Origin of the sequence: Cobetia sp. 1AS1 (assembly GCF_029846435.1) — a bacterium.
GTDB lineage: Bacteria > Pseudomonadota > Gammaproteobacteria > Pseudomonadales > Halomonadaceae > Cobetia > Cobetia amphilecti.
Genome location: NZ_JARWKU010000001.1, coordinates 57,672 through 115,342 on the forward strand (window position 1 = coordinate 57,672; position 57,671 = coordinate 115,342).

Here is a 57,671-nt window from a genome sequence, read left to right on the forward strand (position 1 = left end):
AAGGCCAGAAGGCGCTCTCGCTGACCATTCGTGATCAGAAGACCCTGTTGGCCGCCTACATGTCGACCCTCGTGCGCGGCGGCATCTTCGTGCCGACCACCGAGCGCTACACCATGGGCCAGGAGGTCTATCTGCTGCTGACCCTGCCTGAGGAATCCGAGCGTATTCCGGTCACCGGGCGCGTGGTATGGATTTCTCCGCAGGGCGTCAGTGGCCGGCGCACTGCCGGGATCGGCATCCACTTCAGTGAAGAGGACCGCCAGGTGCGTGACCATATCGAGAACCACCTGGCCGGCATGCTCGGCAAGGGTCACGCGACCTATACGCTGTAGCGCGAGCGCAGCGTCGCTTCATCATCTCGACCGGCAGTGCCATGGGCGCCCGCCGGTCGAGCACGTTTTTCGCCGCGCAGCGCGTGGCCATCAGTAGTGAGAGTTTCCGGATGTTTGTCGATTCGCATTGCCACCTTGATCGTCTGAAACTGGAAGAGCACGGCGGCAGCCTCGAGGCCGTGCTGGACGCCGCGCGCGCCCGTCACGTGCACCAGTTTCTCGCCATTGCCGTCACGCTCGACGATGTGCCCGAGATCTCGGCCATCGCCCAGCAGCATGAGGATGTGGTGATTTCCGCCGGTGTGCATCCGCTGCACCAGGTCGACCCGGAACCCACGGTCGAGGACATCAAGAAGTGCGCCGAGCGCTTCGGCGCGGTGGCCATCGGCGAGACCGGCCTCGATTATCACTACGAGAGCGTCAGCCGCGAGCTGCAGTACGAGCGTTTCACGCGCCATCTGATCGCCGCGCGTGAGCTCGAGCTGCCGGTGATCATCCACACCCGTGAGGCACGGGAAGACACCCTGGCGCTGATCAAGCAGCACACGGACCCCGCTGTCGGTGGCGTGCTGCACTGCTTCACCGAAGATCTCGACATGGCGCGCATCGCGGTGGGCCACGGCTTCATGGTCTCCATCTCCGGTATCGTCACCTTCCGCAACGCCGAACACGTCCGCGAGCTGGCGCGCGCCATCCCGCTGGACCGCCTGCTGATCGAGACCGACAGCCCCTATCTGGCGCCGGTGCCGTACCGTGGAACCTCCAATGTGCCGGGCAATGTGGTCGAGGTCGCCGAATGCATCGCCGCCGAGCGCGGCATCACCGTCGATGAGCTGGCGATGCAGACCACTGCCAACTTCTATCGCCTGTTCCGTGCCGCCGCGCCGGAAGCGCCGGACAACGTTCGCGAAGCGCTGGCCAGCAGCGGTATGCTCATCGATTGAGCGTGGCACCTCGCATGATCTGACCACCAGGGAGGGAACGTCATGAATCCAGCCGCCATCCTCACCCAGCTGGGCGACAAGGCCACCAGCGGCAAGGCATTGCCGCCGGTGGACCAATGGCACCCGGCGCATTGTGGCGAGATGGACCTCGTCATCTGTGCCGACGGGCGCTGGCTGCACGAGGGCACGCCCATCGGCCGTGCGCGGCTGGTGCACATGCTGTCGCGTGTCCTGCGCCGCGAGCCCGATGGCAGCTACTGCCTGGTCACGCCGGCGGAAAAGGTCACCATCCAGGTCGAGGACCGCCCCTTCCTGGCGGTGGACTGCTCCCGCGTCGAGAGTGATTCTGCGCCGACTGAGCTTGGAGAGGCCGAGCCTGGACAGACAGAGCCTCGGCCGGACGTCTGGCAGCTGGTCACCGATCAGGGCGATGTCGTGCGAGTGGAAGGGGAGACCTGCCTGACGCTGAGCGAGACGCCGGACGGCCTGTGGCTACCGGAAGTGGCGGTGCGCTTCGGGCTTGCCGCGCGCCTGCACCGCAATCTCTACTATCGGCTGCTCGAGAGCGCCGAGACGCATGAGCAGGAAGACGGCAGCCTGACACTCGGCTTCATGAGCGGCGGGCGCTTCCAGATTCTGGGACAGCTGGCGGCCGATGAGGTCGAGGTCTGAACCTGTCTGAGCCTTTTTTGAGCCTGCCGCCTTCTGCTCTCTCTTTCGTGCGCCCCTCGCGTTCTGCTTCGCTCCTTTTCTCTCGCCGTCAGCCATTGCAGGTCTTCATGTCGTCACCACTTCCTCCCATCGAGCCCGACAGCACCGCAACCTCCGGGCCAGATGTTGCAGCATCGCCACTGGCGCTGGCCGTCGATCAGCTGACGCAACGGCTGACGGATCAGCAGCGCGCCGTGGTGGCGCATCGTGGGAGGCATGCGCGGGTAGCGGCGGTGGCGGGCTCCGGCAAGACCACCACGCTGGTGGCGCGGGTGCTGAGTCTGCTGGCGGAAGGCATTCCGGCTCAGCGGATTCTGGTGCTGATGTTCAACCGTTCGGCGCGTGAGGACTTCGTCGCCAAGCTGGCGCAGGCGGCCCCGCCGGGCACTCGGCTGCCCGACATCCGCACCTTCCACTCCATCGGCCATCGCCTGACCACCACCCTGGTGCGCTGGGGCAGCCTCGAGCCGCGCGAACTCATCCAGCAGGACTGGGCGCTGGAGCGTCTGCTCAAGCAGGCCGCCCAGCGTGCGCTGGGCGATGCTGATCGCGCCGATCGTGAGGCGGCGCTGGAAGGCGAGCGCCTCGAAGCGCTCGCCCAGTTCTGTGATCTGGTCAAGGCCGAGATGTGCGAGCCGACGCTGCTCTACGAGCGCATGAATCTCGGCGAGCACACCGGCCACTTCGTCGAGTCCTTCGCTCAGCTTGAGCAGCTGCTCGAGCAGTACGGCCAGATGACCTATGCCGATCTGCTCTACCGGCCGCTTCGTCAGCTGGAGAAGGAGCCCGAGACCCGTGCACGCATCCAGGGGCATCTGCAGCACGTCATCATCGATGAGTATCAGGACATCAATGAGGCGCAGCAGCGCATGCTGGCGCTGCTGGCGGGTGCACCGTCCGGCGGCGAGCCGTCGCCCGCAGCCTCCGGCGCCATGGCAGAAGTCATGGCCGTGGGCGATGCCAACCAGTGCATCTACGAGTGGCGTGGCGCGCGGCCTGACTACATGCTGACGCGCTTTGCCGAGAGCTTTGCCGCGCCGCTGGATTTCCCGCTCAGCTACACCTTCCGCCACGGCCATCGTCTGGCGCTGGTGGCCAATCACGCCATCGCCGCCAATGCGCGCCGTCCGGACCAGCTGTGTCTGGCCGCGCCCGGCACGCCGGCGACGCGCTTGTTCGAAGGCCAGGGCGCCGCCAGTCTGGTCGCGGCGCTCACGGCCTGGCGAGAGTCGGGTCGCAGTGGCGCCGAGGCCGCCGTGCTGGTGCGCAGCTGGGCGCTGTCGGTACCGGTGCAGTTGCAGCTGCTCAAGGCCGGCATTCCCTTCCGGCTGGGGCAGGGGGATCGCTTCGTGTTCCGTCTGCCGCTGGTGCAGGCGCTGGCGGGCTATCTGGAGCTGGCGCGTGATGCCACGCGTCTGCGCGACCCGACGCACCTGCTGCTGCTGTTCACCCAGCCCACCGCCTTCGTCGCGCGCGAACGCCTTGAGCGCCTGTGTCAGCAACTGGCCGACAGCCAGCGCTGGCCACGCAAGGAAGACCCTATTCTCGAGGGGCTCAAGCCGCTGCAACGCCGCAACCTGCACAAGCGCTGGAAGCTGTTGTGTGATCTGCCCTCGCTGGGCGATTGGGCGCCCGCGCGGTTGCTGCGCCATGTGGTCGATGAGCTGGAGGCCGACAAGGTGCTGCGCCGCGCCGCGGCCCGGCGTGACAAGGGCGAGGAGGATGTGCGCCTGCTGGATGTGCTGATCGAGCAGGCGGGGGAGCTGGCCAATGACCCTGACGCCTTCATCAATCTGCTGCGCAATCCGGTCGAGGACGCCGCCGACGGCGTGCTGATCACCACGGTGCACGGGGCCAAGGGGCTGGAGTGGCCGCTGGTGGGGCTGTGGGGCATGAACGAGGAAGACTTCCCGGCCTACTCGCGTGACAACCCGCTGTCGCCGGAGCGCCTCGAGGAGGAGCGACGCCTGTGCTACGTCGGCGTGACGCGTGCCCGCGAGCAGCTGCACCTGTGGCGTGACGGCGGCACGCATACGCCAAGCCGCTTCCTCGCGGAGCTGTGCGTGGAGGACTGCACCCGCCTCGGCGACTGGATTCACGGTGCCGGCAAGCGCGCCAAGCTCGCCCGTCTGCAGGCCGACGACGGCGATGAGGCCGCCCGCGAGTCAGCGGACGGAAGCGACGAGCGGCTGCGTGTGGCGGCGCCGGCGCTTGGCGAGGCCTATCTGGCGCGACTGCCTCTGGCACGTCACGGCATCACGCCGCCGACGCTGGAAGCGCTGCCGAAGAAGGTCGCCAAGTCCCCGGGCAAGCCGGCCAGCAAGTCGACTGCGCAAGGCCAGTCCAGCTCGGGCGGCACCTATGCTCGCGGCGCTCGACAGGACAATCGCTCTGCACGCGGCGAGCCGGCCGTGCTGCGACGCGTCGGTGATTGGGAAGTCGGCCAGCGCTTGCGTCACGAGAGCTTCGGTGAGGGGGTGATCGAAGAGGTCTCGGGCAATGAGGCCAATCCGCTGATCGAGGTGCGCTTCGCCGATGGCAACAAGCGCCGCCTGATCGCCACGCGCGCCCCGCTGACAGCCTTGTGACCCTTGTGCCCCTTGTAACAATGGACTTGAGACTCGGGCGACAAGGCCGCGCGATTGCCAAGCCTTGCGCCGAGCACCATCATGCCTCCAGTGCATCTTCGTCTGCCCGAAAAGGAGTTCCCATGGCTCAGTATCCTGATCCTGCCGCATTGGCGGCAGCCTCCGTCTCCGCCTCATCGCTGCTGGTACCGGACCAGCGCCAGGCGCCCCTGATCGATGCCAGCCAGCTGGTGACCCAGCTGGCGATGGCGGGCCTCAAGTCCCCCGTGGTGCTGGATTGCCGTGCGCGTCTCGATGATGGGGAAGCCGGCGAGCGTCTGTGGGGTGAAGGCCATCTGCCAGGGGCCATCCATGTCGATATGGACCGCGATCTGTCGGCCGCCGTGCGCGAGGACGGCGTGGGCGGGCGGCATCCGCTGCCGTCACATCAGGCGACGGCCGAGCTGTTCCGCCGCCTCGGCATCACGCCCGAGCAGCAGGTGGTGGTCTATGACGACATGGGCGGGCAGATGGCGGCGGCGCGGCTGTGGTGGATGCTGACCTGGGCCGGGCATCCGGATGTGCGCGTACTGGATGGCGGCATCCAGGCCTGGAATCAGGCCATGGGCGAGCTCAAGCGTGCGCCTGCCCAACCGGTGAGCCCCACACCCAGCGACTGGCAGCCGAGCTTTGATGACAGCCTGCTGGTCAGCGCCCAGGAGGTGGCCGCCACGGATGACAGCTTGCTGGATGCCCGCGGCGAGGCGCGTTTTCGCGGTGAGCAGGAGCCGGTCGATCCGGTGGCAGGCCATATTCCCGGCGCATTCTGCCGACCGACCCCCAGCAATCTGGAAGCCAATGGCCGCTTCAAGGACCGCATGAGCCTGATGCGTGAGCTGCGCAGCCTGTTGCCGGCGCAGGGTGAGGTGATCGCCTATTGCGGTTCCGGTATCAGCGCCTGCCAGAACATCCTGGCCTTCGCGATCGCGGGGCTGCCGCTGCCGCGCCTGTATGCCGGCTCCTGGAGCGACTGGATCAGTGATCCCGCGCGCCCGGTCGCCACCGGAGAGGCCAGCGAGAAGTAGCTGCACGCGCCAGCGCGATGACGGCCTTTCAGACATGACAACGCCCGCCAGAGGTTTCTCTGGCGGGCGTTGTCGTTTGTGGAGCGCTTTGACTGACTCTTTGCGTGCGTGCTTACGCTTGTGTCCTGGGCTCCGCGTCGGGCTTGCGCGAATCGAAGCGCTCCAGCAGGGCGGCGTTGGCGCAGTTGCCCATCACGTTGAGGGCGGTGCGCAGGCCATCGGTGAAGCGGTCCACCCCGGCGACCACGGCCACGCCTTCCAGCGGCAGCCCTGCCGCGCCCAGCACGGTGGTCATGGCGACCAGCCCCGCACCCGGCACGCCAGCCGTCGAGAAGCTGACCAGCAGGCCGGTGGTGAACACGGTGATCACCAGCGAGGTGGTGACATCGATGCCGAACAGCTGCGCCACGAACAGCGCATTGAAGCCCTGCAGCACGGCGGCACCGTCACGCTTGAGCGCCGTGCCGAAGGGCAGCGCGAAGCTGGCCAGGGATTCATTCATGCCGTAGTCGCGGGCATTGCCCAGCGCCAGCGGCAGGGTCGCGCCGGAGCTTGCGGTACCGAAGGCGAAGCCCAGGCTCTGGCCGAAGTGGCGCACGAAGGCCAGCGGGCGGGCACCGGTGACGGCCAGCAGCACCAGATAGAGCAGTGCCATCAGCGCCAGCGCGATGATCAGGCCGATCACGTACATGCCCAGGCGCATCAGCAGGTCCAGCCCCTGGGTGGCGATCACCGAGGTAATCAGTGCGAAGACCCCCACCGGCGCCAGCTTGAGCACGAAGGACAGCACCTTGAGGCTGACGGTGTAACCACTCTCGATCACGCGATGCAGCGGCGCGCTTTCCTCCGGCAGGGCGCGCATCGCCAGCCCGATCAGGGCGGCCGCGAAGATGACCTGCAGCAGGCCGCCGCCGCCCAGTGCGGTGAAGGGGTTGTTGGGCACCAGGCCCACCAGCCACTGGGCGATGCTGTCGGCGTTGCGACCTTCAGGCGCTGAATCCACCAGGCTCTCGGCGCCGCTGCCTGGCGTCAGCCAATGCGCGACCAGCATGCCCAGTGTCAGCGCCACGGCGCTGGTGACCACGTAACTGCCCAGCAGGCGGCCGGCATGGCGACCGACATCGGCGCCGCCTTCGCGGTTGGTCAGGCTCATGATCAGGGCGCCGAACACCATCGGCACCACCACGAATTGCAGCAGGCGCAGGAAGATCTGGCCCACCGGCGTCAGCAGGTGGCTGTCGAGCCAGGCGACGCTGCCCTCGGGCAGAGCGCCTGCCCCGGCGTTCAGGGCAAGGCCGCTGAGAATGCCCAGCCCCAGGGCGAGCAGTATCTGGCGTGTGACGGACATGGTGGCTCCGAAGCGATGGCGTGAGTCTGAATTCGAGGGAGGCTAATGTGCTACCGGGGAGCTGTTATATCAACAATCGCTTTGAGATTGTTTTGGAATAACACAAGAAGCGCCCACGGGGCGCAAGGCGTCCGCAGGCGCGGCGCTGAGGAATGAGGAGAGCCAGACACGATAACGCCGCCACGGCAGGGCCGCGGCGGCGTTATCAGCTGGCAGGCAGCAGGGGCTTACATATTGGGGTAGTTGGGGCCACCGCCGCCTTCCGGCGCGACCCAGGTGATGTTCTGCGCCGGGTCCTTGATGTCACAGGTCTTGCAGTGCACACAGTTCTGGAAGTTGATCTGGAACTGCGGCTCACCGGCCTCCTCGACGATCTCGTAGACACCGGCTGGGCAGTAGCGCTGGGCGGGCTCGGCGTAGCGCGGCAGGTTGTCACGCACCGGCAGTTCCGGGTCGGACAGGCGCAGGTGGCACGGCTGGTCTTCCTCGTGATTGGTGTTGGAGAGGAACACCGAGGACAGCTTGTCGAAGGACAGCTTGCCGTCCGGCTTGGGGTACTCGATCTTCGTGCATTCAGCCGCCGGGCGCATGCGCGCGTAGTCCGGCGTGGTGTCATGCAGGGTCGGTAGGCGGCCGCCCGTCAGCTGGTCGAGGAAGTTGTAGGCGCCACCGAGGAGGGTGCCGTACTTGTGTATGGCCGGGCCGAAGCTGCGTGAGGCGTCCAGCTCCTCATAGGCCCAGCTGTCCTTGAAGCGCTTGCCGAAGTCGACCAGGTCTTCGCCGCCTTCGTCACCGCCCTTGATGGCGTCGAACACGCTTTCCGCCGCCAGCATGCCGGACTTCATCGCGGTGTGCAGGCCCTTGATCTTGGCGAAGTTGAGGGTGCCGGCATCACAGCCGATCAGCAGACCGCCCGGGAAGCTCATCTTGGGCAGGCAGTTGAGGCCGCCCTTGGCGATGGCGCGCGCACCGTAGGAAACCCGCTTGCCGCCCTCGAGATGGCGGGCCAGGGTCGGGTGCTGCTTCATGCGCTGGAATTCATCGAAGGGCGACAGGTACGGGTTGTCGTAGGCGAGATCGACGATCAGGCCCACCACCACCTGCTGGTCATCGGTGTGATAGAGGAAGAAGCCGCCTTCGGCGTTGCCCTTGAGCGGCCAGCCGCTGCCATGCACCACCAGCCCCGGCTGGTGCTGTTCGGCGGGCACATCCCACAGCTCCTTCAAGCCGATGCCGTAGTGCTGGGCGTCCGCTTCGCTGTCGAGCGAGAAGCGCGAGATCAGCTGCTTGCCCAGGTGGCCACGGCAGCCCTCGGCGAACAGGGTGTACTTGCCGCGCAGTTCCATGCCCGGCATGTGGCCATCCTTCTCGCTGCCATCGGCGGCCACGCCCATGTCACCGACCACGATGCCGCGCACCGTGCCATCCTCGCCATGCAGCACTTCCTGGGCGGCGAAGCCCGGGAAGATCTCGACGCCCAGCTCCTCGGCCTGCTCGCCCAGCCAGCGCGTCAGGTTGCCGGCGCTGATGATGTAGTTGCCATCGTTGTGCATGGTTCTGGGGACCAGTGCATTGGGGATGACCTGTGCTTTCTGGTCATCCTTGAGCAGCACGACCTCGTCACGGGTGACGGCCGTCTTGAGCGGTGCGCCTCGCTCGGCCCAGTCGGGGAACAGCTCGGTCAGTGCACGCGGTTCGAGCACGGCGCCGGACAGGATGTGCGCGCCGACTTCAGAACCTTTCTCGACCACGCAGACCGTCAGCTCCTTCTCGGCCGCATTGGCCTGCTGCATCAGTCGGCAGGCCGCCGCCAGGCCGGAAGGGCCGGCACCGACGATGACCACGTCGAAATCCATGAATTCGCGTTCCATGACCCGTCTCCTCAATCTTTGCGCCGTCAGGGCCCCGCGGATCCGGCGGGGCGGGCGTGTCACGAACGACCATGGCCGTTCGCTGGGCAGTGAACCTCCGGCGTGGCGTGCGTCAGGGCACGACTCGTCGGAGTGAAAATAGGGGTGCGACTCACGCTGGTACGCCATGTCCTGCACGGACGATCGGCCGCTCGACATAGGGCGCTGGCGCGAAGCAGCCGCATAGCATGCCGCAACAGTAGCATTTAAAACGACCGTTTGTTTATTATGCTTGGGTCTGACGTAATAGCCACCGGGGGCGTTGCAGGAAATCGCCCGATGGGTTTCACGCTCGGGCGTGTTGAGAGTGATTGTCAGGTTTGACCCCGGCAACCAATTCTGCGCAAGATGCCCGCATGAGAATGGCGGCGCCCGGAGAGTGAAAACCACGCCGGTCTGGCTGACTTCATCCGTCGGGTGCCAGCGGATATCGTGGCGAGACACTTGTCATCACGGTCATCTGTGGAAGATATTCACCTATCAAACGCTTGCATGAATCGAGCGCTGGCGGCCTCACGGTCACTGGTACTCCATGAGAAATCAGCGAGGACACCATGAAAGTACTCGTCGCGGTGAAACGCGTCATCGATTACAACGTCAAGATTCGCGTCAAGGCTGACCAGTCTGACGTCGATCTGACCAACGTCAAGATGGCCATGAACCCCTTCTGCGAGATCGCCGTGGAAGAAGCGGTGCGCCTGAAGGAAAAGGGCGTGGCGACCGAAGTCGTGGCCGTCACCATCGGTCCGAAGGCCGCCCAGGAACAGCTGCGTACCGCGCTGGCGCTGGGCGCCGATCGCGCCGTGCAGGTAATGACCGATGACGCCGTCGACTCGCTGGCCGTGGCCAAGCTGCTGGCCAAGGTGGTCGAGGAAGAACAGCCCGGCCTGGTGATTCTCGGCAAGCAGTCCATCGATGCCGACAACAACCAGACTGGCCAGATGCTGGCGGCACTCACCGGCATGGGGCAGGGTACCTTCGCTTCCGAAGTGGCGGTCGATGGCGAGAGCGTCAATGTCACCCGCGAGATCGATGGCGGCCTGCAGACCGTCAAGCTGAACCTGCCGGCGGTGGTCACCACTGACCTGCGCCTCAACGAGCCGCGCTACGCCAAGCTGCCGGACATCATGAAGGCCAAGAAGAAGCCGCTGGACGTCAAGACGCCGGAAGAGCTGGGTGTCTCCACGGCCTCCAAGGTGTCGCTGGTCAAGGTCACGCCGCCGGCCGAGCGTCAGGGCGGCATCAAGGTCGGCTCCGTCGATGAGCTGGTGGACAAACTCAAGAATGAAGCAAAGGTGATCTCATGAGCATTCTCGTCATTGCCGATCATCATGATGGCCAGCTGACCAGCAGCACCGCGAGTGTCGTGGCAGCCGCAACCGCCATCGGTGGCGATATTGACGTGCTGGTCGCCGGTGAGGGCGTAGGCGCCGTCGCTGAGCAGGCCGCCAAGCTTGCCGGTATCGCGCGTGTGCGTGTCGCCGACAATGCCGTCTACGCCCATCAGCTGGCCGAGAACCTGTCGGCACTGGTCGTGGCGCTGGCCGATGACTACAGCCACGTGCTGTCCAGTGCCTCCACCACCGCCAAGAACTTCATGCCGCGTGTCGCGGCACTGAAGGACGTGGCGCAGATCTCCGAGATCATCGCCGTCGAGAGCGCCGATACCTTCCAGCGCCCGATCTACGCCGGCAACGCCATCGCCACCGTCAAGAGTGACGATGTGCTCAAGGTCATCACCGTGCGTGCCACCGGCTTCGATCCGGTCGCGCTCGACGGACAGGCGGCCATCGAGGCCGTGGATGTGGTCGAGGATGCAGGCGTCTCGAGCTTCGTCGAGGAAACCCTGGCCGAAAGCGAGCGTCCTGAGCTGGGCTCCGCCAAGGTGGTGATCTCCGGTGGCCGCGGCATGGGCAACGGTGAGAACTTCGCGCTGCTCAACGGTATCGCCGACAAGCTGGGCGCCGCCATCGGTGCCTCACGCGCTGCGGTCGACGCCGGCTTCGTGCCCAACGACATGCAGGTCGGCCAGACCGGCAAGATCGTCGCGCCGGATCTCTACATCGCCGTCGGCATCTCCGGGGCGATCCAGCACCTGGCGGGCATGAAGGACTCCAAGGTCATCGTCGCGATCAACAAGGACGACGAAGCGCCAATTTTCCAGGTCGCGGATTACGGCCTGGTCGGGGATCTGTTCGAGGTGCTGCCGGAGCTCGAAGGCAAGCTCTGAGCAACGCCCCGCAAGGCTGAGGCCGAGACACCGCAAGGTGGCCTGGCCAACCAACGCGACCCGCTTCGGCGGGTCGCGTTTTTTTGTGTCTGCGGGCAAGGGTAGGGGCGAGGGCAGGGGAGAGAGCGTCAGGAGAAAAGTGCAACGCTGCATTGCAGGTTTCAGGGCCTGCTGATGGGGTAGAGCGAGGCAAGATCAATTGATAATTGTTCTTGTTTGTAATACCGTCCATGCCAGTGATTTGCATTTCCACTCGGAAGCCACTAGCGGCCTGGCAGGCGACCGAGGATGCAACCAAGCCTAGTTCTTCAGGAGATGTCCGTGCGGCGTTCGACTTCTTTCCCCTTCCCGTGCGTGCGAGCCCTTGGCGGCCTGCTCCCGGCGCTGGTGCTGCTTGCACCGCTGACAGCCACCGCATTGCCGGCGCATGCCGAGACACTGCGTGACAGTGCCGCCACTCATCAGGAAACCCAGCGTGAGCTGCAGGCGCGCATCGACGCCGCCGATGACGAGACGCGCGCGCTGCTGGTGCGCCTGCGTGAAGCGCGTCAGGAAGCCGCGCGTCTGGAAAGCTATACCGCAGAGCTGACGCCGCTGAATGCTGACCGCGCGGCGCGTATCGAGCGCCAGCGCACGGCGCTGGAGAATCTCGAGGCCACACGTGAGTCGCTGCCGGGCCTGCTGCGTCAGCAGGTCGAGGAGCTGGCGGACTTCATCGAGCAGGACCTGCCGTTTCTCAAGGACGAGCGTCTCGCGCGCGTCCAGCGTCTGCGTGACAACCTCTCCAATGCCAGCTTGAGCAATGACGAGCGTCTCGATCAGCTGCTCAACGCCTGGCAGCAGGAGCTGAGCTACGGTCAGGGCTTCGATACCTGGCGCGCAGGGCTTGTCGGTGGGGAAGACACCGAGGTGCAGTATCTGCGTGTCGGCCGCGTCGGCCTCTATTACCTGACGCTGGATGGTCAGCATGGTGGCGCCTGGCAGGCCAGAAATGGCAGCTGGCAGGTACTGGATGACAGCGGCCTGGAAGCGCTGCGCAAGGGCATCAGCATGGCGCGTGACCAGCAGGCACCGTCACTGGTGACCCTGCCGCTGTCGGTGCCGGTCGAGGATGTCGAGCTGGCCCCGAAGGGGCGCCTGTCGCAGTCCGCGCTCGAGAGCGCCGATCAGGCTGCCGCAGCAGTCACCAGCACACGTACCACCACTACCCGTACCGCGCAGGAGTCCAGCTGATGGCGACGAATTCACAAGCGCCACGTGCGTCTCTGTCACGCCTGTTGCTGACGGCCGGCACTCTGGGGCTGCTGACGTTGTCGTCTCCCGCCGTGCTGGCGGCGACCGGCAGTGCCGAGCAGTCATTGAGCGTCGAGCAGTTCGAACAGGCCGCCAGTCAGGCCGAAGGCCGCGACCAGGCGCGTCTCGACACCCTGTTGTCGGATCGCGAGGCACTGCAAGCGGCGGTCAGCGAGGCCGAGGCGCGGCGTGACAGCCTGCGCGAGACGCGCGCGACCCTCGAGGCCGAGGCGCAGGAACAACAGGCGACCCTCAGCGGTCTGGACGAAGAGCGTCAGGCCCAGCAGGGCGATCTCGGTCAGGTGTTCGAGGTGGCACGCAAGCATGCCCGCGAGACGCGTGAGGCGCTGGCGGGCAACTGGCTGCTGGTCGGCGGCCAGGCGCGTCTGCCGGACCTGGGGCCGCGTGATGAGGTGCCGGGCCGCGAGCGACTCGCCGCCCTGACCGCGGACATCCGCAGCATCGCCACCGAAAGCGGTCGCGCGCTGCGCTTCCAGGCACCGCTGGCCGGGCCGGATGGCAGCATCAAGCCGCGTGAGATCGTGCGGGTCGGCGAGCAGATGGCCTTCAGTGGTCGTCACCTGCTGGCGCCGCTGTCGGAAGACAAGGCCGTGGATGCCCCCTCGGCGCTGGACACCCTCGGCCTTGCGGGTACCACGCCGCTGCGCATTCGCAAGCAGCTGGCGGCCTTCGATGCCGGCGACAGTGATCGTCTGAGCTTCGACCCCACCGGTGGCGATGTCACCCAGGCGCTGGCGCGGGCGCCGCGTCTCGGTGAGCGCCTCAAGCAGGGCGGTGCCGTCGGTTACGTCATCGTCGGTCTTGGCGTGCTGGGACTGATCATCGCGCTGATCCAGCTGGTGCGCCTGTCGCTGACCCGCCGGGCGGTCAAACGTCAGGAAGCCGACCTGAGCCAGCTCAGTGACGACAACCCGCTGGGCCGTGTTCTGCATCGCTTTGAAGGCATGCGCCACGATCACGAGCCGGAAGCGCTCGAAGCCCGTCTCGACGAGGCGTTGCTGGCCGAGCAGCCCAGGCTCGAGCGTGGCCAGGCGCTGGTCAAGCTGCTGGCTGCCATCGCGCCGCTGCTGGGTCTGCTGGGCACCGTGACCGGCATGATCGGCACCTTCCAGTCGATCACCGTCTTCGGTACCGGCGACCCCAAATTGATGGCCGGCGGTATCTCCCAGGCGCTGGTGACCACCGTGCTGGGTCTGGTGACCGCCGTGCCGCTGCTGTTCGCCCAGACCGGACTTTCCAGTCTGTCCAAGGGCCTGATGGGCCGTCTCGAGGGCCGCGCCAGTGCACGTCTGGCCGACCACCTCGAGAAGCGCGCCCCGAGCAAGGTTGCCAGCGCGGCAGCGCGTCAGCGGGATACCGAGCATGCCTGATTCGTTGGCCGCCTCTTCCTTGCTGAGCGGTGGCTTCGCGCCAGTGATGCGGCTGGTGGAAAGCGGTGGCCCGCTGATCGTGGTGATCTGCCTGATCGCCATGGTGCTGTTCGGGCTGGCGCTGGAACGCGGCCTCTACTGGCGGCTCGTGCATCGTCCGGCGCGTCAGCAGTTGATTCGCGACTGGGTAGCGCGCAGCGAGCACCACAGCTGGTCGGCGCTCACCCATCGCGAAGTGCTGACCCGTGAGCTGCTGTCACGTCTGCGCGCACCGCTGCCGTGGCTCAAGCTGCTGGTACTGATCTGTCCGCTGGCCGGACTGTTGGGCACCGTGACCGGCATGATCCATGTCTTCGATTCGCTGGCGATCGCCGGCACCGGCCAGGCGCGTGCCATGGCCGATGGTGTGGCACGCGCCACGCTGCCGACGCTGGCCGGCATGGCGGTCGCGGTGGTGGGCCTGATGTTCGTCACGCGTTTCGAGCGTGTGGTGCGTCGTGAAGACCAGCGCCTGCACGACCGTCTGGCGCGCGCCGTCGACGATGCACGTTCCGGCATGTCCGCTGCGAACGGCTTTGATTCCTCCTCTGATACAAGCGAGACACCACATGCGTAGACGTCGCATGGAGGCCGCGGAAGACAGCGGCGAGATCAATCTGACGCCGATGCTGGATGTCGTCTTCATCATGCTGATCTTCTTCATCGTCACCACCAGCTTCGTCAAGGAGTCCGGGGTCGAGATCCAGCGTCCGGAAGCCTCCAACGCCACGGCGCGCCCTGACGCGGCGGTCATGGTCGCCATCACCGCCGAGGGCGCGGTGTGGGTCGACGGCAAGCCGGTGGATGCCCATCGCGTCGGCGACGCCGTGGCCGATCTTGCCGATGGTCAGCCGGTGGTGATCCAGGCCGACAGCCGCTCACAGACCGGCCTGCTGGTCGAGACGATGGATGCACTGCGCAACGCGGGTGTGCAGGACATCGCGGTCGCCGCCTCGAAGGGCGAATGACATGACGCGACGCCTGTATGCCAATCGACTCGTCGGGCTTGTCGGTGGTGCCTTGCTGGCGCTGGTGCTGTTCTATGCGCTGGCCTTGCTGGTCGCGCCGCCGGTGAACGACACGCCGCCACCGGAGCCGCTGTCGGTCTCCACCGTTCAGGCACCTGAAGAGGCACCGGCGCCCGCGCCGGCGGCGAGTGAAAGTCTGCCCACGCCGCCGGCCGAGCCACCGCCGCCACCCAAGGCAGCCCCGATGCCGGCACCCAAGGCGACAAGCCCGGTGGCGATTCCCGAGGTCAAGACACCATTGCCGCCGACGCCAGAGCTGACCATGGATGACAGCCTGCCGCCGCTGGAAGTCGAGCGCCCGCCCAAACCGACCCCCAAGCCGAAACCGACGCCCAAGCCTGCACCCAAGGCCAAGCCGGAACCCAAGGCGGTCGCCAGGCAGGCCGAGGCCGCTTCATCGGCTCAGTCGGCGTCTGATGCGTCATCACAGGCCGCGGAGAAGCCGTCCAAGCCCAAGGCAGCCCCGGCGGCGCAGGGTGGTTCACCGCGGCCCACCGTGCGCACCGCTCCTGAATATCCGAGTCGCGCGCGTCGCCGCGGCATCGAGGGCTTCGTCGAGGTGGCGTTCGTGATTCGTCCGGACGGCAATGTCGATGGCGGCTCGCTGCGGGTGGTGCGTGCCGAGCCGTCGGGCGTGTTTGATCGGGCGGCGATGAAGGCGATCGCGCGCTGGGAATTCCCGGCCGCGGGCAATGCGCGCCAGGCGCGCCAGCGGCTCGAGTTCCAGTTGCGTTGAGGCAACCCGTGACTCCATGGCGCGGGCTTTCATCGGGTGTCTGATGTGTGTCATATGTCGTCATCTCTGATGCCGTGGACTTATCGGCAATGCGCCGGGTCATGGCAGCGGATGAACGCAAGAGGAAAGACTCATGGTAGCGAAATCCACACCGCCGCAGGACGCCGACAGCGCTGAGCGATCGCGAGGCCTGATGGCGCGGGCGCGCCAGCTGCTGACACGCGGCGGGCGCCGACTCACCCGCGTGACGCTGGTCTCGACCTGCCTGATGCTGATGATGGAGGTTGGTGGCATCAGTGCGGCCCATGCGGCGACGCGCGTCTCCGCCGAAGTGGCGGGGCAGTTGCGCACGCTGCAGTCACGGCTGGATGAAGGCGATTATGACGCGGTCGGTGAGCGCGCCGAGCGTGAGGCCAAGCGCCAGCGCGGCGAGGTGCGCGCGCTGTATCTGTCATTGGCGGCCAGTGCGCGTGCGCGCCAGGGCGATCAGGCCCAGGCGGCACGTCTGTATGCCGAGGCGCGTCGCCTGCCGGGCGTCAATGCCTCCCAGGCTCGCGAGTGGCTGCGTCGTGAAGCGATGCTGCGCCTGCGCGCCGGTGAGCGCGATAGCGGTATCGCTCGTCTGGCGGAATATCTGCACGGCGGCTCGGCGAGTGCCGATGACCTGTGGCTGGCGGTCAGTCTGGAAGCCAATCGAGGTGACTGGGCGCGCGCCGAGGACTGGTTGGAGCGTGCCAGCAAGGCGAGTGCGCCGAGCGGCGATCGCCTGAAGCTGGCCGTCAGCGTCTATCAGCAGACCGGCCGCCATGGCGCGGCGGTGGCGCTGGTCGAGCAGGGACTGGGCGAGTCACGTGACCCACAGGACTGGCAGCGTGCCGTGGCGCTCTATCAGCGCCTCAACCAGAACACCCGCGCCGCCAGTACCTGGGAAGCGGCGTGGGCGGCGGGGATCGTCAGTGGCAGTGACGCCTACCAGCAGCGAGTCGACCTGCAGCTGGCAGCCGGTGCGCCGGCACGGGCGGCGGAGCTGATCGAGGCGGGGCTCTCGAAATCCGCGACACCTGAGGGGCAGCCGCTGCTTGAAGACACCCCGGCGCTGCGTCGCCAGCTGGCCCAGGCCTGGACGGCGGCACGCGATGTCGAGCATGCGCTCAAGGTGTGGGCAGCCGTCTCGCAGCAGAGCCAGTCACTCGAGGATGCCCGGCAGTATGCCGAGCTTGCCTATGATTGGGGCCGCTGGGAAACGGCGCAGCAGGCGCTGGCCGCGGCCGGTGAGCGTGGCGACGACTCGGCGCGTCATTGGCTGCTCTCCGGCGTGGTCGCCAGTCAGCTGGAGCAGTTCGACCCTGCGCGTGAAGCCTTCAAGAAGGCTCAGGCGCGTGGTGCCGAAGGGGCCGATGCCTGGTTGAAATCCATCGCGCAGCGCTGATGACGTGAGACGCTTACGATCCAGCGCTGTCTGAGTGTCACTGCAACGAAAACGCCGCCTTTCCTGATCGTCCTGAGACGGGAAAGGCGGCGTTTGCGTGTCTGGCGATCGTGTCCGCGCTGGCGTTGCTCAGCGTATCAGCCGATATCGGTCCACACCGGGGCGTGATCCGACGGCTTTTCCATGCCGCGCAGCGCGTAGTCGACACCGGAATCCTTGATCAGCGGAGTCAGGCCGGGGCTGGTCATGATCAGGTCGATGCGCAGACCACGCCTGGGCTCACGCTCGAAGCCGCGCGAGCGGTAGTCGAACCAGCTGAACTGATCATCGGCTTCCGGGTGCACGTGGCGGAAGCTGTCGGTCAGGCCCCAGGCGTAGAGGCGTTCCATCCACTCGCGCTCGATGGGCTGGAAGCTGGTCTTGCCTTCGCGCAGCCAGCGCTTGCGGTTGGGCTCGCCGATGCCGATGTCGCGGTCGGTGGCCGAGATGTTGTAGTCGCCCATCACCACCACATGCTGCTCGGGCTGGTGGTCTTCTTCCAGCAGGCGGAACAGCTGCTGATAGAAGCGCGTCTTGTAGGGGAACTTCACCGGGTGCTCGATATTCTCGCCCTGGGGGAAGTAGCCGTTGTAGACGATTAGCGGCTCGCCATTCGGGCCGTCGATCTCGACGCCGATCATGCGCTTCTGGGCATCCTCGTCGTCATCCGGCATGCCGTAGTGCACCTTCTTCGGCACCTGACGGGTCAGCATCGCGACGCCGTAGTGGCCCTTCTGGCCGTGCCACACCACGTGATAGCCCAGCGCCTCGATGTGCGCGTGGGGGAATTCACTGTCCTGCACCTTGGTTTCCTGCAGGCCAATGACTTCCGGCTGATGCGTCTCGATCAGCGCTTTCAGCTGATGCGGACGCGCACGGATGCCGTTGATGTTGAAGGAAATCAGGCGCATCACGCTTCGCCTCCACCATCATCCTTGGAGGAGCTGTCTTCCTTTGCCGGCGCATCAGGGTGCAGCGGCAACAGCGGCGCGGCGTTCATGCGTTCCAGCTTGGCGGCAGCCTGGGACTTGCGCTGGTCCTTCTTCTTGGCCACGTAACGCGGGCCGGAATGCACCTGGTCCGGGTTCTCGGCGCGCCACTTCTTGAAGTCCTTGCGGCGGCCGGTACGAATCTGCACCTTGTCGGCGATGGAGCGGCTCTTCTTTCTACGTGTCATCTTCGGGCTTTCCTGTTCGGTGTCGGCAGTCGCCAGCCTTGAGTCGCACGGCAAGGCCGCGGCACGCGGGCAACCGCATCAGTTGTCGGGCATTCTACCAGCCTGCATGGGGCGGGTGCCATGAGGGGCGTCGTGGTGAGAAGCATCGCGTGTCGTGCACGCGAGGATGTCTCGCGCCGAGTGCGTCATGATGCAGGGGCGCGAAGACGCCGGCGGGCTGGTACAATATGTCGGCGTTATCGTCGCTGCCCGCAGGTGAGGTGCGTGACTGGCCGCTTGAATCGGCGCCTTGTGTCTCATGCACGATGGCGGGTCGCCTGCCCCTCGGGGCGCGCTTCCCCTCACGCATGTCAGAGACAACGGCTTGCCGGACGCGCCAGTCTTGCTGCCATTGCCCGTGCCAGCGACATGCAATATGCAATATATGAGTGTTACCTGAATGACCCTGGCAGGTACGCCGCCCCGGCCCACACAGCAAGACAGATAGACAGACGGGCGGCGGCGAACTGTCCCGTGGCGTGGCCAAGGTTGCCCGGCAGCCTGATGCCCGCCCGATGAAGAAGCCCTTTCGACCGACACGCAGTATCGGCCGTCCTTGTGGCGACCCATGAGCCTGTCCGTTGCGTGAGCCCGGCGATGACATGACCGGTGCCACGTGAGCAGACCCTCATGGCAGACGTCCGCTCCAGTCCCTTGCCGAACATTCGGGCAGGGGAGCGCTGGATGCGTGAATCCGTCAAGAACAGGTGAGAGCATTCGTGTCCTTCTGCACCCGAGGCCTGCGTGGCCTCGGAGACGCGCACCCAGGGGGTGTTGCCGCAGAAGGGCAGGGGATGGCTCCCAATCCGGTAAAGGCGCATGCAGCCCGAGACTACCGCGCATCAGGCGCGAGTCAGGCGAACCAGGTGAGACGACTGGGCATGACGAACCAACCGGGTGTGGCCTGTCACGGCGAGATTCCGAGAACGACCCGCGCCTGTCGCATATGAACCCTTGAAAAGAACGGATTACATGAGCGAGACGGATCAGACCCAGCCAGCCGCTGAGCAGACTCAGCAAGAGCCGCAGGACCCGAACCAGAAGCCGAGAAAGCCCAAGCGTCGTCGTCGCAAGCCGCGTCGCTCCCAGTCCAAGTGGAACCTCGATCAGTTCCCGGTCGCGCCGGTCGCCGGTCAGTGGCGCTTCCATGATTTCGATCTGCCGCTGCCGCTGATGCGTGCCATCCAGAAGGCCGGCTTTGAATACTGCACCCCGATCCAGGCCCAGACCTTCGAGAAGGCACTGCTGGGTGGTGACGTGGTCGGCCGTGCCCAGGCCGGCAGCGGCAAGACCGCCGCCTTCCTGATCGCCACCCTGGCCTACTTCCTGGAAGAGAAGGCGCCGGAAGGCCAGAAGCCGGGCGCGCCGCGTGCCGTCATCATCGCGCCGACCCGTGAGCTTGCGCTGCAGATCGAGAAGGACGCCAAGGCGTTCTCCGAATTTGCGCGCATCTCGGTGGCCTGCGTGGTGGGTGGCATGGACTACCAGAAGCAGCGTGAACGCCTCGAGCGCAAGGTCGACCTGCTGGTCGCAACGCCAGGCCGCCTGCTCGACTTCCACACCAAGCGTGATGTCGATCTCTCCGAGACCGAGGTGCTGGTGGTCGACGAAGCGGACCGCATGCTGTCGATGGGCTTCATTCCCGACGTCAAGCGCATCATCCGCGCCACACCGCGCCCGGAAGAGCGCCAGACGCTGCTGTTCTCCGCCGAGCTGTCTTCCGACGTGCTGGGGCTGGCCGAGCAGTGGACGCATGAGGCGACTCAGGTCACGGTCGAGCACGAAGCGACGGCTGCCATCGCGGCGGACAACGACGCCGTGCAGACCTACACCGTGAGCGATGATGACAAGCTGCGTCTGTTGATCAATCTGGTGAAGCAGGGCGAGATGGAGCGCTCCGTGGTCTTCGGCAATAGCCGTGGGCTGGTGCGCAAGATCAACGCCGCGCTCAAGGAAGCCGGTATCGAATCGGCGGTGATGTCCGGCGCCGAGACCCAGACCGAGCGCCTGGAAGCCCATGAGGCCTTCCGCAACGGCAAGCTCAAGGTGCTGGTGGTCAGCGATGTCGCCGGGCGTGGCTTCGCACTCGAAGACGCGACCCATGCGATCAACTTCACGCTGCCGGAAGTGCCGGAAGACTACGTCCACCGTGCAAGCTTCAGCGATGTGACCTTGATCAGCTTCGTCGGTGAGGAAGATGTCTTCTCGCTGCCGGAAATCGAAGACTACCTGCAGGAAACGCTGCCGCGTCAGCAGCCGCCTCAGGGCCTGCTGTAACGCCTGCTTGCATCCGACCGGTCGCGATAGGGTGACCGGCCGCGCAGGGCAGTCGAGGTAGATGGCAGTAGCACGCAAAGACGGCGGACAGCTCAGGCTGTTCGCCGTCTTGCGCTCCATGACCCGCTGGTTTGATGACGAGTGGCCAGTCGCCAGTTGTCGTCGACCGGATGTCGTGGGTCAGGGGTGGATGGCCAGTTGAGGAGAGAGACACGCAATGCTGGAAGATAGCCTCAAGGGCGAGATTCAGGGCGCCTATCGCAAGTTGCTCGAGGGTCTTGAGCTGACGCCGCGCTACGGGCAGCGGCTGATGATCGCCGAGATCGCGCGCACCCTGGGCAACATCGAGCAGAATCCGGAAGGCTATCGCCTCGGCAACGAGCATGTCTGCGTGCTGGAGGCCGGTACCGGTACCGGCAAGACGCTGGCCTATCTGCTCTCCGCGCTGCCGGTGGCCAAGGCGCGCGGCAAGCGGCTGGTGGTCTCGACCGCGACCATCGCGCTGCAGGAGCAGGTCATGCATCAGGACCTGCCGGCGCTCAAGAAGCATTCGGGCCTGAGCTTCGACTACGCCCTGGCCAAGGGCCGTCGCCGTTACCTGTGCGTGCAGAAGCTGGATCAGGCGCTGGAAGGTGTCGAGGACAACCCGACCATGGCGCTGTTCGAGCGCGACATGATCGCCAGCGACGGCGGCAGCTTCGTGGAGCTGGCCGGCAAGATGGCCGAGGACTATGCCAGCGGCGAGTGGGCAGGGGACCGCGACAGCTGGCCGCTGCAGGTCGAGGATCGCGACTGGGCGCGTCTGACCACGGATCACCGTCAGTGCACCAATCGCCGCTGCAGCCACTTCTCGGCGTGTGCCTTCTTCCGTGCCCGTCGTCAGCTGGAGCAGGCCGACATCATCGTCGCCAACCATGATCTGGTGCTGGCGGATCTCTCGCTGGGCGGCGGGCTGGTGTTGCCGTCGCCCAGTGACTGCATCTACGTCTTCGACGAGGCGCACCATCTGCCCGACAAGGCGCTGGATCACTTCCATCACCGCACGCCGATCAATCAGACGCTGCGCTGGCTGGGCAATCTCAAGAAGTCGCTCACCGAGCTGAATGCGGCGCTGGGCAGTCAGCCGACCATCGGCCGCCTGCTGGCGCGCATGCCCGAGTTGCTGGCGGATATCGAACCGCGTCTGGGCGAGGTGTTCGGGCTGGGGCATCAGCTGGCGGATCTGCCCAATGGGGCCGGCGAGGACGTCACCAATCATCGCTTTGAGCGCGGACAGGCGCCGGAGGCGCTCAAGGAGTTGGGCCACAACCTGCTCAAGGGCTTCGCGGAGCTGTCGCGGGCGCTGGAGCAGATCGCCGACATCCTGCGTGAGAGCCTGGACCCGGAGAAGGCCACCGGCCTGCCCAAGGAGAATGCCGAGGATTGGCTGCCGCTGGTGGCCCTGCTGCACGGGCGCGCGCTGGAAGCCCATGCGCTGTGGGAGGCCATCGGCCTGAGCGACCCTGCCGATGGGCCGCCGCATGCGCGCTGGCTGACCTTCGAGCGCTTCAATGGCGAGCCGGAGATGACCGTCTCGGCAAGTCCGGTGTCGGCCGCGGAAACGCTGGCACGCCATCTGTGGGGCACCTGTTTCGGTGCGGTGCTGACGTCGGCGACCCTGACGGCGCTCAATCGCTTCGAGCGCCTGCAGGAGCGCGCGGGCCTTGCCAATCGCTATCGCTATCAGCGTCTGCCCAGCCCGTTCGATTATGGCAAGGCGGTGCTGGCCATCCCGCGCGAGGCGGTGGAGCCGTCGCCGCCCGGCCCGCATGAGCAGGCGATCGTCGACTTCGTCAATGCGCTGGATGTGCGCGAGGCGGTGCTGGTGCTGTTCAGTTCGCGCAAACAGCTGGCGGCGGTCAACAAGGCGCTGGACAGCGAGACCCGCAAGCGGGTGCTGGCGCAGAGTCGTCTGCCCAAGCATGAGCTGCTCAGTCAGCATCGCAAGGCGGTGGATGGCGGGCGCGGCAGCATCATCTTCGGGCTGGCGAGCTTCGCCGAGGGCATCGACTTGCCCGGCAAGTATCTGACCCACGTGGTGATCACGCGGCTGCCGTTCGCGGTGCCGGATGACCCGGTCGGTGCGACGCTGGCGGAGTGGATCGAGTCGCGGGGCGGCAATCCGTTCATGCGTATTGCGGTGCCGGATGTCTCCATCAAGCTGGTGCAGGCCTGTGGGCGCCTGATCCGCAAGGAAGCCGATGAAGGGCGTATCACGATTCTGGATCGGCGCATCCTGACCAAGCGTTACGGTCAGCAGTTGATCGAGGCCTTGCCGCCCTTCGTGCGCGAGATCGATGGTGTGCGTCAGAACTGATGGGTCAGGGCTGAACGGTCAGAGCTGGCCCGTCAGCTGCCGACCCAGCGGCCACAAAAAAGCCCCGCCAATCGGCGGGGCTTTTTCATTCATCCAATGCGGCCGGTCTGAAGCCAGTGGTCTCAGGCTTCTGGATCAGGCTTCTGGCTCAGGCTTCGGCAGGCTGCTCGAGGCGAGCGCGCAGTGCATCCTTGAGCTTGGCGTCCATGGTCTTGAAGGTGTCTTCGGTGGTGGCCCAGTCGATGCAGGCATCGGTGATGGAGACGCCGTATTCCATCTTGCTGCGGTCGGCATTGATCTTCTGCGCGCCCCAGTTGATGTGCGACTCGACCATCAGACCCATGATGGAGCGATTGCCCTCGAGGATCTGCTGGGTGACGTTCTCCAGCACCAGCGGCTGCAGGCCCGGGTCCTTGTTGGAGTTGGCGTGGGAGCAGTCGACCATCAGGTTGGCGGTGACGCCGGCCTTGGCCAGTTCCTGCTCGGCCAGCGCGACGCTGACGCTGTCGTAGTTCGGCTTGCCGTTGCCGCCACGCAGCACGACATGGCCATAGGCGTTGCCACGCGTGCGGATGATCGCGACCTGACCGGCCTGGTTGATGCCCAGGAAGTTGTGGCCGTGGGACACGGACTGCAGGGCGTTGACGGCGACATCCAGCGAGCCGTCGGTGCCGTTCTTGAAGCCGACCGGGCACGACAGGCCAGAGGCCATCTCGCGGTGGGTCTGGGATTCGGTGGTGCGGGCGCCGATGGCGGACCAGCTGATGCAGTCCTGCAGGTACTGCGGGGAGATCGGGTCGAGGGCTTCGGTGGCCAGCGGCAGGCCCATCTCGGCCAGTTCGACCAACAGGCCGCGCGCGATGTGCAGGCCTTCCTCGATCTCGAAGGTGTCATTGAGGTGCGGGTCGTTGATCAGGCCTTTCCAGCCGACGGTGGTACGCGGCTTCTCGAAGTAGACGCGCATCACGATGTAGAGGCTGTCCTTCACTTCCTCGGCCAGCACCTTCAGGCGGCGCGCGTAGTCACGGGCGGCGTCCAGGTCATGGATGGAGCAGGGGCCGACCACGACCAGCAGGCGCGGGTCTTCACCGTCCAGAATACGCTGGATGGTGCGACGGCCTTCGATGACGGTCTCTTCGGCCTTGGCGGTCAGCGGGATGTCCTGCTTGAGCGCTTCGGGGGTGATCAGCACGTCCTGTGACAGGACGTTGAGGTTGTTGACGTGTTGTTCTGACATGACAGTGTCCTGAGCGGTGTGCGGTCTGCATGGCTGCTAGCAGAGTCAGACGGGCGTCTTCGCGCCCGCCATCCGTGTTGTGCGTACTGAATGACGTCCATGGTATCTGCTGCATGCCGGCTTGTCAGCGTCCTTGGGTCAAATTTAATCAACTGTCAAGCTGGCTGGCGCTGACTTGGGGCTCGTGCGCATCAAGATAAGCGTAAATCGTAAAGAAATCGTTACGCTTTGACGTGTCAGCGTCGCCAAACGCTGTCATGACGGGAGTGAACACGCAAAACCTGAGGCTTTGACGGCATGGCGTCTTGCCGTACAAATGATAAACAGGAACACTGTGCGTTGATTTTGGTCGCGTCAGCGGGCCGTCGGGCGCTTTTTCGCCCCGCGCCAGGCATCGCATCCATCACAACGAATATCAAAGGGGCCGGATAACGCATGCGCGAGTCGCAATTCCTGTCAGGTGCTGATGCCCCGGGGATTCCTGATGTGGAGTCCGCAAGCGGTGCCTCCACTCCCGCGGAGGGAGCGAGTGAATGAGTGTCAATGAAACGGACCAGCAGTTGGTCGAGCGCGCCCAGAAAGGGGATAACCGCGCCTTCGATCTGCTGGTCAGGAAATATCAGCACAAGATTCTCGGCCTGATCAGCCGTTACGTACACGATCATTCAGAAGTGCAGGATGTCGCCCAGGAAGCCTTCATCAAGGCCTATCGTGCGTTGCCCAACTTCCGGGCCGAGAGCGCCTTCTATACCTGGATGTACCGGATCGCCATCAATACGGCCAAGAATCATCTGGTCTCGCGGGGCCGTCGTCCGCCGGGCACCGACATGGATATCGGCGATGCCGAGGTGGTCGATCAGTCCGGTCGCCTGTCGGACATCGAGACGCCGGAAGCCGCCATGGCGCGCGATGAGCTGGAGAAGGTCGTCTTCGAGGCCATCGAGAAGCTGCCTGAAGACCTGCGCACCGCCATCACGCTGCGCGAGTTCGATGGCCTGTCCTATGAGGATATCGCCGAGGTGATGCAGTGCCCGGTGGGCACGGTGCGTTCGCGTATCTTCCGCGCACGTGAAGCGGTCGACAAGGCGATCCAGGGGCTGGTCAGTCCCGCCGCGGCGGTGTCTGCCGTCGAGTGACGTCGCTGTTCTGCGTCGCCCCTGTGAGAGAAGAGCCACAAAAATTTTGTTGGTTAAATTCAATCAACTCAGTGGCTTGGCGAAATCTTGCAGCTAAAGTGAATGTTTTCTGAACGAATGGCGGAACAATCCGTGCGGCGCGTGTTCTTACTGTTCAGTAGTCATGTAGCTCAGCGACTGCGTGCATGAGCGCTGGAAAGTGAGTGGTGAGGGGCAGGGCACGAAAGCCCCTCTTCCACGGCGCAGTAACGCTGTTTGCCGTTGGCCCGCTCGGGCCATCAGCCGCCATGGTGAATGACGCCATTTGTTGCCAGGAGTGCAGATTGAAGTCGTCGTTCAATCTGACGAGTGTGAGGGTATTTACGCATGAATCTGAAGACCACCGAATCCGTGAAGGAGTCGCTGTCCGCGCTGATGGATGCGGAGGGTGACGAGCTGGATCTGCGTCGTGTCCTCAAGGGGCTCGATGAGTCTCCTGAGGCTGCAGACACCTGGCGCCGCTATCACCTGGCGCGCAGTGCCATGCATCGTGAGCGTGAAAGCACCTTCACTCTGGATATCGCGTCGGCGGTCAGCGCCGAGGTCGAGCTGATCTCCCGCGAGGCTCCCGCGAGTGCACCGCCCGTGGCCGAGCGCCGCAGCCTGTTCTCCTTTGCCGGCTCCGCGGCCATCGCGGCAGGCGTCGCGGTGATGGTGATCACCGGCGTGCAGGTCTTCAATGGCGGTGACAATGGGGGGGCCGGCGGCGTGAACAGCGGTGCAGAGCTTGCCAGCGGCTCTTCCGTCAACCAGGGCGGCACCGTGCGTCAGGTCAGCCAGCCGTCGGTGAATGCCGAGGCCTCTCAGTGGGTACAGCCCGGCGCCAACAGCGGCTTGATGCAGGTCGGCGTGACGCCCTCCAGCTCACGCCCGATGTTCATGGCGCCGCAGAGTGGCAGCTATGATTCCGGCATGTCGTCCAGCAATGTCGCCGCGGCGGATCTCGCCCAGCGTCGTCTGCTCGAGGCTTACCTGAGCCAGCATTCCTCGCGTGGCCCGGTGCCGGAGCGCAGTGAGTGGATCAGCCTGCAGGATGTTGCCCAGTAACATTCGCTGGATGACTGGCTTGCGCTGGCGTCGCTGCCAAGGTAGATGAAAGCAGCATGGATAGACAACAAAAGAGGGGCAGCCTATGGCTGCCCCTCTTTTGTTGTCTGTATATCCTGGTTGTGCCCACATGACCTGGTCGCGTTCGGCCAGCGCCGTCACTTGCCGGTGTGACCACGCTCGGCCTCAGTCATGCAGATAGCGATCCGCTGTCTGGATGTAGAGTGCCTCGACCTTGGCGCGTGCCCAGGGCGTGCGGCGCAGAAACTTGAGGCTCGAGTTGATGCTCGGGTCGCTGAGGAAGCAGTTGATGGGAATCAGCTCGCCCAGGGTCTCGAAGCCGTAGTGGTCCTCCAGCCAGGTCAGCAGTGCCTTGAGGGTGACGCCGTGCAGCGGGTCCAGGCGGGAAGTGGATGGGGGTGCGTCGCTCATGCGGGCTCCTGTTGATGGTATCGTGGGCGCTTGTCGGGCCTGAGGCGCGTGAAGTGCCGCCGTGAATGACGCTATTCTACGCGTATGTGTCGCCAGTGCGCGGCGAGTTTTTGCAGGAGTCAGCAAGATGATGCAGGAAGAGGGGCAGGTCACGGGGCATGGCAAGGAAGGCGTCTGGGTCGAGACCCAGCGTCGCTCCACCTGTGGTGCCTGCAATGCGCGCAGTAGCTGTGGCAGCGGCCTGTTGAGCCAGTTTTCGCGTCGCAAGCCGCATCGCGTGCTGATCCATGTGCCGGCAGGCGAAGACTTGCCGATGGTGGGGGAGCGGGTGGTGATCGGCATCGATGAGTCGGCGTTTCTGCGCAGTGCGGGCCTGCTGTATGGCCTGCCGCTGGTCAGCGGCATGCTGGGGGGGATCGTGGCCGAGCAGCTGGCGGGCGCTGGCACCCTGGCGGTGCCGTTGGGCTTCGCGCTCTCGTTGGCGGCGGGCCTGATGGTCGTGCGCTGGCATGCCGCGCGTCCTGAGCGCCAGGCACTCTACCGGCCACGCTTGATGCGTCGTCTCGGCATGGACGCGATGGCGATCAAGGCGCTGTAGTCGTCGTGCTCAAGTGAGGACGTGCTCAAGTGATAGCGGTAGTCGACTCTCTCGGCAGATCGGGGGAGTGACTTGCGTAGTCGGCAGGTGGCGTCGTCAGTCTGCATCGGGCTGGCATCGGCACCTGTCGGATGTTGGCGACGCATGGTTGCGTCCAGCGCGGCACCAATCGCTGAACTTCAACGACGCTTCGACGTCAATGAGAAGGACGCCGCCAGCGATGTGACGCTGCCATCGTCAGTAGTTGCGTGATTGCACGCCTGATAACAAGTGATGACAGGACGTACCAGGAGCCGCACTGATGAAATCCCTTTCCCGCCTGATGGTACCTGCCTTAGCCATGGCTGCCCTGATGGGCTCCCAGCTGGTTCAGGCTCGTGAATTGCCCGACTTCACCCAGCTGGTCAAGGACTCGGCGCCCGCGGTGGTCAATATCGCGACCACCACCGAGATCCAGCGCAGCTCGGGGCCGGTGTTCCGAGGGCCCAATGGCGAAGAGATGCCCGAATTCTTCAAGCGCTTCTTCGGTGATCAGCTGCCTGGTCCGGGCCGCGGGGGCGTCGAGAAGCGCTCCAGTCTCGGGTCTGGCTTCATCATCTCCGATGATGGCTACATCATGACCAATGCCCACGTCATCGACGGTGCCGATGAGGTAATGGTGCGCCTCAACGACCGTCGCGAACTCAAGGCGCAGGTGGTCGGTGAGGACAAGAAGACCGATATCGCGCTGCTCAAGGTCAAGGCGGAAGACCTGCCGACCTTGCCGATGGGCGACAGTGATGCGCTGGAAGTCGGCGAATGGGTGGCCGCGATCGGCTCACCGTTCGGCTTCGATCATTCCGTCACCGCCGGTATCGTCAGCGCCATCGATCGCACCCTGCCGTCGGACGCCTATGTGCCGTTCATCCAGACCGATGTGGCGATCAATCCGGGCAACTCCGGTGGGCCGCTGTTCGATCTCGATGGCGATGTGGTGGGCATCAACTCCCAGATCTATACCCGCTCCGGCGGCTTCATGGGCGTGAGCTTCGCGATTCCGATCAATGTGGCGATGGATGTCGCCGACAAGCTCAAGACCGATGGGCGCGTGGATCGCGGCTGGCTGGGCGTCGTCATTCAGCCGGTCTCCAAGGACCTGGCCGAATCCTTCGGGCTGGACCGTGCGCGCGGTGCGCTGATCGCCGATCTTGATCCGGACGGCCCTGCCGCCGCCGCTGGCCTCAAGAGTGGCGACATCATCACCGCCGTCGATGGCAAGGCGGTCGAGAGCTCGGCGTACCTGCCGCGCATGGTCGGCGCCAGCTCGCCGGGCGATTCGCTCAAGCTCTCCATCCTGCGCGATGGCAAGAGCCAGACGTTGACTGCCAAGGTTGGCCATTGGCCGGGCAGTGAGCAGGCGCATGCCGGCAAGGCCAGTGACGACAAGCAAGGGCTGGGCGTTGCGGTGGCAGAGCTCGACAAGGCCAGCTTGAACGAGCTCAACCTCGATCACGGGGTGCGCGTGATGGAAGTCGACCCGCAGGGCGTGGCTGCCGAGGCAGGCATCAGCGCCGGCGATGTGCTGGTCGAACTCAATCAGCAGCCGTTGACCAGCGTGCAGGCGCTGCGCGATGTGGTCGCCAAGCTGCCGACCAACCGTCCGGTCTCGCTGCGCCTGGTGCGCAATGGTCGCCCGCTGTACATCGCACTGCGCATGCGTGCCGACAGCGACAAGTGATCCCGCCAGCGCCTGTCGCAAGCGTCAAGAACCTGGGCGACGAGCGCGCCGGCAACAGAAGGTGACCGCCACCAGCAGGACGGCGGTCACTCCGGCAGCAGACGGGGCGCACGGGCGACTGTGCGCCCCGTCTGCTGCCGGGCGGTCCCGCGGCTCACCCGAGATCAGGCGGGTTGTGACAGGACCGGACGGGCGCAAAAGGCAACGCCTTCTATCATCGCTTGTGGTCGGACTGTACAATGCGTGCAATTCGATTTCCGTCGTCTCCCGTGTTGGCCGTGTGATTTCACGGAGACGGGCACAAATACAGAGCAGTGATCCATGACCGAACGCGTAACGCCGCCGTCCTTGAAGCATATCCGCAACTTCTCAATCATCGCCCACATTGACCACGGCAAGTCCACGCTGGCTGACCGCATCATCCAGCTGTGCGAAGGCTTGAGCGACCGTGAGCTCAAGGAGCAGGTGCTTGACTCGATGGACATCGAGCGTGAGCGCGGCATCACCATCAAGGCGCAGTCGGTGACCCTCGACTACCACGCTGACGATGGCAATACCTATCAGCTGAACTTCATCGATACGCCGGGCCACGTCGACTTCTCCTATGAAGTCTCGCGCTCGCTGTATGCCTGTGAAGGGGCGCTGCTGGTGGTCGATGCCGGCCAGGGCGTCGAAGCCCAGTCGGTGGCCAACTGCTACACCGCCATCGAGCAGGGCCTCGAGGTGCTGCCGGTCCTCAACAAGATGGATCTGCCGCAGGCGGACCCGGAAAAGGTCTCCCAGGAGATCGAGGAGATCATCGGTCTGGACGCGACGGATGCCTGTCAGGTGTCGGCCAAGTCCGGCATGGGCATGGAAGCGCTGCTCGAGCGTCTGGTGCGTGACATTCCGCCGCCCAAGGGCGATCCGGAGGCACCGCTGCAGGCGCTGATCATCGATTCCTGGTTCGACAACTACCTCGGCGTCGTCTCGCTGGTGCGTATCTTCGACGGTACCCTGAAGAAGGGCGAGAAGATCCGTCTGAAGTCCACCGGCCGTGACTGGGAAACCGGCGCGATCGGTATCTTCACGCCCAAGCGCAAGGAAACCGGCGTGCTGCGCGCCGGCGAGGTCGGCTTCATCGTCGCCGGGATCAAGGACATCATGGGCGCGCCGGTGGGTGACACCATCGTGCACACCAAGACCGCCGACAAGGTCGAGCGTCTGCCGGGCTTCCAGAAGGTCAAGCCGCAGGTCTATGCCGGCATGTTCCCGATCAGCTCCGATGACTACGAGGACTTCCGTGACGCGCTGCAGAAGCTGGCGCTCAACGATGCTTCGCTGGACTACGAGCCGGAGAACTCCGACGCGCTGGGCTTCGGTTTCCGTGTCGGCTTCCTCGGCACCCTGCACATGGAGATCATCCAGGAGCGTCTGGAGCGTGAGTACAATCTCGATCTGCTGACCACCGCGCCGACGGTGATCTATGAGGTACTGATGGACAACGGCGATGTACTGCCGGTGTCCAACCCGTCCAAGCTTCCGGACATGGCCAACGTCGATGAGCTGCGCGAGCCGATCTGCCGCGCTACCATCCTCGTGCCGCAGGAATACGTCGGCAACGTCATCACCGAGTGCGTCAATCGTCGTGGTGTCCAGCTCGACATGCAGTTCCTGGGTAGCCAGATCCAGCTGATCTATGAACTGCCGATGGCGGAAGTGGTGATGGACTTCTTCGATCGCCTCAAGTCCATCTCCAAGGGCTATGCGTCACTGGATTACAGCTTCGAGCGCTTCGAGGCGGCCAAGCTGGTGCGTCTGGATGTGCTGATCAACGGCGATCGCGTCGATGCACTGGCGGCGATCATCCACCGTGATCACGCACATGGCCGCGGCCGTCTGCTGGTCGAGAAGATGAAAGAGCTGATTCCGCGTCAGATGTTCGATGTGGCGATCCAGGCTGCCGTCGGTGGCCAGGTCGTGGCACGCTCCACCGTCAAGGCGCTGCGCAAGAACGTGACCGCCAAATGTTACGGCGGCGACGTCAGCCGCAAGAAGAAGCTGCTCGAGAAGCAGAAAGCGGGCAAGAAGCGCATGAAGCAGGTCGGCCGGGTGGAAATTCCCCAGGACGCCTTCCTTGCCGTGCTCAAGATGAACGACTGAGGCAGGCCGCCGTCTGGCGGCTTGCCACCAAGACCCAGGGCAGACAGGGACAACGATGGATTTCTCGCTAGTATTGGTGATTGCCGTAGCGGTAGCCGGCGTGGTGTGGTTGATAGACCTGGTTGCCCTGCGCAGTGCGCGCAAGGCGCGTGTGGCCAAGGCCGAGGCCTCCGTCGAAGGAGAACTGGACGCTGGCACGCGTGAGAAGCTGGCGCGTGACCCGTGGCCGGTGGACTATGCCAAGTCCTTCTTCCCGGTGCTGCTGCTGGTGTTGGTGGTGCGCTCCTTCGCGTTCGAGCCGTTCCAGATTCCGTCCGGCTCGATGCTGCCGACGCTCAAGATCGGCGACTTCATCCTGGTCAACAAGTATGACTATGGCCTGCGCCTGCCGGTGGTCGACACCAAGGTGCTGGAAGTCGGCGAGCCGGAGCGTGGTGATGTGATGGTGTTCCGTTTCCCGGAGGATCCGTCCACCAACTTCATCAAGCGCGTCGTCGGCCTGCCGGGCGATACCATTCGCTACGAAGGCAAGCAGCTCTACGTGAATGGTGAGGCCATCGACAAGACATTGAATGCGCGCAACTCCAGTGAACAGTCCGGTGAAGACCTGCTGGATGAGACACTGGGGAAACACGCCCATCAAATCTACAATAACCCTCAGGACCCCGGCCCGCAGATGCGCGAGATCCGGGTGCCGGAAGGCATGTACTTCGTGATGGGTGACAACCGTGATCACTCCAACGACAGCCGCTACTGGGGCTTCGTGCCGGAAGAGAACATCGTCGGCAAGGCGGTGGCGGTGTGGATGCACTGGAAAGAAGGGTTCCCGGACTTTTCCTCGGTACGCCTGATTCATTGATCAGTGCATTGACCGGGCCGCCGAGAGGCGGCCCGGTCGTGTCTGGCAGGGCCACATTGGCCCGCCGGCCTTATCAGTGCGGATTTTCGACATGGGACGATGCGTCGTGCCTGCCATGTCAACCTGCTGTTCATCATGTCGGACCCGTGGCCACAAGCTTGCGGGCAGCGCGGCTGACGAATATCGGATTGGGATGGTGGCAATCGGCAACTCCTCAAGCCGCGTAGGTTTCGGGCATCGCGAGACATGTCGAAGACGACAGGCATCAGCCAGCATGACTGATGCACCATTTGACAGGACGCCCGCGGGCGTCAGCGACAAAAAGAGAGTAGGGAGACCTGTGAGTAGCCCGCTGAATGCCTTTGTAAAGCGTATCGGCCACACCTTCGAGGATGCGAGCCTGCTGGAACTGGCTCTGACCCATCGAAGCTATGGTGGCCAGAACAATGAGCGTCTCGAATTCCTTGGCGATTCCATCGTCAACTTCGTGATCGCCGAAGCGCTGTTCCTGCGCTTCCCCCAGGCCCGTGAAGGCCAGCTGTCACGCCTGCGTGCGCGCCTGGTCAAGGGCCAGACCCTCGCGGAGCTGGCGCGTGAATTCAATCTCGGCGAGAACCTGCGTCTGGGCTCCGGTGAGATGAAAAGCGGCGGTCACCGTCGCGAGTCCATTCTGGCCGATGCCGTGGAAGCCGTGATCGGCGCCATCTATCTGGACGCCGGCATGCAGGTGGCGCGTGAACACGTGCTGCGCTGGTACGCCACCCGTCTTGAAGCGCTGAATCTTCAGGACACCCAGAAAGACCCCAAGACGCGTCTGCAGGAATTCCTGCAATCGCGTCAGGCGGCACTGCCGCGTTATGAGGTGACCAGCGTCGAAGGCGAAGCGCATTCGCAGACCTTCAGCGTCGATTGCCACGTCGAGATGATCGACACCAAGACCACAGGCGTCGGCTCCAGCCGTCGTCATGCTGAACAGCAGGCGGCCGAGTTCGCGCTGCAACTGCTCGAACCTGCCCGCGGAGGCCGCTCATGAGCCATACCCCAGAAGACAACGTCACCCCGAGCGGCGACGCCCCTGATCACTCCACTGATAACGGCGCCGGCACGCCGGATGCTCTCGAGGGCATGCTGGCCGCCGCCGGTGTCAGCGATCAGCCGCTGCCGGACACCCGCTGTGGCTTCGTCGCCATCGTCGGTCGCCCGAATGTCGGCAAGTCGACGCTGATGAACCACATCCTGGGCCAGAAGGTCTCGATCACCTCGCGTCGTCCGCAGACCACGCGTCACCAGGTGATGGGTATCCATACCGAAGAGGGCACCCAGTGCGTCTTCGTCGATACCCCGGGGATCCACATCATGCAGCGCGATCGCAACAAGGCGATCAACCGCTTCATGAACCAGGCCGCCACCCAGGCGCTGCGTGACGTCGATGCCGTCGTCTTCATCGTCGACCGCACCCGCTGGATGGAAGAAGACCAGATCGTGCTCGAGAAGCTGGCCCACGTGAAGGCGCCGGTGATCCTGGTGGTCAACAAGATCGATTGGCTCAAGGACAAGACCACCCTCGCGCCCTGGCTGCAGAGCCTGCAGGAGCGTCGTGACTTCGCGGCCATCATTCCGATGTCGGCCAAGAACGGCACCAACATCGATCTGCTGCTCGAGAACGTGATGAAGCGTCTGCCGCAGGGCGAGCACATGTTCGCGGACGACCAGATCACCAACAAGAGCTCTCGCTTCCTGGCCTCCGAGCTGGTGCGCGAGAAGGTGATGCGTCAGCTGGGCGACGAACTGCCCTACCAGATGACCGTCGAGATCGAGGAATTCAAGACCGATCAGCGCGGCACCCTGCACATCAGCGCGCTGATGATGGTCGAGCGTCAGGGTCAGAAGAAGATCCTGATCGGCGAGAACGGTGAGCGCATCAAGAACATCGGCCGTGAAGCGCGTCTCGAGATGGAGCGTGCCTTCGATGCCAAGGTCATGCTGAACCTGTGGGTCAAGGTCAAGCGTGGCTGGTCGGATGACGAGCGTGCCCTGAAGAGTCTGGGTTACACCCACGACAAGGACTGACGACGTCGCGCGAGCGGCGCAGGGCGGTGGTGATCCGAGAGGGTCGCGCCTGCCATGTGCCGCCCGTCGCCCATCCGATGTTCTCGCGGCCTCTACCGCGCGCCGCCTGGCCCTGTCCAGGCGGTCTCGTTTCTTGCCAGCCCCTCTGCCAGTCCTTCTGCCAGCTTTTTTTGTCAAGCCACCGTCTGACGTGAGCCTGCCTGATGACGCCGCAACCGGCCTTCCTGCTGCATCGCAAGCCCTACCGTGAAACCAGTGCCATCATCGAATTGCTGACCCTCGAACACGGACGGGTGCGCGCGGTGGCGCGTGGCGTTCAGCGCCCGGGCAGCAAGGCGCGTGCACGACTGCAGCCGTTCACGCCCTTGCATGTCACCTGGCGAGGCGAGAGCGATCTCAAGACTCTCAACCTGATGGAGACCGGCGGCAGTGCCAGTCTGCTGGCGGGCGAGGGGCTGCTGTGCGGGTTCTACGCCAATGAGCTTTTGACCCGTACGCTGCCGGTGGAAATGCCGGTGCCGGAGCTGTTCGCGCTCTACTCGCTGACATTGGATGAGGTGGCACTGCCCGCCAGACGCGCGCCCGCGCTCAGGCGACTCGAATACAGTCTGCTGGAAGCGCTGGAGCAACTGCCGCAGTTTCGCGCTCTGGATGACAGCCCGCTGATGCCGGATGTGCGCTATGACTATGTGGTCAGTGAGCGACGCTTTCAGGCGCAGCCGCCAGACGCGGCGGGCATCGAAGGGCGGGCCCTGAAGTTGCTGGCCAGCGAAGACTGGGGCCATTCAGGGCTTGCCCGCGAGAGCCTGTGGCTGGCGCGGCGTGCGCTGGCGCCGCTGCTGGGGGAGCGCCCGCTGCGCTCGCGCGAGTTGATGATGCAGCTGACGGCCAGGCGGCGTCAGAGTCGTCAGTCCGACTGACGTCATCAGGCGTGGCGACACTGTCCGGCTGCGGCGTGACGCATGATAGTATTGCGCGACCTGTCTTCGGCATGGCCCTCGTCGCCATGCCTGTTCTCTTGTTCATCGTTAGGAGCTGACCATGCATCCGCTGCGCATCCTGCTCGGGGTCAACATCGACCACATCGCCACACTGCGTCAGGCGCGTGGTACCCGCTATCCGGACCCGGTCCAGGCCGCGCTGGTCGCGGAAGAGGCGGGTGCCGACGGTATCACCGTGCACCTGCGTGAAGACCGTCGCCACATCCAGGAGCGCGACGTGCGCATTCTGGCCGAGGTGCTCAACACGCGCATGAACCTCGAGATGGCCGTCAGTGAAGAGATGCTGGCGCTGGCCGAGGAAGTCCAGCCGGCCAACGTGTGTCTGGTGCCGGAAAAGCGCGAAGAGCTGACCACTGAAGGCGGACTGGATGTCGCCGGTGATCTGGCGCGCATCACTGCCGCCTGCGAGCGTCTGGCTGCGGCGGGCTGTGAAGTCTCGCTGTTCATCGACCCGGAGCCGGAGCAGATCCGTGCCGCCTTCGAAGCGGGTGCGCCGGTCATCGAGCTGCATACCGGTGCCTATGCCGATGCCACGGGCGAGACGGCGCGTGTCGAGTTCGAGCGCATCGCGGCCGCCGCGGAACTGGCCAACGAGCTGGGGCTGGTGGTCAATGCCGGTCACGGCCTCAACTATCACAACGTCGAGGCGATCGCGGGTATCTCCGGGCTCAACGAGCTGAACATCGGTCACGCGATCATCGCGCGCGCCATGTTCGTCGGCCTGAAGGAGGCCGTCATCGAGATGAAGCGTCTGTGTATCGCAGGCCAGGAAGCGGGCCTGATGGCCGCGCTGGATGCGCACGATCATGACCATGACCACGAACACGGTGATGACCATGAGCATGTGCAGGGCTCAGGCTGCTGCGGATGATCGTCGGCATAGGCACGGACATCGCGCGTATCGAGCGCTTCGAGGCAGGCATGGCGCGTCATGGCGAGCGCTTTGCGCGCCGATTGCTGGGGGAAGAGGAGCTGGCGCGCTTTGCCGATCACCCTCAGCCGGCGGCCTTTCTGGCCAAGCGTTTCGCGGCCAAGGAAGCCTTTGTCAAGGCGCTGGGCACCGGCCTGCGTCAGGGCATGCGCTTCACCCAGATTCAGGTGGTCAACGACGCCCTGGGCAAGCCCTCGCTCAAGCTGTCTGACGAGGCGGAAGCCCTGACCGCGCGGGCGGGTGTCCGCCATCTGCACCTGTCGATCAGTGATGAGCGTGATCAGGCCATCGCCTTCGTGGTGCTGGAGCGTTAGCCCTATTCGGTCTGGTGCTGTATCGCGGCTGTGAACACGGCGCTCGAAACGACAACGCCACCCCTGCCTAGCGGCAGCGGGTGGCGTTGTCGTTTGTACAGGGCTGGTCTTTCAGGACTGGTTTTTCAGGGCTGGTTTTTGGACTGGGGCTCGCTCGCCTGTGGCTTGCTTACCGATGACGAGCCTGTGTCGGATGGCTCAGCGGGTGCGTCCGAGGGCGCGGTGGCGGACGATGAAGAGCTCTCGACAGGGGACGCTGTCGGCGCCTCAGCCGTGTCACCGTCGGGGCTAGCCGGCTCAAGCGGCGCGGCGAGCAAGGCCTTGGCCTCATCGCTGTGCGACCACTGGATCAGGCTGTCGATGGCCGCGAACAGGGCATCGACATCCTCTTCCAGCTGTGACAGGCCGCTGACGCGGATGCGGGTCTCCAGTGCTTCCACCAGCAGTGCCAGGCGTGGCACGCCACAGTAGCGGCAGGCGCCGTTGAGATAATGCACGCCGTCGAGCATCGCCTCGTTGTCACGCGCCTGCCAGGCGCGGCGGATCCTGGCCTCGCTCTCCGGCAGGCTCTCGATCAACAGCCCCAGCATCTCCAGAGCCAGCGCCTCGCGGCCACCGGCCATCTCCACGCCCAGCGCCATGTCGACCACCGGCAGGTCGGCGTCCTGCTCCAGGCTGAGCTGACTCTTCGCGGCAGAGCGGGGCAGTGGCGCTACCGGCGACGATGACTCAGCCTGGCTGGCAGCGTCTTTCACTCCCGGTGGCAAGGCCGACGTCGCCTGACTGCGAGCAGGGCTGCGCGGTTGACTAGATGACCGCGCGGCCTGCGGTGGCGGGTTCAGCGAAATGCCCAGATGACGGCTGAGCAGGTTGGCCAGCAGGCCCTCGTCGATGGGCTTGATCAGGTAATCATCCATGCCTTCCGCCAACAGCTCTCGCCGTTCATGCGCCAGTGCATGGGCGGTGAGGGCGATCACCGGCAGGTGGCGGTTGCCCTCGCGATGCTGATGACGCAGCGCCTTGGTGGCTTCCAGCCCGTTCATGCCCGGCATCTGGATATCCATCAGGACGGCATCCACGACCTGCTCCTGAGCCAGCGCCAGCGCCTCTTCGCCACTCTGGGCGGCCAGGGTGTCCAGCCCCATGTCGGTCAACAGCTCCTCGGCCAACAGGCGGTTGGAGGGGTTGTCGTCGACCACCATCACGCACTTGCGAGGCTGCGCAGGCGTTTCCTGACTCGCAGGCTGGGCGGGGAGCTCAGGCCGCGGGCCGGCCGGTGGCGTCTTGGCAGGCGTGGCGCTCGCGGCAGGTGTGCTGGCTGGCTTGGCGCTCGCATCAGTCTTGTCGATCGGCTTGGCGGCTGGCGCCGTGCTTGCGTCCTGCTCGCGTGTAGCCGGCTCGAACGAGGTGAAGGAGGCGCTGCGCGGCGCCTGAGTCGGGTCGCGGTGAGGTGAATGCAGCAGGTTGGCCAGCTTGTGGCGCATCTGCAGGCGTGTGACTGGCTTGCTGACCACTTCGTCGATGCCGTACTGCTGCAGGTTCTCGGCGTCGGCGGGCAGGGGCGCGTTCAGCAGGCCCAGCACGCGACACGGCAGATGCTTGAGGCGCGCGCCCCATTCATCCAGCCGTTTGAGATCACGGCTCTCCAGCGCGACCACCACCAGGTCCGGCTGCTCTTCGATGCCGACCAGCGTCAGTGACCAGCGGGTCAGCAGGTAACTCAGGGCGCGACGGGTGGCCGAGTGCGGCTCGATCAGGCAGATGCGTTGATGATCGAACACGACTTCGCGCGGGCGCTCCTCGATGCTGCTCACCGCCACCGGCACGCTGAACAGGAAGGTGGAGCCGTGGCCGGGCAGGCTGTCGACCTGGATCTCGCCGCCCATCTGCTCGACCAGTCGCTTGGAGATCATCAGCCCAAGGCCAGTGCCGCCGAACTGGCGGGCCCGTGACGGGTCTCCCTGCGAGAAGGCCTGGAACAGGCGATTGCGCTGGGCGCTGTCCATGCCGATGCCGGTGTCTGCCACCGCGATCTTGAGGCGGGTATTGCTGCCGGAGAGGTCATCTACCATCACGCGCACGATGACTTCGCCGCGCTCGGTGAACTTGACGGCATTGGCGACCAGATTCGTTACCACCTGCTTGATGCGCAGCGGGTCGCCCTCGAAGCGCTGCGGCACGTCGTCATAGACAAGCCCGAGCAGATGCAGATGCTTGCGATGGGCCTCCGGGGCATGCATGGCGAGCACTTCCTCGATCAGCGGCTCGATGTCCATCTGCACCTTCTCGAGCTCGAGCTTGCCGGCTTCGATCTTGGAGAAGTCGAGAATGTCATTGATCAATGACATCAGGCTCGAGGAGGCATTCTGCATGTGGCCCAGCCAGTCGCGCTGGCGGTTGTCCAGATCACTGCGCCCCAGCAGGTTGCTGAAGCCGATGATGCCGTTGAGCGGCGTGCGGATCTCATGGCTCATGTTGGCCAGGAATTCCGACTTGATGCGGTTGGCTTCCAGCGCCTTGCGGCGCGCCATGTCGAGCTCGATGTTCTTGATCTCGACGGTTTCCATCGACTCGTGCAGGTCCTGGGTGGTCTGTTCGATCTGGTCCTGCATGTCCTCGCGGGCGCGCTTGAGCTGCTCGACGCTGCGGTTGTAGTTCTCGGCCAGCTCGCTGAGGTCGTCATTGCCTGCCACCGGCAGCTGGCGGTGTGTCTCGCCGCGCGCCAGGCAGGTGAGGGCCTCGCCCAGTTCATGCAGCGGCTGCAGCATGCGGCGCGAGCCATGGAACGCCAGCAGCAGCAGCGCCAGACCGAAGACCAGATTGGCCAGCCCGTAGCCGACCAGCAGCTGGTAGCGATGCAGCACCAGGCGGGTGTCGGAGGCCTCCAGCACCAGCCACGACATTTGCTCGCCGCGTTGCGTCTCGCGCCACGGGTCGATGACCGGCATCACCATCACCAGCGAGTCCGGGTCCGAGGGGTAGGCCTGACTCTCGACCAGCGCGCTGGTCTCCGGGCGCTGGCTGGGGCCGAGATGCAACAGAGTGCCGCCGTTGGCGGTGCGCAGCGTCAGGGCGCGCACGTCGCGCTGGTCGATCAGCATCTGGGCCTGCTCGTGCAGGCGCTGGTCGTCAGCGGCGAGGGCGGCGTTGGCCATGCCCGGCATGATGGCCTGCATGCTGGCCTGCAGGCGCTCCATCATGGCCAGGCGCTCACCGCTGATCTCGCGGTCCACCGCATACAGGCTGAACATCAGGCTGGTGGCGAGGGGCAGCAGCAAGAGGGCAAGCTGGAATCGGGTACGAAGCAGCATGGCAATCCATCGTCAAAGGGCGAACGAGCATCAGCGGCAAGCATACCTCGCGCTCTTGAGCGAAGCGATGGCGAGCGCCCTGACAGGGCTGGGCGGGAGCGATATACTGCGCGCATCATCTACACCCCGACGCGGCCCCCCGTTCGTCCTTGGTCCCGATGCCAGCGCCTGACCGCTGTCATTCGGCTGTCCGGGCGCGGCGTCTCTGGAGTCTGCCTCTCATGTCTCATCTCAGCGAAACCCCCGGTGACGCCACCCCTGGCGCGTCCGATTATCCCAGTCTTGCAGATGTCGTCGGCAACACGCCGCTGGTGCGCCTGACGCGCATCACCGCGGGCCGCAACAATGTGCTGCTGGCCAAGCTGGAGGGTCACAACCCCGCCGGTTCGGTCAAGGATCGTCCGGCGCTTTCCATGTTCCAGGAGGCGGAAGCGCGCGGCGAGATCTCTCCCGGCGACACCCTGATCGAAGCGACCTCCGGCAATACCGGCATCGCGTTGGCCATGACGGCAGCCATCAAGGGCTACCGCATGGTGCTGGTGATGCCGGCCAGTGCCTCCAGCGAGCGCAAGCAGGCGATGGGCGCCTACGGGGCCACGCTGATCGAAGCCGATGGCATGGAGCACGCGCGGGACCTGGCCGAGGGGATGATCGCGCGTGGCGAGGGCAAGGCGCTGGATCAGTTCGCCAACCAGGACAATCCGCTGTCGCATTACCGCACCACCGGGCCGGAACTCTGGCAGCAGACCCATGGGCGCATCACGCACTTCGTGTCCTCGATGGGCACCACCGGCACCATCATGGGCACCTCGCGCTATCTGAAGGAGCAGAATCCGGCCATCGAGATCGTCGGCCTGCAACCTGCCGAAGGCGCCAGCATCGCGGGTATCCGCCGCTGGCCTGCCGAATATCTGCCGCGGATCTTCGATGCCTCACGCATCGACCGCACGCTGGATATCGGCCAGCACGAAGCCGAAGTCTGCATGCGCCGTCTGGCGCGCGAAGAAGGCATTCTGGCCGGTGTCTCTTCCGGTGGTGCGCTGGCGGGCGCGCTCAAGCTCGCCGAGCAGGTCGAGAATGCGGTCATCGTGTTCATCGTCTGTGACCGGGGAGACCGCTATCTCTCGACAGGCCTCTATACCCAGGACGACGACATGACTCAGCAGGACACGCCCCACAATGAAGCCGTCGCAGGGGAGCGTTCCTGATGGCGCTGCTCGGACAGAAGCGACCGGCGCGCAAGCCGACCCGTCGCGAGAAGGAAGTGGCCAGTCGTGGCACCCGCAATGCCAGCGACGCCGATAGTCAGTGGCTGACGGTCGACCGCCTGGCCCATGACGGGCGCGGCATCGCCCATGACGAGAGCGGCAAGACCCAGTTCATCGATCAGGCCTTGCCCGGCGAGCGCGTGACGCTGGCCATCCACCGCACCCACAAGCGCTTCAATGAGGCGCATGTGCGTGCACGTGACAACGCGGCTGACAGTCGCGTGACGCCGCCCTGTGCCTATTTCGGCAGCTGTGGCGGCTGTGATCTGCAGCATATGGCGCTGGATGCCCAACGCACTCATAAGGTGCATGTGCTGGGCGAACATGCGACACGCAATGGCGTGACGCTGCCCGAGATTCAGCCGCTGGGCGAAGATGAAAGCCGTTATCGCCGTCGCGCGCGTATCGGCGTACGCGTGACCGATGCCGGTGAGTTGCAGTTCGGCTTCCGGGGACGCGGCAGCAACCAGCTGGTCGATATCACCACCTGCAGCGTGCTGGTGCCGGAGCTGGACCGCCTGCTTGCGCCGCTGCGTGAGCTGATCGAAAGCCTCGAGGCACCCAAGCGTCTGGGCCATCTGGAGCTGACCGCTGCCGAAGGGCAGGTCATCGTGGTGGTGCGCCAGCTCAAGGCGGTGCCGCGTGATGCGCAGCGCTGGCAGGCCTTCGCCGAGCAGCACGGCCTGGTGGTCGGCTGGCGGGTCGGGCGTGATCCGGTGGTGCTGGAGTGGCTGTCGGGCACGCCGAACGCCGCGTATTCACTGAATATCGGCGCAACGACGCTGCGTCTTGCCTTCTCGCCGGGCGACTTCGTGCAGGTCAATGCGGCGCTCAATCAGCGTTTGATCGACACCGCCTTCGAATGGCTGGGCGACGTCAGTGGCCTCAAGGTGATGGATCTCTACGCCGGTGTCGGCAACCTGACCCTGGCGGCTGCCGCGGCCGGCGCCAGTGAGGTGACGGGCATCGAGGGCAGTCAGGGCATGGTCGATCAGCTGATGGTCAACGCCGAAGCCAACGGACTGGCGCAGGTGAGTGCACGTCGAGCGGACCTGAGCAAGGCTCTGCCGTCACTCGAGGGTATCGACCTTCTGGTACTAGACCCGCCGCGTGATGGCGCTCAGCCTCTCTGCGAGGAGCTGGCACGTGATCTGCATGCTGGGAGGGTCAGCCGAGTGCCGCAGCGTGTGCTGTACATCGCCTGTGACCCGACCACGTTGATGCGTGATGCACGGCTGTTGCAGAACGCCGGTTATCGCGTCACGCGTGCCCTGATGGCGGACATGTTCGTTCACACGGCACATCTGGAGTCGATGTTGCTGCTGGAGCGGGCGGAAGACTGAGGCGGTGCCCTCGGGCACTGTCATCAAGATGGCAAGATATTCAAGGACATAGGGTCATGGTCAAGGTGCGCGAAGATCAGCCGCTGACCGATAGCGGTGGTGTGGACATCCCGGTGTGGGTCGCGCGACTGCGCGAGGAAGTCCCGTCGGTGAATGCCGAGGTCATGGTGCAGGCCTGTGAAGTGGCGCTCAAGGTGGCGCGCGAGGCGGACGCCCGCGGTGACAAGCCGTGGCGCGAGCCGCTGCGCAGTTTCCGTTTCAGTCTCGAGATGGCCGACATCCTGTCGGAACTCAAGCTTGACCAACCGGCGCTGGTCGCGGCCGTGCTCTATCGCGCGGTGCGTGAAGGGCATCTGGGACTTGAGGCCATCGAGAAGCATTTCGGCAAGGAAGTGGCACGTCTGATCGATGGCGTGCTCAACATGGCCGCCATCAGTCAGCTGCAGGCGCCGAGCCATGGCATGGCGCAGCATGACCAGCAGGACAACCTGCGCAAGATGCTGGTGTCGATGATCGATGACGTGCGCATCGCGCTGATCAAGATCGCCGAACGTACCGTCGCCCTGCGTCACGTCAAGGATGCCCCGCGCGAGAAGCGCATGCGCGTGGCCAGCGAAGTCTTCGATATCTACGGGCCGCTGGCGCACCGCCTGGGCATCGGTCAGCTCAAGTGGGAGCTGGAGGACCTGTCCTTCCGCTACCGCGAGGAGGATGAATACAAGACCATCGCCAAGCAGCTGTCCGAGAAGCGTCTGGAGCGTGAGCACTACATCGCCGACCTGCTGGTCGAGATGCGCACTCTGATGAGCGAGCAGGGCATCAAGCACTTCGATGTCGCGGGCCGCGCCAAGCACATCTACTCCATCTGGCGGAAGATGAAGATCAAGCGCATCGCCTTCTCCCAGGTGTATGACGTGCGCGCGGTACGGATTCTGGTCGGCACCGTCAGCGATTGCTACACGGCGCTGGGGATCGTCCACTCGCGCTGGCACCACGTGCCTCACGAGTTTGATGACTACATCGCCAATCCCAAGAAGAATGGCTACCAGTCACTGCACACTGCGGTGGTGGGGCCGAGCAACAAGGTCATCGAGATCCAGATCCGCACCTTCGACATGCACGAGGAGGCGGAGCTGGGCGTGTGTGCCCACTGGCGTTACAAGGGCCACGATGTCGGTCACAAGAGCCGCAGCTACGAGGACAAGATCGCCTGGTTGCGTCAGGTGCTCGAATGGCAGGACGAAGTCGGCGAGAACGGCGGCCAGGAGGCGATCCGTCAGGGGCTGAGCTCCGACGTCGCGCCGGACCGCATCTACGTCTTCACGCCGGAGGGGCATGTCATCGACCTGCCCAAGATCGCCACGCCGATCGACTTCGCCTACCGCGTGCATACCGAGGTCGGCCATCGCTGCCGGGGTGCCAAGGTCGACGGGCGCATCGTGCCGCTGACCTACAAGCTCAAGACCGGCCAGCAGGTCGAGATCCTGACCGCCACCAAGGGCGGCCCGAGCCGTGACTGGCTCAACCCGAATCTGGGCTACGTGCGCACCTCGCGGGCCCGCGCCAAGATCCAGACCTGGTTCAAGCTGCAGGCACGCGATCAGAACGTCGATGAGGGCAAGGCGCTGCTCGAGAAGGAATTCTCGCGGCTGGCGCTGGAGAATCTCGACCGTGACAAGCTGGCCAACGCCGTCAATTACCCGACGCGTGATGACATGTACGCCGCCATCGGCGCGGGCGATCTGCGCGTCGGCCAGGTACTGCATCAGGCCCAGCAGCTGTTCGGCGATACCGATGATCAGGAGCAGCTCGAGCGTCTGCTGCGCCAGCGCAAGCCGCAGGGCAAGGAAAAGCCCGACGCCGTCATGGTGCTGGGGGTCGGCAATCTGAAGACCACCATGGCCAACTGCTGTCACCCGGTGCCGGGCGATCAGATCGCCGGTTTCATCACCCAGGGGCGCGGCGTGACCGTGCACCGTCAGGACTGTCCGAACCTGATCCAGCTGCGCTCGGACGAGCCACGTCGCATCGTCGATGTCGACTGGGGCCAGCGCTCGCGCAATCAGTATCCGGTCGATATCGAGATCCAGGCCTGGGACCGCTCCGGTCTGCTGCGTGATGTCACCAACGTGCTGAGCGGCGACAAGGTCAATGTGCTGTCGGTGAACACGCGTACCGATCAGCTCGACAACATCGCCACGCTCAAGATCACGCTGGAAGTCGAGAATCTCGACGTGCTGGGGCGCGTGTTCGCCCGCATCCAGCAGCTGCCCAACATCATCGATGTCAAGCGCCTGCGGGTCGGGGGCGACAAGGCATGAGTCGTCGATTGGATGCCAGTGTCGATGTCGATGCAGGCAGGCAAGCCGATACGCGCTACACCCTCGATGACCTGCTGACCCTGATGGCCGTGCTGCGTGACCCGCAGTACGGCTGCCCGTGGGACAGCCGTCAGGATTACGCGAGTCTGGTGCCGCACACCTTAGAGGAGGCCTATGAGGTCGCCGATGTCATCGAGCGCGCCGCGGCCGATGCCAGTGTGCTCGAGGAGTTGCCGGCGGAACTGGGTGACCTGCTGTTTCAGGGCGTCTTCTACGCCCAGATCGCCAGTGAGCAGCAACGCTTCGATTTTCACGACGTGATCCATGTGCTGACCGAGAAGATGCTGCACCGCCATCCGCACGTCTTCCCGGATGGCACCCTCGCGTCGCGCCGTGAGGGCATCGCCACTCATGAGGTCGACGAAGGCTCGCTCAACGCCCAGTGGGAGTCGCTCAAGCAGCAGGAGACCGCTGACGCGCCTGCCAGCCAGGCTGCCGGCGACAGCGTGCTGGATGGCGTGCCGCTGGGCCTGCCAGCGCTGACACGGGCGGCCAAGCTCTCGAAGAAGGCCGCGCGTTCGGGCTTTGACTGGCCCGACACGAGTGGCGTGCTGGCCAAGATTCGTGAGGAGCTCGGCGAGGTCGAGGAAGCTCTGGCCGAGGGTGATACGGCCCATGCGCGCGAGGAGGTCGGTGACCTGATGTTCGCGGTGGTCAATCTCGCGCGTACCCTCAAGGCGGACCCGGAGCAGATGCTGCGCGCCACCAATGCGCGCTTCGAATCACGCTTCCGCCATGTGGAAGCCGCGATCGCCGGGCAAGGGCGCACGCTGGATGAGGCCTCGCTTGCCGAGATGGATGCGCACTGGGATGAGGCCAAGCGCCGGGAGCGTGCGGCTGAGCAGGCGCGACAGGGCGAGGGTGCGACATCAGCAGCACGTCCGGTGACGCCGCTGGTCAGGTGATGGAGCGTCGTCACAGGGTATTGGGAAAAGGGCATTTGGAAAAATGTAGTAAGTTTACGCGATAGTCGGATTGTGGAGCCGAGGCCCGCGGTCGTATGCTGAGGGGAAGCGATCAGGACGCGAGTCTTGTCCTGCTTTCCGGTCTGCTGCGCCGCGGGTCTTTCCGTTTCGCGCCAGTGTCTTCACCAGCGCCAGACCGGTGTCTTCCCTCAGCCGGTTGTCATCAGGTGTCTTTGCGCAATGAGGGAATCTGTTGTCAGCTATCTGACTGTGTGCCCCTGGTGACAGGGGAAGATGACCGCGGCAGCACCGTCACTCCCAAGGAGGGTTTCATGAGTCACGACTTGCATGAATCGTTGCGCGATAACGTGCGTATTCTCGGTGACAACCTCGGCCAGACCATCGCGGCCGACCTCGGCGATGACTTCGTCGCACGCATCGAGCGCATCCGCGCCCTGGCCAAACAGGGCCAGCAGGGCGATCAGGCCGCCCGTCATGAGCTGATCGACTATCTGCGTGATCTGCCGGATGGTGATCTGCTGCCGGTCACCCGCGCGTTCAACCAGTTTCTGAATCTTTCCAACATCGCCGAGCAGCACTACCGTGGCCGCTTCAAGCGCGTCGAGGATTATCGTCCCGGCAGCCAGCCGGACCTCGGCGAGCTGATCACGCGCATTCGCGAGCGTGGCTTCAGTGCGCAGAAGATCGTCGAGGAGCTCTCGGCGATGCGTGTCGAGCTGGTGCTGACGGCGCACCCGACGGAAGTCATCCGCCGCACCCTGATCCAGAAATACGATGCCATCGAGGGCTGTCTGACCCAGATGGAAGGCGCCTGTGATCGCCCGGAACAGGCGACCCTCGCGCGTGCACGCCTGACCGAGCTGATCAGCCAGGCCTGGCACACCGACGAGATTCGCCACGAGCGTCCGACGCCGGTGGATGAGGCCAAGTGGGGCTTTGCCACCATCGAGAACTCGCTGTGGCAAGCGGTGCCCGACTTCCACCGTCAGCTTGACGAGATGACGCTGGACGCCGCCGGCGAGCGTCTGCCGCTGGACGCCGCGCCGATCTGCTTCGCCTCCTGGATGGGCGGTGACCGCGACGGCAACCCCAATGTCACCGCCAGCGTGACGCGGACCGTGCTGCTGCTGGGACGCTGGATGGCGGCGGACCTTTACCTTCGCGACCTCGAACAGCTCAAGTCGGAGCTGTCGATGTGGAAGTGCACGGCCGCTCTGCGTGCCGAGGCCGGCGATGTGGCCGAGCCCTATCGCGAGATCCTGCGCCGCCTGATCCTGCGCATGGAAAGCACGCGTGACTGGGCCAAGGCGGGTCTGGACGGCAAGCGCCATGAAGGTGTCGATATCATCGAGACCCGTGAGCAGCTGTATACGCCGCTGCTGGCCTGCTACCGCTCGCTGTGCGATGTGGGGCTGGACACCATCGCCAACGGCGCACTGCTCGACACCCTGCGTCGCGTGGCCTGCTTCGGTGTCACCCTGACCAAGCTCGATATCCGTCAGGAAAGTACGCGTCACGCACAGGTCTTCGATGAACTGAGCCAGACGCTGGGGCTGGGCAGCTATTTCGAGTGGGACGAGCAGCAGCGCTGTGACTTCCTCACCAGAGAGTTGGCTGGCCGTCGCCCGCTGATCCCGCGCCATTGGGAATGCTCCACCGACACGCGCGAGGTGCTGGATACCTTCAAGGTCATCGCGCGCGAGCATCGCGAGGCGCTGGGCACCTACATCATCTCGATGGCCGGTCGGGCCTCCGATGTGCTGGCGGTGGCACTGTTGATGAAGGAGATCGGCGGTGATGTGCGCCTGCCGATCGCGCCGCTGTTCGAGACGCTGGATGATCTGGACCGCTCAGGCCCGGTCATCGACACGCTGCTGGGCATGCCGATCTATCGCGAGCAGGCCGGTGATCGTCAGGAAGTGATGATCGGTTACTCCGACTCCGCCAAGGACGCTGGCCAGCTGGCGGCTGCCTGGGCACAGTACCGCGCTCAGGAAACGCTGGTGGAAGTCACCAAGCGCCACGGCGTCGAACTGACCCTGTTCCACGGCCGTGGTGGTACGGTCGGTCGTGGCGGCGGCCCGGCGCATGCGGCGATCCTGTCCCAGCCGCCGGGCTCGGTGACCGGCTCGCTGCGCGTTACCGAGCAGGGCGAGATGATTCGCTTCAAGTTCGGTCTGCCGGACATCGCCAGTCGCTCGATGGAGATCTACGTCTGCGCGGTGCTGGAAGCCAGCATGCTGCCGCCGCCGGCGCCCAAGCAGCAATGGCGTGACGAGATGGATCGCCTGGCCGGTATCGCGCACAAGGCCTATGTCGGCGTGGTGCGTGAAGACCCGAACTTCGTGCCGTACTTCCGCTCGGTGACGCCGGAAACCGCACTGGCACGCCTGCCGCTGGGCTCCCGCCCCGCCAAGCGTCGACAGGATGGTGGTGTCGAGACGCTGCGCGCGATCCCGTGGATCTTCGCCTGGACCCAGATTCGCCTGATGCTGCCCGCCTGGCTGGGCAGTGGCGAGGCCTTCGCCACGCGCATGCAGGAAGAGGGCGGCCTGGAAGTGCTGCGCGAGATGATGAACGACTGGCCGTTCTTCTCCACCTACGTCGACATGCTGGAGATGCTGCTCTCCAAGGCCGACCTCTCGACGGCGGCCTACTACGAGCAGCGTCTGGTCGATGAGCCGGCCCTGAAGGCGCTGGGGCAATCGCTGCGAGATCGTCTCGAGCGTCTGGAGAAGGTGGTGCTGGAGATCCGCGATCAACAGGCACTGCTTGAGCATATGCCGCTGATCCGTCAGGCCATCGATGTGCGCAATCCCTACATCGACCCGCTGCATGGTCTGCAGGCCGAGCTGCTGCAGCGTAACCGCGACGCCGATGGCGCCATCTCCGCCGAGCTGTCACGCGCGCTGATGGTGACCATGGCCGGTATCTCGGCCGGTCTGCGCAACACCGGCTGATTCGGTTGATCCGGTGAACCAGCTGGCCCTGTTGATTTGCGTCATGGTGTGAAGGATTAGCCAAGGCCTATCAGCGAAACTAGAAAGCCCCCGTCAGGTATGCCTGGCGGGGGCTTTCTGTTATCTATCGGCCAACCATGGGGCTGTTTGCGCGCTGATCAGTGACAAGAGTTCAGCGCTCAGCGACAAGGGGTCAGCGACATGCGGAGCCGCCAGGACTCACAGCAGGCCGCTGGCGCGCTCACCCACCAAGGGCATCAGGAAGCGTTCCCGCTGCCAGTCTTCATCCTGATCGAGCGCCACCAGATGCAGCAGTTTGGTGAAGGCCGCTTCCAGCGTCATGTCGTCGCCTGACAGCACGCCGATGGTGGCCAGGCCCGCGCCGGCCGCATAGTGGCCGATGGTGACCGGCCCGTGCGGACATTGGCTGATACCGGCCAGCAGCTTGCCTTCGCCACGCGCATCGGCCAACACTCCCAGAAGCTCGCTGTCTTCCGGCAGATTGCCGCTGCCCCACAACTCCAGCACGGCGCCCTTGACCTCGGGGCGCATCAACTGCACACGCACGCTCTCGGCGCTGATGCCGGGGTAGAGCGGCAGGCGAATGATGCTGTCCTTGCCGAGGCGAGCATAGTCGGGCAGCTCGAAGGCGGGGCCTTGGTCATCCATCAGGCGGCCGGGGTAGAGCACGACGCGGTCATCGACCCATTCACCCAGCAGCGGCGCATTGGGCGTGGTGAAGCCGCGGTGGTCCTGGGTGTACCACTTGCGGGTGCACACGCCACGCAGCAGCTGCCCGCCGAAGGCGACCACGACTTCATTGAGGGTCGGCTGGGCGGCGGCGGTGAGCGCCAGCTCGACATTGCCCAGCGCGTCACTGTGCTCGGCTTCCAGCGGCAACTGTGCGCCACTGACGATGACCGGGCGTGCGGTACCCTTGAGTTGGAAGGCGAGGCTGGAGGCGGTCCAGGCCAGGGTGTCGGTGCCCTGCAGCACGACGAAGCCATCGAAGCTGTCGTAGGCGTCCGCGATCTGGCTGGCGATGGTGTGCCAGTCCGCCGGTGTCGCGGAGGAGGAGTCGATCAGCTGCGGAAACTCGCGCAGGGTGAAGGCGGGCAGACGGCCACGACGGCTGGGGGGCAGTTGCTCCAGTGCTGCGCGCAGACGTGCATCGAAGTCACCGGCAGGTACCAGTCCATGTTCACTTTCCACCATGCCCAGCGTGCCGCCGGTATACAGCACCAGGATGTGCGTCTCGGGAGTCATCGTGTCCACCTGCCAGAAATGGGAAAGCCGGCATTGTAACGCATGCCGGCTTGCAGGGGAGCTGTCGGAGTCGGGCGTTAAGCCGCGTCGCGATGGGGGCGCTCAGCTGATATTGCCACCGCCGATGCGCGCATCCTCCTGATGGGACATGGCGCTGATGCACATCACCCGTACGCCTTCGAGCATGCTTTCAAGACTCATGGTCGGCAGGCGGCCATCGACACTCTGCTCGGGCAGCGCCGGGATATGCACGAAGCCGGAGCGGATGGGGCTATCCGCCAGATGACGCTGCACCCCATAGAACAGGTGGTTGCAGACGAAGGTGCCTGCCGTGTAGGAGACGCTGGCGGGAAGGCCCGCCGCCTGGAGGTCGTTGACCATCGCCTTGATCGGCAGGGTGGTGAAGCAGCCATCCGGGCCATCGGCCTCGATGGGCTCATCCACCGGCTGGTGGCCGCCGTTGTCCTTGATGCGATAGTCATCCAGGTTGATGGCGACCCGCTCCGGCGTGATGGCGCTGCGACCACTGGCCTGACCGAGCATGATCACGGTGTCAGGGGCGTGCTGGCCGATGGCCTCGATGACGCTGTCAATCGCGGCGTAGCGTGTCACCGGCACCCGGCAGGTGATGATCTCGAAGCGCTCATCGGGCTGGTCGTGCATGGCCAGTGTCTGGCCGTCCAGTTGTTCGATGATCTTGAGGGCGGGATTGACGCTATCCGTGCCGAAGGGCTCGAAGCCGCAGAGTAGCAGACGACGCATGATGACATTCCTTGGCTGGCATCGATCACCGCGGGTCACTGCTGGCGGTGATCGATGCGCGGGTAAGAGTGGGAGATCAGAAGGCCAGCAGCAACATCAGGCTGATGTTGGCGGCCAGCATGACCAGCGCAGGCAGTATCTGTGCGCGAATGATGTGGTAGCGGTCATCCAGTTCCAGCAGGGCCGCCGGCACGATGTTGAAGTTGGCGGCCATCGGCGTCATCAGCGTGCCGCAGTAGCCGGACAGCATCCCCAGAACACCGACGATGGCCGGGTTGCCGCCATGCAGCGCGATGACCAGCGGATAGCCGATGCCGGAGGTGATGACCGCAAAGGCCGCGAAGCCGTTGCCCATCAGCATGGTGAACACGGCCATGCCGACGCAGTAGGCAATCACGCAGGCGATCAGGCTGGTATCCGGCACCACGCTCGAGACCAGCCCGGCGATGGTCTGGCCGACGCCGGCCTGATCGAACAGCAGGCCAAGGGCGGCCAGGAATTGCGGCAGGATGGCGGCCCAGCCGATGGCATCGGCCAGGCGGCGACCTTCCTGCATGCCGGTCGCCGGGCTCTCGCGCAGCAGCAGCAGCGCCACGGCAAAGGCCAGTACCGTCGCGACGCCCAGGCCGACCAGCGCACTCTGACCTGTCGTGAGGGTGTAAAGGAAGGTGCCGACCGGAATCACCAGCGCGGGGATGAACAGGCGCGACCCCAGGCGCTTGCGGCGCGCCTGACGCGCCTCATCGCTCAACTGGCCGTAGTTGCCGAACCCGAGCTGGCCGGTGGCAGCCAGCAAGGCCAGCGCCAGCATGGCAAGGCCGACTGCGACGTCGGGCAGCCATTGTCCAAACGCCAGGCTGATGCCGAAGATCATCCAGAAGGCACTGGTGCCGAGTCTGCGTGGATGTTCTCGATCGGTGAGTGTCAGCACGGCAAAGGCCATGATGGCGAAGCCGGTGATCAGGTAGAGAGCATCGATACCATTCATGAGTGGCTCTCCGTCGCAGAAGTGGTGAAGGTGTCCTTGCCTGGTGTCGCGTTGATCTGGCCGGAGGGTTGGGGGTATTCCTCGCGCAGCAGCTGTTGTTCACGGCGAATGCGTGCGTCCAGCCGGCGGCAGAGCACGAAGACCACCACCAGTGACACCAGCGCGGTGGGAATGGCATACAGCGCCATGTCGGCCAGGCTGACGCTGGCGCCACTCTTGTCGAGCACGCTCTTGATCAGCAACAACCCGCCGGAAGCCACGAAGATCAGCTGGCTGAAGAAGTTGCCGAAGTTCTCGCTGACGGCATTCAGAACGCGGATGCGTTGGCTCAGGGCCTTGAAGCGTGGCGAGCTCAGCGCCTCTTCGGGGAGATCACGTTCGGCGGCACCGACTGACATCGGGGCGACCAGCGGTCGGATCATCGCCGGGTGGCCACCGAGCTGCAGACCGAAGGCATTGGTCGCCTTGCGCAGCACCAGGTAGCTGAAGGAGATGCGCCCGGCGCTGGCGGCCCGCAGTTTCTGGACCAGATGTTCGGCCTGATCGCGCAGTCCATTGCGTTCGAGCAGTCCGATCACCGGCAGGGTGATGATGAACAGCGAGACGGCGCGGTTGTCGGTAAAGGCCTGACCGAGCGCGGCGAGAATTTCAGTGGGTGACATGCCGGCCACCAGGCCGGAGGAGAAACCTGCCACCAGCACCACCAGCAGCGCATTGAGGCGCAGTGCCAGGCCGATGACGATGATGGCTACGCCGATCAATGACAGCATGAGGTGTCTCCCGAGCAGGGGGAGGACAATCGAATCCTTTCGAAGGACATGAGCATGTGCCTCTGGGTGTGAGATTGTTGTTATGAGGGTCTCGTTGCGAAGCAGGTCGAACATTGCCTGGCTGGTTGACCATGGCCGAGCAGTTCGAACATGGCAGGGCGCAATGTTTCGTTGCTTTACAACGAGAACTCAGAGGGTAGAGCGACACCAGAGGAATCCAAATGAGACATTCGGAATATATAAATTTCAACGACAAGTAGTATCGATAAAATCTATCATCCAGACATGGCTGACAGATAATATTGATGCCTTGGTAGGGCCTTGCCTCACCCCTTGAGGGGAGAAGATGTCAGCCATCGACCACTTCGGTGCTGCCATCCTCGCGCAGGCAGATACGGCGACGCCTGCCGACCTGGAAGCCAAGCATGGCGGCGCTCAGCAGGATCAGCGCGAACAGCGACGCGATCACGCGCAGGTCGGCCGTGATTTCCAGCAGAATGCCGACGGCGAGTGGCCCGAGGGCGGCCAGCATGTAGCCGGTGCCTTGTGCCATGCCAGAGAGGGCGCCCGCCAGACGTGCATCGGAGGTGCGCAGCACCAGCAGCGTCAATGCCATCGAGAAGCTGCCCCCCTGGCCGAAACCGAGCAGCACGGCGAACAGCCAGCGCAGGGACAGCGGCCCGATCATCAGTCCCAGCAGGCCGATGGCGGTACAGGACAACAGCAGCAGGATGGCGGGGCGCTGGTCGCGCCCCATGCGGCCGATCACGGGGGCCAACAGGGCGGTGAGCACCTGTGCCATTACCGAGGCGGCCATCAGCCAGCCGGATTCGATATCGCTCAGGCCGCGCTGCTGAAGCAGGAAAGGCAGCCAGCCAAAGACGATATAGGCAAGGGAAGACTGGCAGCCCATGAAGAAGGTGACCTGGCGGGCCAGCGGCAGGTGCCACAGGCGGGGGGTGGCCTGCTGATGGCTGGTCATCTTCTCTGGCCACGGGTGGGGCATGCTCAGGCGCCAGGCGGGAAGCGCGATCACCACAAGCAGCGCCCAGCAGGCCAATGAGGCTTGCCAGCTGTCGAGAAGGTTGGCCAGTGGCACGCTGAGTCCCGCGGCCAGCGCCGCACCAAGACATAGCGCCATGGTGTACACGCCGGTGAACAGGTCGGCTCGCTCAGGATGCTCGCGCTTGACGATGGCGGGCAGCAGGGTGCCGGCGACGCCGATGCTGCCGCCACATAACAGGGTGCCGAGATACAGCAGCAGTGCCATGTCGCTGGCCCGCAACCACAGGGCGATGCCGAGAGTGACCAGGGCAAGGCTGAGGGTGCGCTCTACCCCCAGGCGGCGGGCCAGGCGCGGCGCCAGCGGGGCGAACAGTCCCAGGCAGACGACGGGCAGTGTGGTGAGAAGGCCCGCTGCCAGCGTGCTCAGGCCCAGGTCCTGGGTGATGCGATCCAGCAGGGGTGCCAGGGATGACAGCGCCGGACGCAGGTTCAGGGCGACCAGAATCAGGATGAGCAGGAATAGGGATGCTGGCATTCGGCGCATGAGGAAACCTGAACGAGAGGACAGGTCTGTGAGAATACCGGCATATGCTCAAGCTGTCTTGCCGCGAGCCGCTCTTCCTCTAACCGGGCCCTGGACAGCAGAACGCTCGGCAATTGCCGAGCGTTCTGTCTCAATGGGCCTTTCTCGATGGGCCTTTCTCAATGAGCCTGTCTCAATGCATCTGTCCTGGCTCAATGTCCCCGCTGCAGTGCACCGCTCCTGTGCCTCAGTACTTGGGCTCAAGCTCCAGCTCGCGTGTCGCGCTATCGACCCTGCGTGCTGCCGCGCGTTGACGCGTCGTGGCGCCGTCGGCATGCACATCGTGGCCGCGGGGAGCGACATTGCGCCATGCGGGCGTCTTCTGCAGGCGCTCGGCATTGGCGCGTGCCGTCTTGGAGATTGGCTGTCGACTCGCCTTGGCGCGAATCAGGGTCATGTCCTCGGTGCTCAGCAGCATGCCCTGGGGCGTGCGCTCCAGCACGAGGTGGCCGCGGAAGTGCCAGCAGCGCATGGGGGTATGCGCGACACGATAGCGATGGCCAGCCACCTCCAGCGAGATGGCTTCCTTCGGCTGGCAGCCAAGGGGATGCAGAGTCACTTCCTCCAGCAGCACCAGACGATTGAAGTCGTCCGGCTGAAGTACCTGATTGCCATCATGCATGCGCACCGGGAAGGCATGGTTGTCACGCTGCAGCTCACGCCGCTTGTGACTGACGCTGCCGTTGCCTTCCACGATGCCGGCACCACACACATGCACGAGCTCGCCATCAATCTGTTTGATGACGAGCACCTCGACGTGGCGCTGCTTGAAAAGATGATCACGCAGTGAGCGTAATGGCATGGCTGAAATCCTCATCTACACCATCCGTTGGCTGAGTATATCCGTCAGAGCCCGAGTCATCTCTCTGACCGACAGGCGCTTCCATGCTGCCTGCCAAGTGATATCTCGCGCTGATAGCCACATCATACGCCGTTTGTGAGCATTTTTCCCGAATCAAGCACCAGTCTGGGGATAAACCATCTTGTCAGGACGCGGCTTCATGACGCCTCTGTCAGCCAGATGACTGAGAACACTGCCTACCCTTGTCGGGTCACTCGTACTTGCCCAGCACGGCCCGGCAGATATCAGCGAAATTGCGTGCTTCCGGCGGGTGTTCCAGATCGAGCCCCAAGGCCTTGCCGACGCGGGAGGCGGCGACCAGACCGCGCACGCTGGGTTTGCCATCATCGCCCTGCTCGGTCACCAGCAGGTGGGATTCGCCACTCTGACGCAGCGTCTCGACCAGGTCCCCGACGCGGGCGCGCTTGAGCACGGCGAGAGGAATGCCCTGCAGCTCCGCGCGGGGTATCTGCACCATGTCGGTAGTGACTTCGTCGCGCTGAACATTGAAGCGGGTCATGGCGCGCATCACGACTCGGCCACCCTGCAGCTCACGCGAAGTCACCACGCCGGTGAAGGTGCCATCATGATCGTGGACCAGCAGCAGGCGCACCCCCGCCTGTTTCATGGTCGCCAGTGCCTGACCGATGGAGGCGCTGCCCTGAATGCTGCGACCGGCGGTAACGGCAAAGTCCGTCACCAGCTCACTGGCCGGGCTATCCATGGTGATGTCGCCGATCGGCTGCAAAGGCAGGCGAGCGGAGGTGACATGAGAGAGCGTTTCGACGTCGAGGGTATGGTAAGCCGACGGTGCAATGGCATTCATGGACTGACTCCTGTAATCAGATGATGAGCATGTTCTGCATACTATGAGTCAGGCGAGGGCCAGGAGTTTCCTGCACGATGGGTAACCTCAGGTTGCTACTGTCGCAACAGTGACAGGAATTTCGGTCTATCAGGTCAATATTCGTCGCTATCTGTGCGAGGTGGGAAATGGATAGATTCCATTTGGGAAACAAAGGCCCCGGCAGGCCGGTACTGGCATGAGCCAGCAGTTTTCTTGCCCCTGACAGCAATGATGCCCACTGCACGAGGCGAGTGGGCATCATTGAGCTGATTCAGGGAGTCATCCCTTCATCAGGGGCTGGCGTACACGCCTGGGCGCGTCACACCCACTGCTTGAGGTCGCCGCGTACGGCATCCAGGAAGGTGATGAAGTCCGTCTGGTCATCGGCGTCGCAACGGTCCACCTTGCAGGCCAGCTTCATCTTGGTGCCGGCGACGATTTCGTCATACACCTCGAGCGTGAGTTTCTCGACGCTGGCATCGGCGGGTTCCTGCTCACCCTCCAGCAGGCTGAACGTTGTCATCAGCGTGCCACGAAGACGCGTGGTGCCGCCTTCCGCGACCACACGACGCACCTTGAGCCAGCCTTCGCGCACCATGATCTCACCCTGCGCATCGCGTTGCTTGTAGATGGTGCGATAGCATGCATTCTCGGAGACGCCCTTGGCGGCCATGCTTTCATAGGCCTTGATCATGCGCGTCGCCATGGTGCCAGCTTCGGCGATCTTGCGGCGGGCAGCACGATGTTCACGTTCCAGGCGGTCTTGCTTGGAGAAACGCTGCCACAGGTGGAAGTCGCGTGTCAGAGTGGTCGCGTCCATTACAGTCTCTCTTCTCTAAAAACGGCGGGGAAAAGTGGGTGACGGCTACTGCCATGTCCAGGCGCTGATGGTGTCACGAAGGCGGGCGATTGTCTGCCCGGTTCTTGCCTCAGACGTCGAGGAGGGCCCGAGTGTCAGGTGGTCCGGGTCATGCAGGCTGGCGGCGAGGTGTCAGCATTGCCATGCTCAAGAGTACCATTGACTGGTCACGGACTTTTTCCAGCCCGGTCATCATCACGACTGAATCTAGGGCTTAAATCTTCTCTGAACTACTCTGCAAGTCACCCACAAGGCCCACTTTGTGAGAATCTTCGACTGCTGATCCTCGAGATTGCTGATGCTTCACGCTCAGGCTCCTGCTACGTGAGCCACGCCGCTGTGATGGAATTGCCAGTCTCGCAGGGGAGGGCGCCTGGTACACGTGAATCACATGCCTGACTTGCGTTGCATGCCTTGTAGGATGCGCACTGGTAAGGGCTGTCACGTTTCATACAGCAGCGTGAGATAGAATAGGCAGGTAAAATCATCAGGTAGCGCGCAGCGGAGGCACACGGGAAGTGCCGTAAATGAGGAAGGAATCATGGCGAAAGCAGATCGCCGTCGCAAACCGGGAAGTCGGCAGGGTGTCTTGCGCACGGTAAACATGAAGTGGCGGTGGCCAGCTCCGGCGGGGCTGGCTGAGCGGCACCTCGTGCTTTATCAGTTGTTCATGTGGATCTATATCAGTGCGCTCGGCTGCCAGCTGGGCTACTTCGCTCTGCTGAGCCTGCAGCCTTATCCGCAGCCGGTGGTGATCAATGTCATCGGCGTCCTGCTCAACGTCCTGGCCATCATGTTCCACCGCAAGGGGTACATGAATTCCGCGTTGCTGTTGCTGGTGGTGCCGATGTCAGCCAAGGCGGCATGGTGGGAATATCAGTTCGGCGCCGAGGGTGGCTTCGAGTATTTCCATATCGTCGCCATCTTCTTTATCTGTATTGCGTCCCTGTCACGCATTCAACGGCTATTGTTCAGTGGTGTCCTGCTGCTGTTCTATATCGGCGCCCAATATCTCACCAGTCCGGTCTATATCGTCTCCTACGAGTTCATGTCGCTGGCCAGTGTCGTCAACCTGGTGATTTCCGTCACCTTCATCGCAGTGGTGGC

Annotated in this window: 47 protein-coding genes (2 of these 47 cut by a window edge); 32 read left to right on the forward strand and 15 right to left on the reverse strand. The window is 64.5% G+C overall.

What is annotated here, in order from left to right:
- From QD280_RS00255 to QD280_RS00275, 5 genes are all read left to right on the forward strand, one after another.
- Positions 1–332, forward strand: partial view of a PilZ domain-containing protein gene (locus QD280_RS00255; protein ID WP_043331891.1) — the 3' portion only. Its footprint begins 19 nt before the window's first position; only the last 332 of its 351 coding nucleotides appear in the window; the start codon falls outside the window, past its left edge; the stop codon is at positions 330–332.
- A 110-nt stretch (positions 333–442) separates the two neighbouring features.
- Positions 443–1,276, forward strand: a complete 834-nt coding sequence (locus tag QD280_RS00260) for a TatD family hydrolase (RefSeq protein WP_043331890.1) — start codon at positions 443–445, stop codon at positions 1,274–1,276.
- A gap of 42 nt (positions 1,277–1,318) precedes the next feature.
- Complete coding sequence (locus tag QD280_RS00265; RefSeq protein WP_279837931.1) at positions 1,319–1,948, forward strand: DUF1285 domain-containing protein; 630 nt, start codon at positions 1,319–1,321, stop codon at positions 1,946–1,948.
- A 107-nt stretch (positions 1,949–2,055) separates the two neighbouring features.
- Entirely contained in the window at positions 2,056–4,575 is a 2,520-nt protein-coding gene (locus QD280_RS00270; RefSeq protein ID WP_279837932.1) for an ATP-dependent helicase, read from the forward strand.
- A gap of 122 nt (positions 4,576–4,697) precedes the next feature.
- Positions 4,698–5,639, forward strand: coding sequence for a sulfurtransferase (locus QD280_RS00275; RefSeq protein ID WP_279837933.1), 942 nt, complete (start codon positions 4,698–4,700; stop codon positions 5,637–5,639).
- A 112-nt stretch (positions 5,640–5,751) separates the two neighbouring features.
- Here QD280_RS00275 and QD280_RS00280 read toward each other — a convergent pair whose 3' ends face one another.
- Positions 5,752–6,987: a dicarboxylate/amino acid:cation symporter gene (locus QD280_RS00280; protein WP_279831427.1), complete on the reverse strand. Its 1,236-nt coding sequence runs from the start codon at positions 6,985–6,987 to the stop codon at positions 5,752–5,754.
- 227 nt (positions 6,988–7,214) lie between these two features.
- Positions 7,215–8,858, reverse strand: a complete 1,644-nt coding sequence (locus QD280_RS00285) for an electron transfer flavoprotein-ubiquinone oxidoreductase (RefSeq protein WP_279837934.1) — start codon at positions 8,856–8,858, stop codon at positions 7,215–7,217.
- Between the two features lie 593 nt (positions 8,859–9,451).
- Here QD280_RS00285 and QD280_RS00290 point away from each other — a divergent pair.
- The 8 genes from QD280_RS00290 to QD280_RS00325 all read left to right on the forward strand — a co-directional run bounded on the left by QD280_RS00290 (position 9,452) and on the right by QD280_RS00325 (position 17,043).
- Positions 9,452–10,204: an electron transfer flavoprotein subunit beta/FixA family protein gene (locus QD280_RS00290; protein ID WP_043331886.1), complete on the forward strand. Its 753-nt coding sequence runs from the start codon at positions 9,452–9,454 to the stop codon at positions 10,202–10,204.
- On the forward strand, positions 10,201–11,127 hold the full coding sequence (locus QD280_RS00295) for an FAD-binding protein (protein WP_054554997.1): 927 nt from the start codon (positions 10,201–10,203) through the stop codon (positions 11,125–11,127). Before QD280_RS00290 ends, QD280_RS00295 begins: the two co-directional genes overlap by 4 nt.
- 321 nt (positions 11,128–11,448) lie before the next feature.
- Positions 11,449–12,360, forward strand: coding sequence for a DUF3450 domain-containing protein (locus QD280_RS00300; protein WP_235506905.1), 912 nt, complete (start codon positions 11,449–11,451; stop codon positions 12,358–12,360).
- A complete protein-coding gene (locus QD280_RS00305; protein ID WP_279837936.1) occupies positions 12,360–13,811 on the forward strand; it encodes a MotA/TolQ/ExbB proton channel family protein in 1,452 nt (483 codons plus the stop codon). The genes QD280_RS00300 and QD280_RS00305 overlap by 1 nt, the downstream gene beginning before the upstream one ends.
- On the forward strand, positions 13,804–14,427 hold the full coding sequence (locus QD280_RS00310; RefSeq protein WP_084589252.1) for a MotA/TolQ/ExbB proton channel family protein: 624 nt from the start codon (positions 13,804–13,806) through the stop codon (positions 14,425–14,427). Before QD280_RS00305 ends, QD280_RS00310 begins: the two co-directional genes overlap by 8 nt.
- Complete coding sequence (locus tag QD280_RS00315; RefSeq protein ID WP_043331884.1) at positions 14,420–14,818, forward strand: biopolymer transporter ExbD; 399 nt, start codon at positions 14,420–14,422, stop codon at positions 14,816–14,818. The genes QD280_RS00310 and QD280_RS00315 overlap by 8 nt, the downstream gene beginning before the upstream one ends.
- Position 14,819: 1 nt before the next feature.
- Positions 14,820–15,614 carry a TonB family protein gene (locus QD280_RS00320; protein WP_279837937.1) on the forward strand — a complete coding sequence of 265 codons (795 nt, stop codon included), beginning with the start codon at positions 14,820–14,822 and terminating at the stop codon, positions 15,612–15,614.
- A 133-nt stretch (positions 15,615–15,747) separates the two neighbouring features.
- Entirely contained in the window at positions 15,748–17,043 is a 1,296-nt protein-coding gene (locus tag QD280_RS00325; RefSeq protein ID WP_279837938.1) for a hypothetical protein, read from the forward strand.
- Positions 17,044–17,180: 137 nt separating this feature from the next.
- On the opposite strand, the gene xthA is transcribed toward QD280_RS00325, so the two are convergent.
- Positions 17,181–17,993 (reverse strand): exodeoxyribonuclease III, encoded by an 813-nt coding sequence (gene xthA, locus QD280_RS00330; protein ID WP_279837940.1) that lies wholly within the window; start codon positions 17,991–17,993, stop codon positions 17,181–17,183.
- On the reverse strand, positions 17,993–18,259 hold the full coding sequence (locus tag QD280_RS00335; protein ID WP_043331879.1) for a hypothetical protein: 267 nt from the start codon (positions 18,257–18,259) through the stop codon (positions 17,993–17,995). Before QD280_RS00335 ends, xthA begins: the two co-directional genes overlap by 1 nt.
- A gap of 1,011 nt (positions 18,260–19,270) precedes the next feature.
- Here QD280_RS00335 and QD280_RS00340 point away from each other — a divergent pair.
- Entirely contained in the window at positions 19,271–20,575 is a 1,305-nt protein-coding gene (locus QD280_RS00340; RefSeq protein ID WP_279837941.1) for a DEAD/DEAH box helicase, read from the forward strand.
- 217 nt (positions 20,576–20,792) lie between these two features.
- Complete coding sequence (dinG, locus tag QD280_RS00345; RefSeq protein ID WP_279837942.1) at positions 20,793–22,931, forward strand: ATP-dependent DNA helicase DinG; 2,139 nt, start codon at positions 20,793–20,795, stop codon at positions 22,929–22,931.
- Positions 22,932–23,079: 148 nt separating this feature from the next.
- On the opposite strand, the gene QD280_RS00350 is transcribed toward dinG, so the two are convergent.
- Positions 23,080–24,168, reverse strand: a complete 1,089-nt coding sequence (locus tag QD280_RS00350; RefSeq protein ID WP_043331875.1) for a 3-deoxy-7-phosphoheptulonate synthase — start codon at positions 24,166–24,168, stop codon at positions 23,080–23,082.
- 533 nt (positions 24,169–24,701) lie between these two features.
- Here QD280_RS00350 and rpoE point away from each other — a divergent pair.
- Both rpoE and QD280_RS00360 read left to right on the forward strand, forming a co-directional pair.
- Positions 24,702–25,304: an RNA polymerase sigma factor RpoE gene (gene rpoE / locus QD280_RS00355; protein WP_043331873.1), complete on the forward strand. Its 603-nt coding sequence runs from the start codon at positions 24,702–24,704 to the stop codon at positions 25,302–25,304.
- Between the two features lie 366 nt (positions 25,305–25,670).
- Positions 25,671–26,390 carry a sigma-E factor negative regulatory protein gene (locus tag QD280_RS00360; protein WP_279837943.1) on the forward strand — a complete coding sequence of 240 codons (720 nt, stop codon included), beginning with the start codon at positions 25,671–25,673 and terminating at the stop codon, positions 26,388–26,390.
- A gap of 186 nt (positions 26,391–26,576) precedes the next feature.
- Here QD280_RS00360 and QD280_RS00365 read toward each other — a convergent pair whose 3' ends face one another.
- A complete protein-coding gene (locus QD280_RS00365) occupies positions 26,577–26,822 on the reverse strand; it encodes a VF530 family protein (protein ID WP_279837944.1) in 246 nt (81 codons plus the stop codon).
- 127 nt (positions 26,823–26,949) lie between these two features.
- Between QD280_RS00365 and QD280_RS00370 the strand changes: the two genes are divergently transcribed.
- The 9 genes from QD280_RS00370 (at position 26,950) to acpS (ending at position 36,454) form a co-directional block, all read left to right on the forward strand.
- Positions 26,950–27,420, forward strand: a complete 471-nt coding sequence (locus QD280_RS00370) for a SoxR reducing system RseC family protein (RefSeq protein WP_054554989.1) — start codon at positions 26,950–26,952, stop codon at positions 27,418–27,420.
- Between the two features lie 301 nt (positions 27,421–27,721).
- Positions 27,722–29,137 carry a DegQ family serine endoprotease gene (locus tag QD280_RS00375; RefSeq protein ID WP_107335313.1) on the forward strand — a complete coding sequence of 472 codons (1,416 nt, stop codon included), beginning with the start codon at positions 27,722–27,724 and terminating at the stop codon, positions 29,135–29,137.
- A gap of 321 nt (positions 29,138–29,458) precedes the next feature.
- Positions 29,459–31,279, forward strand: coding sequence for a translation elongation factor 4 (lepA, locus tag QD280_RS00380; protein WP_043331869.1), 1,821 nt, complete (start codon positions 29,459–29,461; stop codon positions 31,277–31,279).
- A 55-nt stretch (positions 31,280–31,334) separates the two neighbouring features.
- Positions 31,335–32,138: a signal peptidase I gene (lepB, locus tag QD280_RS00385; protein ID WP_054554987.1), complete on the forward strand. Its 804-nt coding sequence runs from the start codon at positions 31,335–31,337 to the stop codon at positions 32,136–32,138.
- 340 nt (positions 32,139–32,478) lie between these two features.
- On the forward strand, positions 32,479–33,171 hold the full coding sequence (rnc, locus tag QD280_RS00390) for a ribonuclease III (RefSeq protein ID WP_043331866.1): 693 nt from the start codon (positions 32,479–32,481) through the stop codon (positions 33,169–33,171).
- A 92-nt stretch (positions 33,172–33,263) separates the two neighbouring features.
- The gene (gene era, locus QD280_RS00395; protein ID WP_052384345.1) at positions 33,264–34,208 is read left to right on the forward strand and encodes a GTPase Era; all 945 of its coding nucleotides are present in this window, start codon (positions 33,264–33,266) and stop codon (positions 34,206–34,208) included.
- 203 nt (positions 34,209–34,411) lie between these two features.
- Positions 34,412–35,128: a DNA repair protein RecO gene (recO, locus tag QD280_RS00400; RefSeq protein WP_279837945.1), complete on the forward strand. Its 717-nt coding sequence runs from the start codon at positions 34,412–34,414 to the stop codon at positions 35,126–35,128.
- A 121-nt stretch (positions 35,129–35,249) separates the two neighbouring features.
- Complete coding sequence (gene pdxJ / locus QD280_RS00405) at positions 35,250–36,080, forward strand: pyridoxine 5'-phosphate synthase (RefSeq protein ID WP_054554985.1); 831 nt, start codon at positions 35,250–35,252, stop codon at positions 36,078–36,080.
- A complete protein-coding gene (gene acpS / locus QD280_RS00410) occupies positions 36,077–36,454 on the forward strand; it encodes a holo-ACP synthase (RefSeq protein ID WP_279831404.1) in 378 nt (125 codons plus the stop codon). The genes pdxJ and acpS overlap by 4 nt, the downstream gene beginning before the upstream one ends.
- Before the next feature lie 125 nt (positions 36,455–36,579).
- On the opposite strand, the gene QD280_RS00415 is transcribed toward acpS, so the two are convergent.
- A complete protein-coding gene (locus QD280_RS00415) occupies positions 36,580–39,765 on the reverse strand; it encodes a hybrid sensor histidine kinase/response regulator (RefSeq protein WP_279837946.1) in 3,186 nt (1,061 codons plus the stop codon).
- Positions 39,766–39,986: 221 nt separating this feature from the next.
- On the opposite strand from QD280_RS00415, the gene cysM reads away from it, so the two are divergent.
- The 5 genes from cysM to ppc all read left to right on the forward strand — a co-directional run bounded on the left by cysM (position 39,987) and on the right by ppc (position 48,643).
- Positions 39,987–40,973 carry a cysteine synthase CysM gene (gene cysM / locus QD280_RS00420; protein ID WP_107335311.1) on the forward strand — a complete coding sequence of 329 codons (987 nt, stop codon included), beginning with the start codon at positions 39,987–39,989 and terminating at the stop codon, positions 40,971–40,973.
- Positions 40,973–42,376: an RsmD family RNA methyltransferase gene (locus tag QD280_RS00425; RefSeq protein WP_279837947.1), complete on the forward strand. Its 1,404-nt coding sequence runs from the start codon at positions 40,973–40,975 to the stop codon at positions 42,374–42,376. Before cysM ends, QD280_RS00425 begins: the two co-directional genes overlap by 1 nt.
- Before the next feature lie 56 nt (positions 42,377–42,432).
- Entirely contained in the window at positions 42,433–44,697 is a 2,265-nt protein-coding gene (relA, locus tag QD280_RS00430; protein ID WP_043331860.1) for a GTP diphosphokinase, read from the forward strand.
- Positions 44,694–45,662, forward strand: a complete 969-nt coding sequence (gene mazG / locus QD280_RS00435) for a nucleoside triphosphate pyrophosphohydrolase (RefSeq protein WP_279837948.1) — start codon at positions 44,694–44,696, stop codon at positions 45,660–45,662. The genes relA and mazG overlap by 4 nt, the downstream gene beginning before the upstream one ends.
- Positions 45,663–45,994: 332 nt before the next feature.
- On the forward strand, positions 45,995–48,643 hold the full coding sequence (gene ppc, locus QD280_RS00440) for a phosphoenolpyruvate carboxylase (RefSeq protein ID WP_279837949.1): 2,649 nt from the start codon (positions 45,995–45,997) through the stop codon (positions 48,641–48,643).
- Between the two features lie 219 nt (positions 48,644–48,862).
- Here the strand turns inward: ppc and QD280_RS00445 are convergent, their stop codons facing one another.
- The 8 genes from QD280_RS00445 to QD280_RS00480 form a co-directional block, all read right to left on the reverse strand.
- Positions 48,863–49,909: an asparaginase gene (locus QD280_RS00445; RefSeq protein ID WP_279837951.1), complete on the reverse strand. Its 1,047-nt coding sequence runs from the start codon at positions 49,907–49,909 to the stop codon at positions 48,863–48,865.
- Between the two features lie 102 nt (positions 49,910–50,011).
- Positions 50,012–50,671 (reverse strand): pyroglutamyl-peptidase I, encoded by a 660-nt coding sequence (gene pcp / locus QD280_RS00450; RefSeq protein WP_279837952.1) that lies wholly within the window; start codon positions 50,669–50,671, stop codon positions 50,012–50,014.
- A gap of 76 nt (positions 50,672–50,747) precedes the next feature.
- On the reverse strand, positions 50,748–51,659 hold the full coding sequence (locus tag QD280_RS00455) for a DUF979 domain-containing protein (RefSeq protein ID WP_279837954.1): 912 nt from the start codon (positions 51,657–51,659) through the stop codon (positions 50,748–50,750).
- The gene (locus QD280_RS00460) at positions 51,656–52,429 is read right to left on the reverse strand and encodes a DUF969 domain-containing protein (RefSeq protein ID WP_279837955.1); all 774 of its coding nucleotides are present in this window, start codon (positions 52,427–52,429) and stop codon (positions 51,656–51,658) included. The genes QD280_RS00455 and QD280_RS00460 overlap by 4 nt, the downstream gene beginning before the upstream one ends.
- A gap of 349 nt (positions 52,430–52,778) precedes the next feature.
- Positions 52,779–53,969 (reverse strand): MFS transporter, encoded by a 1,191-nt coding sequence (locus QD280_RS00465; protein WP_279837957.1) that lies wholly within the window; start codon positions 53,967–53,969, stop codon positions 52,779–52,781.
- A gap of 235 nt (positions 53,970–54,204) precedes the next feature.
- On the reverse strand, positions 54,205–54,819 hold the full coding sequence (locus tag QD280_RS00470; protein ID WP_192838452.1) for a hypothetical protein: 615 nt from the start codon (positions 54,817–54,819) through the stop codon (positions 54,205–54,207).
- Between the two features lie 250 nt (positions 54,820–55,069).
- On the reverse strand, positions 55,070–55,684 hold the full coding sequence (locus QD280_RS00475) for a CBS domain-containing protein (protein ID WP_043331851.1): 615 nt from the start codon (positions 55,682–55,684) through the stop codon (positions 55,070–55,072).
- Positions 55,685–56,024: 340 nt separating this feature from the next.
- Positions 56,025–56,525 (reverse strand): hypothetical protein, encoded by a 501-nt coding sequence (locus tag QD280_RS00480; protein WP_043331849.1) that lies wholly within the window; start codon positions 56,523–56,525, stop codon positions 56,025–56,027.
- A gap of 709 nt (positions 56,526–57,234) precedes the next feature.
- Between QD280_RS00480 and QD280_RS00485 the strand changes: the two genes are divergently transcribed.
- Positions 57,235–57,671 carry the start of a GGDEF domain-containing protein gene (locus QD280_RS00485; protein WP_279837961.1) on the forward strand. 760 nt of this gene lie beyond the right edge of the window, so only the first 437 of its 1,197 coding nucleotides appear in the window; its start codon is at positions 57,235–57,237; its stop codon lies off the right edge, out of view.

What these genes read in the sequence shown, in the direction of transcription:
- rpoE (WP_043331873.1), top strand. Translation starts at nt 24,702, where the DNA reads ATGAGTGTCAATGAAACGGACCAGCAGTTGGTCGAGCGCGCCCAGAAA.
- QD280_RS00340 (WP_279837941.1), top strand. Translation starts at nt 19,271, where the DNA reads ATGAGCGAGACGGATCAGACCCAGCCAGCCGCTGAGCAGACTCAGCAA.
- cysM (WP_107335311.1), top strand. Translation starts at nt 39,987, where the DNA reads ATGTCTCATCTCAGCGAAACCCCCGGTGACGCCACCCCTGGCGCGTCC.
- QD280_RS00425 (WP_279837947.1), top strand. Translation starts at nt 40,973, where the DNA reads ATGGCGCTGCTCGGACAGAAGCGACCGGCGCGCAAGCCGACCCGTCGC.
- QD280_RS00285 (WP_279837934.1), bottom strand. Translation starts at nt 8,858, where the DNA reads ATGGAACGCGAATTCATGGATTTCGACGTGGTCATCGTCGGTGCCGGC.
- QD280_RS00365 (WP_279837944.1), bottom strand. Translation starts at nt 26,822, where the DNA reads ATGAGCGACGCACCCCCATCCACTTCCCGCCTGGACCCGCTGCACGGC.
- QD280_RS00265 (WP_279837931.1), top strand. Translation starts at nt 1,319, where the DNA reads ATGAATCCAGCCGCCATCCTCACCCAGCTGGGCGACAAGGCCACCAGC.
- QD280_RS00475 (WP_043331851.1), bottom strand. Translation starts at nt 55,684, where the DNA reads ATGAATGCCATTGCACCGTCGGCTTACCATACCCTCGACGTCGAAACG.
- recO (WP_279837945.1), top strand. Translation starts at nt 34,412, where the DNA reads ATGACGCCGCAACCGGCCTTCCTGCTGCATCGCAAGCCCTACCGTGAA.
- QD280_RS00445 (WP_279837951.1), bottom strand. Translation starts at nt 49,909, where the DNA reads ATGACTCCCGAGACGCACATCCTGGTGCTGTATACCGGCGGCACGCTG.
- QD280_RS00460 (WP_279837955.1), bottom strand. Translation starts at nt 52,429, where the DNA reads ATGCTGTCATTGATCGGCGTAGCCATCATCGTCATCGGCCTGGCACTG.
- QD280_RS00320 (WP_279837937.1), top strand. Translation starts at nt 14,820, where the DNA reads ATGACGCGACGCCTGTATGCCAATCGACTCGTCGGGCTTGTCGGTGGT.
- mazG (WP_279837948.1), top strand. Translation starts at nt 44,694, where the DNA reads ATGAGTCGTCGATTGGATGCCAGTGTCGATGTCGATGCAGGCAGGCAA.
- QD280_RS00295 (WP_054554997.1), top strand. Translation starts at nt 10,201, where the DNA reads ATGAGCATTCTCGTCATTGCCGATCATCATGATGGCCAGCTGACCAGC.
- pcp (WP_279837952.1), bottom strand. Translation starts at nt 50,671, where the DNA reads ATGCGTCGTCTGCTACTCTGCGGCTTCGAGCCCTTCGGCACGGATAGC.
- QD280_RS00455 (WP_279837954.1), bottom strand. Translation starts at nt 51,659, where the DNA reads ATGAATGGTATCGATGCTCTCTACCTGATCACCGGCTTCGCCATCATG.
- lepA (WP_043331869.1), top strand. Translation starts at nt 29,459, where the DNA reads ATGACCGAACGCGTAACGCCGCCGTCCTTGAAGCATATCCGCAACTTC.
- QD280_RS00480 (WP_043331849.1), bottom strand. Translation starts at nt 56,525, where the DNA reads ATGGACGCGACCACTCTGACACGCGACTTCCACCTGTGGCAGCGTTTC.
- QD280_RS00305 (WP_279837936.1), top strand. Translation starts at nt 12,360, where the DNA reads ATGGCGACGAATTCACAAGCGCCACGTGCGTCTCTGTCACGCCTGTTG.
- QD280_RS00370 (WP_054554989.1), top strand. Translation starts at nt 26,950, where the DNA reads ATGATGCAGGAAGAGGGGCAGGTCACGGGGCATGGCAAGGAAGGCGTC.
- QD280_RS00360 (WP_279837943.1), top strand. Translation starts at nt 25,671, where the DNA reads ATGAATCTGAAGACCACCGAATCCGTGAAGGAGTCGCTGTCCGCGCTG.
- QD280_RS00350 (WP_043331875.1), bottom strand. Translation starts at nt 24,168, where the DNA reads ATGTCAGAACAACACGTCAACAACCTCAACGTCCTGTCACAGGACGTG.
- QD280_RS00315 (WP_043331884.1), top strand. Translation starts at nt 14,420, where the DNA reads ATGCGTAGACGTCGCATGGAGGCCGCGGAAGACAGCGGCGAGATCAAT.
- QD280_RS00470 (WP_192838452.1), bottom strand. Translation starts at nt 54,819, where the DNA reads ATGCCATTACGCTCACTGCGTGATCATCTTTTCAAGCAGCGCCACGTC.
- lepB (WP_054554987.1), top strand. Translation starts at nt 31,335, where the DNA reads ATGGATTTCTCGCTAGTATTGGTGATTGCCGTAGCGGTAGCCGGCGTG.
- era (WP_052384345.1), top strand. Translation starts at nt 33,264, where the DNA reads ATGCTGGCCGCCGCCGGTGTCAGCGATCAGCCGCTGCCGGACACCCGC.
- QD280_RS00270 (WP_279837932.1), top strand. Translation starts at nt 2,056, where the DNA reads ATGTCGTCACCACTTCCTCCCATCGAGCCCGACAGCACCGCAACCTCC.
- xthA (WP_279837940.1), bottom strand. Translation starts at nt 17,993, where the DNA reads ATGCGCCTGATTTCCTTCAACATCAACGGCATCCGTGCGCGTCCGCAT.
- QD280_RS00465 (WP_279837957.1), bottom strand. Translation starts at nt 53,969, where the DNA reads ATGCCAGCATCCCTATTCCTGCTCATCCTGATTCTGGTCGCCCTGAAC.
- relA (WP_043331860.1), top strand. Translation starts at nt 42,433, where the DNA reads ATGGTCAAGGTGCGCGAAGATCAGCCGCTGACCGATAGCGGTGGTGTG.
- QD280_RS00375 (WP_107335313.1), top strand. Translation starts at nt 27,722, where the DNA reads ATGAAATCCCTTTCCCGCCTGATGGTACCTGCCTTAGCCATGGCTGCC.
- QD280_RS00260 (WP_043331890.1), top strand. Translation starts at nt 443, where the DNA reads ATGTTTGTCGATTCGCATTGCCACCTTGATCGTCTGAAACTGGAAGAG.
- ppc (WP_279837949.1), top strand. Translation starts at nt 45,995, where the DNA reads ATGAGTCACGACTTGCATGAATCGTTGCGCGATAACGTGCGTATTCTC.
- QD280_RS00335 (WP_043331879.1), bottom strand. Translation starts at nt 18,259, where the DNA reads ATGACACGTAGAAAGAAGAGCCGCTCCATCGCCGACAAGGTGCAGATT.
- acpS (WP_279831404.1), top strand. Translation starts at nt 36,077, where the DNA reads ATGATCGTCGGCATAGGCACGGACATCGCGCGTATCGAGCGCTTCGAG.
- dinG (WP_279837942.1), top strand. Translation starts at nt 20,793, where the DNA reads ATGCTGGAAGATAGCCTCAAGGGCGAGATTCAGGGCGCCTATCGCAAG.
- QD280_RS00325 (WP_279837938.1), top strand. Translation starts at nt 15,748, where the DNA reads ATGGTAGCGAAATCCACACCGCCGCAGGACGCCGACAGCGCTGAGCGA.
- QD280_RS00310 (WP_084589252.1), top strand. Translation starts at nt 13,804, where the DNA reads ATGCCTGATTCGTTGGCCGCCTCTTCCTTGCTGAGCGGTGGCTTCGCG.
- QD280_RS00280 (WP_279831427.1), bottom strand. Translation starts at nt 6,987, where the DNA reads ATGTCCGTCACACGCCAGATACTGCTCGCCCTGGGGCTGGGCATTCTC.
- QD280_RS00275 (WP_279837933.1), top strand. Translation starts at nt 4,698, where the DNA reads ATGGCTCAGTATCCTGATCCTGCCGCATTGGCGGCAGCCTCCGTCTCC.
- QD280_RS00290 (WP_043331886.1), top strand. Translation starts at nt 9,452, where the DNA reads ATGAAAGTACTCGTCGCGGTGAAACGCGTCATCGATTACAACGTCAAG.
- pdxJ (WP_054554985.1), top strand. Translation starts at nt 35,250, where the DNA reads ATGCATCCGCTGCGCATCCTGCTCGGGGTCAACATCGACCACATCGCC.
- QD280_RS00415 (WP_279837946.1), bottom strand. Translation starts at nt 39,765, where the DNA reads ATGCTGCTTCGTACCCGATTCCAGCTTGCCCTCTTGCTGCTGCCCCTC.